The organism is Actinomadura barringtoniae, assembly GCF_017573505.1.
In the GTDB taxonomy this organism is placed as follows: Bacteria; Actinomycetota; Actinomycetes; order Streptosporangiales; family Streptosporangiaceae; genus Spirillospora; species Spirillospora barringtoniae.
Map to the genome: position 1 here is coordinate 57672 of NZ_JAGEOJ010000018.1, position 57259 is coordinate 114930.

At 71.1% G+C, this 57259-nt stretch carries 48 protein-coding genes and 1 pseudogene (2 of these 49 only partly in view); 21 read left to right on the top strand and 28 right to left on the bottom strand.

Features of this window, described 5'->3' with window-relative positions; genetic code table 11:
* Positions 1 to 1204, bottom strand: the 5' portion of a protein-coding gene (locus J4573_RS37820; RefSeq protein WP_208260928.1) for a glutamate-cysteine ligase family protein. 278 nt of this gene lie to the left of the window's left edge; 1204 of the gene's 1482 nt are visible here — the first part of the coding sequence; its start codon is at positions 1202 to 1204; the stop codon falls past the left edge of the window.
* Positions 1205 to 1428: 224 nt separating this feature from the next.
* Here J4573_RS37820 and J4573_RS37825 point away from each other — a divergent pair, with 224 nt between their 5' ends.
* Positions 1429 to 2772, top strand: a complete 1344-nt coding sequence (locus J4573_RS37825) for a sensor histidine kinase (protein WP_208260929.1) — start codon at positions 1429 to 1431, stop codon at positions 2770 to 2772.
* Positions 2773 to 2924: 152 nt separating this feature from the next.
* Here J4573_RS37825 and J4573_RS37830 read toward each other — a convergent pair whose 3' ends face one another.
* Positions 2925 to 3473: a YceI family protein gene (locus tag J4573_RS37830; RefSeq protein WP_208260930.1), complete on the bottom strand. Its 549-nt coding sequence runs from the start codon at positions 3471 to 3473 to the stop codon at positions 2925 to 2927.
* Between the two features lie 153 nt (positions 3474 to 3626).
* Between J4573_RS37830 and J4573_RS37835 the strand changes: the two genes are divergently transcribed.
* Positions 3627 to 4253, top strand: a complete 627-nt coding sequence (locus tag J4573_RS37835; protein ID WP_208260931.1) for a TetR/AcrR family transcriptional regulator — start codon at positions 3627 to 3629, stop codon at positions 4251 to 4253.
* 86 nt (positions 4254 to 4339) lie between these two features.
* Here the strand turns inward: J4573_RS37835 and J4573_RS37840 are convergent, their stop codons facing one another.
* Complete coding sequence (locus tag J4573_RS37840; RefSeq protein ID WP_208260932.1) at positions 4340 to 5530, bottom strand: lipid-transfer protein; 1191 nt, start codon at positions 5528 to 5530, stop codon at positions 4340 to 4342.
* A gap of 79 nt (positions 5531 to 5609) precedes the next feature.
* Here J4573_RS37840 and J4573_RS37845 point away from each other — a divergent pair, with 79 nt between their 5' ends.
* The 3 genes from J4573_RS37845 (at position 5610) to J4573_RS37855 (ending at position 9063) form a co-directional block, all read left to right on the top strand.
* Entirely contained in the window at positions 5610 to 7214 is a 1605-nt protein-coding gene (locus J4573_RS37845) for an acyl-CoA synthetase (RefSeq protein WP_208260933.1), read from the top strand.
* 95 nt (positions 7215 to 7309) lie between these two features.
* Entirely contained in the window at positions 7310 to 8185 is an 876-nt protein-coding gene (locus tag J4573_RS56370; RefSeq protein WP_208260934.1) for a MaoC/PaaZ C-terminal domain-containing protein, read from the top strand.
* A 2-nt stretch (positions 8186 to 8187) separates the two neighbouring features.
* On the top strand, positions 8188 to 9063 hold the full coding sequence (locus tag J4573_RS37855) for an SDR family oxidoreductase (RefSeq protein ID WP_208260935.1): 876 nt from the start codon (positions 8188 to 8190) through the stop codon (positions 9061 to 9063).
* Between the two features lie 89 nt (positions 9064 to 9152).
* On the opposite strand, the gene sigE is transcribed toward J4573_RS37855, so the two are convergent.
* Positions 9153 to 9734 carry an RNA polymerase sigma factor SigE gene (gene sigE / locus J4573_RS37860; protein ID WP_243774248.1) on the bottom strand — a complete coding sequence of 194 codons (582 nt, stop codon included), beginning with the start codon at positions 9732 to 9734 and terminating at the stop codon, positions 9153 to 9155.
* 207 nt (positions 9735 to 9941) lie between these two features.
* On the opposite strand from sigE, the gene J4573_RS37865 reads away from it, so the two are divergent.
* Both J4573_RS37865 and J4573_RS37870 read left to right on the top strand, forming a co-directional pair.
* Positions 9942 to 11264: an esterase-like activity of phytase family protein gene (locus tag J4573_RS37865; protein ID WP_208260936.1), complete on the top strand. Its 1323-nt coding sequence runs from the start codon at positions 9942 to 9944 to the stop codon at positions 11262 to 11264.
* A gap of 176 nt (positions 11265 to 11440) precedes the next feature.
* Entirely contained in the window at positions 11441 to 13027 is a 1587-nt protein-coding gene (locus tag J4573_RS37870; protein WP_208260937.1) for an acyl-CoA synthetase, read from the top strand.
* Here J4573_RS37870 and J4573_RS37875 read toward each other — a convergent pair.
* A complete protein-coding gene (locus J4573_RS37875; RefSeq protein ID WP_307797225.1) occupies positions 12985 to 14154 on the bottom strand; it encodes a glycosyltransferase family 4 protein in 1170 nt (389 codons plus the stop codon). The two genes, J4573_RS37870 and J4573_RS37875, sit on opposite strands and share 43 nt — an antisense overlap.
* A gap of 128 nt (positions 14155 to 14282) precedes the next feature.
* On the opposite strand from J4573_RS37875, the gene J4573_RS37880 reads away from it, so the two are divergent.
* From J4573_RS37880 to J4573_RS37890, 3 genes are read left to right on the top strand one after another with little or no spacing between them, the layout of a single operon-like run.
* Positions 14283 to 15146, top strand: coding sequence for a PIG-L deacetylase family protein (locus tag J4573_RS37880; RefSeq protein WP_307797227.1), 864 nt, complete (start codon positions 14283 to 14285; stop codon positions 15144 to 15146).
* Positions 15143 to 16186 carry a lysylphosphatidylglycerol synthase transmembrane domain-containing protein gene (locus J4573_RS37885; protein ID WP_208260939.1) on the top strand — a complete coding sequence of 348 codons (1044 nt, stop codon included), beginning with the start codon at positions 15143 to 15145 and terminating at the stop codon, positions 16184 to 16186. Before J4573_RS37880 ends, J4573_RS37885 begins: the two co-directional genes overlap by 4 nt.
* A 50-nt stretch (positions 16187 to 16236) precedes the next feature.
* Positions 16237 to 17667, top strand: coding sequence for a serine/threonine-protein kinase (locus tag J4573_RS37890; protein WP_279575726.1), 1431 nt, complete (start codon positions 16237 to 16239; stop codon positions 17665 to 17667).
* 18 nt (positions 17668 to 17685) lie between these two features.
* On the opposite strand, the pseudogene rho reads toward J4573_RS37890, so the two are convergent.
* From rho to J4573_RS37905, 3 genes and pseudogenes are all read right to left on the bottom strand, one after another.
* Positions 17686 to 18795: pseudogene (gene rho / locus J4573_RS37895) on the bottom strand (transcription termination factor Rho); the annotation flags it as partial.
* 346 nt (positions 18796 to 19141) lie between these two features.
* Positions 19142 to 20050 carry a hypothetical protein gene (locus J4573_RS37900; protein WP_208260942.1) on the bottom strand — a complete coding sequence of 303 codons (909 nt, stop codon included), beginning with the start codon at positions 20048 to 20050 and terminating at the stop codon, positions 19142 to 19144.
* Between the two features lie 19 nt (positions 20051 to 20069).
* Positions 20070 to 22166, bottom strand: a complete 2097-nt coding sequence (locus J4573_RS37905; RefSeq protein WP_208260943.1) for a PEP/pyruvate-binding domain-containing protein — start codon at positions 22164 to 22166, stop codon at positions 20070 to 20072.
* Positions 22167 to 22375: 209 nt separating this feature from the next.
* Between J4573_RS37905 and J4573_RS37910 the strand changes: the two genes are divergently transcribed.
* Positions 22376 to 23170: an enoyl-CoA hydratase/isomerase family protein gene (locus J4573_RS37910; protein ID WP_208260944.1), complete on the top strand. Its 795-nt coding sequence runs from the start codon at positions 22376 to 22378 to the stop codon at positions 23168 to 23170.
* Here the strand turns inward: J4573_RS37910 and J4573_RS37915 are convergent.
* From J4573_RS37915 to J4573_RS37925, 3 genes are all read right to left on the bottom strand, one after another.
* On the bottom strand, positions 23167 to 24120 hold the full coding sequence (locus tag J4573_RS37915) for a hypothetical protein (protein ID WP_208260945.1): 954 nt from the start codon (positions 24118 to 24120) through the stop codon (positions 23167 to 23169). The two genes, J4573_RS37910 and J4573_RS37915, sit on opposite strands and share 4 nt — an antisense overlap.
* 124 nt (positions 24121 to 24244) lie before the next feature.
* Positions 24245 to 24559 (bottom strand): winged helix-turn-helix domain-containing protein, encoded by a 315-nt coding sequence (locus J4573_RS37920; RefSeq protein ID WP_208260946.1) that lies wholly within the window; start codon positions 24557 to 24559, stop codon positions 24245 to 24247.
* Positions 24556 to 25002 (bottom strand): hypothetical protein, encoded by a 447-nt coding sequence (locus J4573_RS37925; RefSeq protein ID WP_208260947.1) that lies wholly within the window; start codon positions 25000 to 25002, stop codon positions 24556 to 24558. Before J4573_RS37925 ends, J4573_RS37920 begins: the two co-directional genes overlap by 4 nt.
* A 78-nt stretch (positions 25003 to 25080) precedes the next feature.
* Between J4573_RS37925 and merB the strand changes: the two genes are divergently transcribed.
* The gene (gene merB, locus J4573_RS37930; RefSeq protein ID WP_208260948.1) at positions 25081 to 25743 is read left to right on the top strand and encodes an organomercurial lyase; all 663 of its coding nucleotides are present in this window, start codon (positions 25081 to 25083) and stop codon (positions 25741 to 25743) included.
* Between the two features lie 77 nt (positions 25744 to 25820).
* On the opposite strand, the gene J4573_RS37935 is transcribed toward merB, so the two are convergent.
* Both J4573_RS37935 and J4573_RS37940 read right to left on the bottom strand, forming a co-directional pair.
* Complete coding sequence (locus tag J4573_RS37935) at positions 25821 to 26468, bottom strand: response regulator transcription factor (RefSeq protein WP_208260949.1); 648 nt, start codon at positions 26466 to 26468, stop codon at positions 25821 to 25823.
* Positions 26432 to 27745, bottom strand: coding sequence for a sensor histidine kinase (locus J4573_RS37940; protein WP_307797228.1), 1314 nt, complete (start codon positions 27743 to 27745; stop codon positions 26432 to 26434). Before J4573_RS37940 ends, J4573_RS37935 begins: the two co-directional genes overlap by 37 nt.
* 197 nt (positions 27746 to 27942) lie before the next feature.
* On the opposite strand from J4573_RS37940, the gene J4573_RS37945 reads away from it, so the two are divergent.
* Positions 27943 to 30171, top strand: a complete 2229-nt coding sequence (locus J4573_RS37945) for an MMPL family transporter (protein ID WP_208260950.1) — start codon at positions 27943 to 27945, stop codon at positions 30169 to 30171.
* A gap of 62 nt (positions 30172 to 30233) precedes the next feature.
* Here the strand turns inward: J4573_RS37945 and J4573_RS37950 are convergent, their stop codons facing one another.
* Together J4573_RS37950 and J4573_RS37955 are read right to left on the bottom strand one after the other, a co-directional pair.
* Entirely contained in the window at positions 30234 to 30953 is a 720-nt protein-coding gene (locus tag J4573_RS37950) for a hypothetical protein (protein ID WP_208260951.1), read from the bottom strand.
* Positions 30954 to 30973: 20 nt separating this feature from the next.
* The gene (locus J4573_RS37955) at positions 30974 to 31699 is read right to left on the bottom strand and encodes a hypothetical protein (RefSeq protein ID WP_208260952.1); all 726 of its coding nucleotides are present in this window, start codon (positions 31697 to 31699) and stop codon (positions 30974 to 30976) included.
* Between the two features lie 224 nt (positions 31700 to 31923).
* Between J4573_RS37955 and J4573_RS37960 the strand changes: the two genes are divergently transcribed.
* Genes J4573_RS37960 through J4573_RS37970 form a run of 3 tightly spaced genes read left to right on the top strand, consistent with a single transcriptional unit; the run spans position 31924 to position 35252 of the window.
* Complete coding sequence (locus J4573_RS37960) at positions 31924 to 33558, top strand: MFS transporter (protein ID WP_208260953.1); 1635 nt, start codon at positions 31924 to 31926, stop codon at positions 33556 to 33558.
* 11 nt (positions 33559 to 33569) lie between these two features.
* Positions 33570 to 34460: a mycothiol conjugate amidase Mca gene (mca, locus tag J4573_RS37965; protein WP_243774230.1), complete on the top strand. Its 891-nt coding sequence runs from the start codon at positions 33570 to 33572 to the stop codon at positions 34458 to 34460.
* A 60-nt stretch (positions 34461 to 34520) separates the two neighbouring features.
* The gene (locus J4573_RS37970; protein ID WP_208260954.1) at positions 34521 to 35252 is read left to right on the top strand and encodes a hypothetical protein; all 732 of its coding nucleotides are present in this window, start codon (positions 34521 to 34523) and stop codon (positions 35250 to 35252) included.
* Between the two features lie 113 nt (positions 35253 to 35365).
* Here J4573_RS37970 and J4573_RS37975 read toward each other — a convergent pair whose 3' ends face one another.
* The 5 genes from J4573_RS37975 to J4573_RS37995 form a co-directional block, all read right to left on the bottom strand.
* Positions 35366 to 35686, bottom strand: coding sequence for an SH3 domain-containing protein (locus J4573_RS37975; protein WP_208260955.1), 321 nt, complete (start codon positions 35684 to 35686; stop codon positions 35366 to 35368).
* Between the two features lie 176 nt (positions 35687 to 35862).
* Positions 35863 to 36705 (bottom strand): polysaccharide deacetylase family protein, encoded by an 843-nt coding sequence (locus tag J4573_RS37980; RefSeq protein WP_307797230.1) that lies wholly within the window; start codon positions 36703 to 36705, stop codon positions 35863 to 35865.
* Between the two features lie 156 nt (positions 36706 to 36861).
* Positions 36862 to 37263 carry a RidA family protein gene (locus J4573_RS37985; protein WP_208260956.1) on the bottom strand — a complete coding sequence of 134 codons (402 nt, stop codon included), beginning with the start codon at positions 37261 to 37263 and terminating at the stop codon, positions 36862 to 36864.
* A complete protein-coding gene (locus J4573_RS37990) occupies positions 37260 to 38012 on the bottom strand; it encodes an IclR family transcriptional regulator (RefSeq protein ID WP_208260957.1) in 753 nt (250 codons plus the stop codon). Before J4573_RS37990 ends, J4573_RS37985 begins: the two co-directional genes overlap by 4 nt.
* A complete protein-coding gene (locus J4573_RS37995) occupies positions 38009 to 39022 on the bottom strand; it encodes a sugar kinase (RefSeq protein ID WP_208260958.1) in 1014 nt (337 codons plus the stop codon). Before J4573_RS37995 ends, J4573_RS37990 begins: the two co-directional genes overlap by 4 nt.
* 107 nt (positions 39023 to 39129) lie before the next feature.
* Here J4573_RS37995 and J4573_RS38000 point away from each other — a divergent pair, with 107 nt between their 5' ends.
* The 3 genes from J4573_RS38000 to J4573_RS38010 are packed head-to-tail and all read left to right on the top strand — an operon-like array spanning position 39130 to position 43452.
* Complete coding sequence (locus tag J4573_RS38000; RefSeq protein WP_208260959.1) at positions 39130 to 40365, top strand: type III PLP-dependent enzyme domain-containing protein; 1236 nt, start codon at positions 39130 to 39132, stop codon at positions 40363 to 40365.
* Positions 40365 to 41975, top strand: a complete 1611-nt coding sequence (locus J4573_RS38005; protein WP_208260960.1) for an N-acyl-D-amino-acid deacylase family protein — start codon at positions 40365 to 40367, stop codon at positions 41973 to 41975. The genes J4573_RS38000 and J4573_RS38005 overlap by 1 nt, the downstream gene beginning before the upstream one ends.
* A gap of 37 nt (positions 41976 to 42012) precedes the next feature.
* Positions 42013 to 43452 (top strand): GntP family permease, encoded by a 1440-nt coding sequence (locus J4573_RS38010; RefSeq protein ID WP_208260961.1) that lies wholly within the window; start codon positions 42013 to 42015, stop codon positions 43450 to 43452.
* On the opposite strand, the gene J4573_RS38015 is transcribed toward J4573_RS38010, so the two are convergent.
* Complete coding sequence (locus J4573_RS38015; RefSeq protein WP_208260962.1) at positions 43453 to 44091, bottom strand: TetR/AcrR family transcriptional regulator; 639 nt, start codon at positions 44089 to 44091, stop codon at positions 43453 to 43455.
* A gap of 385 nt (positions 44092 to 44476) precedes the next feature.
* Between J4573_RS38015 and J4573_RS38020 the strand changes: the two genes are divergently transcribed.
* Positions 44477 to 45952: an MFS transporter gene (locus J4573_RS38020; protein WP_208260963.1), complete on the top strand. Its 1476-nt coding sequence runs from the start codon at positions 44477 to 44479 to the stop codon at positions 45950 to 45952.
* On the opposite strand, the gene J4573_RS38025 is transcribed toward J4573_RS38020, so the two are convergent.
* From J4573_RS38025 to J4573_RS38045, 5 genes are all read right to left on the bottom strand, one after another.
* On the bottom strand, positions 45869 to 46693 hold the full coding sequence (locus J4573_RS38025; RefSeq protein WP_208260964.1) for a helix-turn-helix transcriptional regulator: 825 nt from the start codon (positions 46691 to 46693) through the stop codon (positions 45869 to 45871). The genes J4573_RS38020 and J4573_RS38025 overlap by 84 nt on opposite strands.
* Positions 46694 to 46754: 61 nt before the next feature.
* Positions 46755 to 48401, bottom strand: coding sequence for an AMP-binding protein (locus J4573_RS38030; protein WP_208260965.1), 1647 nt, complete (start codon positions 48399 to 48401; stop codon positions 46755 to 46757).
* Positions 48398 to 50080: an AMP-binding protein gene (locus tag J4573_RS38035; protein ID WP_208260966.1), complete on the bottom strand. Its 1683-nt coding sequence runs from the start codon at positions 50078 to 50080 to the stop codon at positions 48398 to 48400. The genes J4573_RS38030 and J4573_RS38035 overlap by 4 nt, the downstream gene beginning before the upstream one ends.
* 146 nt (positions 50081 to 50226) lie before the next feature.
* Entirely contained in the window at positions 50227 to 52509 is a 2283-nt protein-coding gene (locus tag J4573_RS38040; protein ID WP_208260967.1) for an SCO7613 C-terminal domain-containing membrane protein, read from the bottom strand.
* A gap of 159 nt (positions 52510 to 52668) precedes the next feature.
* Positions 52669 to 53634, bottom strand: coding sequence for a DNA polymerase domain-containing protein (locus tag J4573_RS38045; protein WP_208260968.1), 966 nt, complete (start codon positions 53632 to 53634; stop codon positions 52669 to 52671).
* Between the two features lie 128 nt (positions 53635 to 53762).
* Between J4573_RS38045 and J4573_RS38050 the strand changes: the two genes are divergently transcribed.
* Entirely contained in the window at positions 53763 to 56117 is a 2355-nt protein-coding gene (locus J4573_RS38050; RefSeq protein ID WP_208260969.1) for an NACHT domain-containing protein, read from the top strand.
* A 61-nt stretch (positions 56118 to 56178) separates the two neighbouring features.
* Here J4573_RS38050 and J4573_RS38055 read toward each other — a convergent pair whose 3' ends face one another.
* Positions 56179 to 56946: a group II truncated hemoglobin gene (locus J4573_RS38055; RefSeq protein WP_208260970.1), complete on the bottom strand. Its 768-nt coding sequence runs from the start codon at positions 56944 to 56946 to the stop codon at positions 56179 to 56181.
* 95 nt (positions 56947 to 57041) lie between these two features.
* Positions 57042 to 57259: the end of a YeiH family protein gene (locus J4573_RS38060; protein WP_208260971.1), read on the bottom strand. It continues 859 nt past the right edge of the window; only the last 218 of its 1077 coding nucleotides appear in the window; its start codon lies beyond the right edge, outside the window — the gene reads right to left on this strand; it ends in the stop codon at positions 57042 to 57044.

Below are 57259 nucleotides of genomic sequence, written 5' to 3' on the forward strand. Positions count from 1 at the left end.
GCACGTCGCCGAGGCCCGGCCAGTAGAGGCGTGACTCCATGCCGTCGCGGGCGGCGCGGTGCAGGTTGTCGCGGGCCGCCGAGAACGACATCCGCGACCACACCGGCCGTTCCTCGTCGGCGAGCATCCGGATGACGCCGTAGTAGAAGGCGCCGTTGGCGACGACGTCGGCGACCGTGGGCCCGGCGGGCAGGACCCTGTTCTCCACGCGCAGGTGCGGGCGGCCGTTCACGACGGCGTAGATCGGCCGGTTCCAGCGGTAGACCGTTCCGTTGTGGAGCGAGAGCTCGCCGAGCTCGGGGATGCCGCCCGCATCGATCGTGGTGACGGGGTCCTCTTCGTCGCAGAGCGGGAGCAGCGCGGGGAAGTAACGGGTGTTCTCCTCGAAGAGGTCGAAGACCGAGGTGATCCAGCGTTCGCCGAACCACACGCGGGGCCGTACGCCCTGGGCCTTCAGCTCGTCGGGGCGGGTGTCGGTGGCCTGCTCGAACAGGGTGATGCGGGTCTCGTGCCACAGCCGGTGGCCGAACAGGAACGGGGAGTTCGCGCCGAGCGCCACCTGAGGTCCGGCGATCGCCTGGGCGGCGTTCCAGTGCGCGCCGAAGCGCTCTGGGCTCACCTGCAGATGGAACTGCACGCTGGTGCACGCGGCCTCGGGGAGGATGCAGTCGGCGTGCATGGACAGCGGCTCGGGGCCCTCGATGTCGATGTGGAGCTCCTCGCCGCGCGCGGCGAAGATCTGGTCGTTCAGGAGCCGGTAGCGCGCGTTCGGCGACAGCGCCTCCTCACCGATGTCGGAGCGGCGCAGCGTCGGCAGTATGCCGATCATCACCAGGGACGCGCCGACGCCGCGGGCGGCGTGCTCAGCCTTGTTGAGGTGGTCGCGGACCTCCCGCTCCAGTTCGCCGGTGCCCTCGCCGCCGAGCTCGCGGGGCGGGATGTTGATCTCGAGGTTGAACTGGCCCAGCTCGGTCGCCCAGGCCGGGTCGGCGATGGCCTTCAGTACGTCGGCGTTGCGCATCAGCGGGTCGCCGAGCGAGTCCACCAGGTTGAGCTCGATCTCCAGTCCGATGTGGGAGCGTTCGAAGTCGAACTGCGACTCGCCGAGCATCCGCTCCAGCACGTCGAGGCAACGCAGCACCTTGTTCCTGTAACGGCGGCGGTCCTCACCGCTGATGGTGACGGCCGCCACATCCCTGCCCACGTGTTCGCCTCCGCGAATATCCGGACGAGCTGTCACGAAACGGATGTCCAGCGCGAGCGCGGGCGAAACCCCCGGGTCGAGTTTCGGCCGGACCGTTGCCCGGCCGACGGGCGGGACATGCCCCCGTTACCTGCCGGTACCTTGTGTCGTGCCCCAGGCGGGCGGCCTGTGGATCGTGACACTCTGTGATGGGCATTCGGAACGGCACACGAACAGGGGGACAGATGCGGCTGCGGCCCCGGTCCATTCGGGGGCGGGACACGCTGGTCGCCACGGTGCTCGCGGCCGTGGCCTTCGGCGCGGTCGCCGTCGGCATCGATCTCGCCGTGCGCAACGGCACCGAGGCGCGGCTGCTCCAGGAGACGCAGCTGGCGGCCCGCCGTACCAGCGCCAGCGTCCGCGACGGGACGCTCGCCAGCCCCATCCCCGACGACTCGGGCGGCCGCATCCTGATCCAGGTCGTCGCCCCCGGCGCGCACGTGCTGGACTCCACCCCGTCCGCCGCCGGGCGCCCGCCGGTCAGCTCCATCTGGCCGTCACGGAACGAACGCGTGCAGGACCATGTCGACTGCGACGGTCCCGAGGGCGGCTGCTACCTGGTGGAGGCCATCCGCGTCACCACCGCCCCCGACTCGGTCGTCGTCCTGGCGGCCAAGCCCCTCCCGGGCTTCCTGGTCACCGGGCTGCTGGAGGTCCTGCTCGCCGCCGCGGTCCTGGCGCTGTCGGCCCTCGCGGCGTGGGTGACCTGGCGCATCGTCGGCCGTACGCTGCGCCCGGTCGAGGCCATCCGCGCGCAGCTCGCCGAGATCAGCGGCAGCGACCTCAGCCGCCGCGTGCCGCAGCCGTCCGGCGAGGACGAGATCGCCGAGCTGGCCCGTACCGCCAACCAGACGCTGGACCGGCTGGAGAGCGCCGTCGAGCGCCAGCGCCAGTTCGCCTCCGACGCCTCGCACGAGCTGCGCACCCCGATCGCGGGCCTGCGCGCCAACCTCGAGGACGCGTCGATGCACCCCGACGACACCGACCTCGGCTCGGTGCTGACGTCGGCCCTCCGTGACACCGACCGGCTGGAGTCGATCGTCACCGACCTGCTGCTGCTGGCCCGCATCGGCACCGGCGGCTCGGTAGCGCAGGAGGAGATCGACCTCGCAGAGCTGGTCGCCGCCGAGACCGGCCAGCGTTCCTCGGAGTTGGAGATCCGCACCCACCTCGCGCCCGGCGTGGAGATCAGGGGCGTCCGCATGCAGCTGGTCCGGCTGCTGGGCAACCTGCTCGACAACGCCGAGCGCTACGCCGACTCGGCCATCGACATCGAGGTCTCCTCCGACGGCGCGCACGCCCTCCTGGCCGTCTCCGACGACGGCGTGGGCATCGCCCCCGAGGACCGCAAGCGGGTCTTCGAGCGCTTCACACGCCTCGACAGCGCCCGCAGCCGCGGCGCCGGCGGCACGGGCCTGGGCCTGGCCATCGCCCGCGAGATCGCCCAAGCGCACGGCGGCGTCCTCGACATCGAAGACGCCCCCCAAGGCGCCCGATTCGTCCTCCACCTCCCGCTCGACCAACCCTGACGCCCACTCCCGCCGCGCCCTACCCTCGGTGGAAACGTTTCCACCTGTCTGTGCAGTGGTTCTGAGCGGTGCGCGCGGACACGCGAAGGGCCGTCCACATGGTGTGGACGGCCCTTCGCGTGGGTGGTGCGGGTGGTTCTGGGTGCTCCGGGTCAGGCGCGGACGGCCTGGACCTCGAGCTGGATGTCGACCTTGTCGCCGAGCAGGGCCTTGTCGCCGCCCAGCGGGACGTTGAACTCGATGCCCCAGTCCTTGCGGTTGATCGTGGTGCTCGCGGAGAAGCCGGCGCGCGTGCCGCCCCACGGGTCCTGGCCGATGCCGTGGAACTCCAGCTCCAGGCTGACCGGCTTGGCGACGCCCTTGATGGTGAGGTCGCCGTCGAGGAAGTAGTCCGAGCCCTCGGCGCGGACGCCCTTGGTGGCGAACGTCATGACCGGGTGGTTCTCGACGTCCAGGACGTCGGAGGTGCGGATGTGCGCGTCGCGGTCGGCGTTGCGGGTGTCGACGGAGTCCATCTTGATCTCGGCCGTCGCGGTCGAGGCGGCGGGGTCCTCGGCGATCACGACGGCGCCGGAGAACTCGGTGAAGCTGCCGCGTACCTTGGTCATGAGATGACGGATGCTGAAGGTGACCTCGGAGTGCGCGGGGTCGATGTTCCAGGTGCCGGTGGTGAGGTCCTGGGCGACGGTGGCGAGGCTCATGGCGGGGTGTTCTCCAGTCGTAGTGCTTGAACTTTCAACCAACGAGGATCAGATTAGTTGAGACTTCAAGCAGTGTCAAATGCCCGGGCGAAGTGCCGGAGAGTAGTAAGTACATACAGCGCGTACTGTTTGTTTCCTGGTTAGACTGCGCTCATGGCCCCGACCCAGACAACGCGGCGCACGCAGGAGGAACGCACCGCCGCGACCCGGCGCGCCCTGCTCGACGCGACGATCGACTGCCTGGTCGAGTACGGCTACCACGGCACCACGACGACCCGCGTGGTCGAGCGGGCCGGGGTGTCGCGGGGCGCGCAGGTGCATCACTTCCCGACCAAGAACGACCTGGTCCTGGCGGCCGTCGAGCATCTGGCCCGCAAGCGCGCCGCCCAGTTCATCGAGCAGGACCTCGAACGGCTGAAGACCGCCGAGGACGGGCTCGGGGAGGCGCTCGACCGCGTCTGGGCCGTCTACCAGGGGCCCCTGTTCGAGGCCTCGATGGAGCTGTGGATCGCCGCGCGTACCGACCCCGATCTGCAGGAGCACGTCGCCTCGCTGGAACGGATGGTCACGGCGGGCATCCTCGAGGTCGGCCGGGCGCTGCTGGGCGACCGTGTCGACGACCCCGAGGTGCGCGGCGACATCTACCTGATGCTGGAGAGCGTGCGCGGGCTGCGCATGCTCCAGTTCGTTCATCCGACCGGCCCGGAACGCACCCACGAGCGCTGGCTCCGCACCAAGACCCGGCTGTTGATGATCGCCGAGCGCCACCTCGAGACGTGACGACCCCGCCGATCTTGCTCTCAGCGCCCCTCGGAAGGCCGAAGAAGGGCGCTGAGAGCAAGATCGGCGCGGGATCAGCGGGTGGGTCAGCGGGCGGGCTTGTAGACGGTGACTACGGCGGCGCCGCCGAGGCCGATGTTGTGCTGGAGCGCGCCGGTGACGTTCTCCACCTGCCGCTTGTCGGCCTGGCCGCGCAGCTGCCAGGTGAGCTCGGAGCACTGGGCGAGGCCGGTCGCGCCGAGCGGGTGGCCCTTGGAGATCAGGCCGCCGGACGGGTTCACGACCCACCGGCCGCCGTAGGTGTTGTCGCCGCTGTCAACGAGCTTGCCGCCCTCGCCCTCGGCGGCCAGGCCGAGCGCCTCGTAGGTGAGCAGCTCGTTGGTCGAGAAGCAGTCGTGCAGCTCGACCACCTGGACGTCGGAGGCGCCCATGCCGGCCTCCTCGTAGGCCTGCTCGGCGGCGAGCCTGGACATCTTGGCGCCGACGAGCGTGATGGCGCTCTTGTCGGTGAAGGTGTCCTTGGTGTCGGTGACCATGGACTGGCCCGCGATCTCGACCGCGCGGTCCCAGAGGTCGTGCTCGTCGACGAAGCGCTCGCTGGCGATGACGGCGGCGCCGGAGCCGTCGGAGGTGGGCGAGCACTGGAGCTTGGTGAGCGGCTCGTAGACCACCCGGGCCGCCTTGATGTCGTCCAGGCTGTACTCCTCCTGGAACTGGGCGTACGGGTTGTTCACCGAGTGCTTGTGGTTCTTCCAGCCGATCTTGGCGAACTGCTCGGGCGTGGTGCCGTACTTCTCCATGTGCTCGCGGCCCGCGGCGCCGAACATGTACGGCGCGACCGGCTCGCCGCCCCACTCGAACAGGGGGAACAGCTCCTTGAGGTGGTTGAGCATCGGCTGCTCACGGTCCTCGTAGGTGGAGCCGAGGGAGCCCTTCTGCATCTTCTCGAAGCCGAGGGCGAGGGCGCAGTCGACCGTGCCGGACTTCACGGCCTGGCGGGCCAGGAAGAGCGCGGTGGAGCCGGTCGAGCAGTTGTTGTTCACGTTGATCACCGGGATGCCGGTGATGCCCAGCTCGTAGACGGCGCGCTGGCCCGAGGTCGACTCGCCGTAGACGTAGCCGACGTAGGCCTGCTGAATCCTGTCGTAGGCGACCCCGGCGTCCTCCAGGGCCTTGGTCCCGGCCTCGCGGGCCATGTCCGGGTAGTCCCATTCCTTGCTGCCCGGCTTCTCGAACTTGGTCATGCCGACGCCGACGACAAAGGTCCTGATGCTCATACGCGCGACGCTAGGGCCTGTCTAAGAAACAGTCAAGAATGTATGTTTTTGTCCGAGCAGCTCACTTACCGGAGGACGGATGACCCGCAGCTTCAACCTCGCCGACCTGTTCGAAGTCGTCGCCGACGCGGTGCCCGACAAACTCGCCCTGGTCGCGGGTGAGGTCAGGCTGACCTATCGGGAGCTGGACGAACGGGCCAACCGGGTCGCCCACCATCTCGCCGAGGCCGGCGTGCGTGCCGGGGATCACGTCTCGATCCTGTCCTACAACCGGGCTGAGTGGCTGGAGACGCAGATCGCCGCGTGGAAGATCCGCGCCGTACCCGTGAACGTCAACTACCGCTACACCGCCGACGAGCTGGCGTACGTGGTCGCCGACTCCAACTCGGTCGCGCTGGTCGGCGAGCGGTCCCTCATCGCCCGCCTCGGTGACGCCCGCGGGAAGCTGGCCGACCTGCGGCACACGGTCGTGATCGAGGACGGCTCGGACGAGGCCGTTCCGGACGCGGTGTCCTACGAGGACGCGGTGGCCAAGGTCTCGGGCGAGCGCGACTTCGCCGAACGTTCCAGCGACGACCTCTACCTGCTCTACACCGGCGGCACGACCGGGATGCCGAAGGGCGTCATGTGGCGCTGCGAGGACATCTTCATCTCCGCGATGGGCGGCGGGAACCTGCTCGGCGACCCGGTCCAGACGCCGGAGGAACTGGGCGAGAAGGCGACCGCCGGCGGCCTCGCGATGCTGATCTGCGCGCCGCTGATGCACGGCGCGGGCATGTGGGTGGCCTGGTCGGGCCTCACCTCCGGGTCGACGGTGGTGCTGTGGACGGAGCACAGGTTCTCGGCCGAACGCGTGCTGGAGGTCGCCGCGGCCGAGAAGGCGCAGGTGATGCTGCTGGTCGGCGACGCGATGGCGCGGCCGATCGCCGACCTGCTGTCGGCGAGCCCGGGGGCCTACGACCTGTCCTCGGTGCTGGTCGTCGCGACCGGCGGCTCGGTCACCTCGGCCGACGTCAAGGCGCGGCTGCACGAGGCGATCCCGTCGATGCTGACGATCCTGGACGCGTTCGGCGGCTCGGAGACCGGCGCGTTCAGCCAGGCGGTCGAGCCGGGCGAGGACGGCGCGCCGCGCTTCATGCCGCGCGGCGACGACGTGGCCGTGCTGGACGTGTCCCTGCGCGTGATCTCCAAGGGCTCCGACGAGATCGGGGTGGTGGCGCGCAAGGGCCGCATCCCGCTCGGCTACTGGAACGACGAGGCCAAGACCGCCAAGACGTTCGTCACCGACGACGACGGCACCCGCTGGGCGCTGCAGGGCGACATGGCGCGGATGGACGGCGACGGTGCGATCATCCTGCTCGGCCGGGGCTCGCTGGTCATCAACACCGGCGGCGAGAAGGTCTTCGTGGAGGAGGTCGAGGCGACGCTGAAGTCGCATCCGGCCATCTACGACGCGCTCGTGGTCGGGGTCTCCGACCAGCGCCTGGGCTCGCGGGTCGCCGCGGTCGTGTCCCTCGGCGAGGACTCCGCCGAGAGCGAGGGCCTGGTGGACGAGCTGGTCGCGCACTGCCGCAAGACGCTCGCCGGCTACAAGGTGCCGCGCGACATCCGGGTCGTGGACGAGGTGAAGCGGTCGCCCGCGGGCAAGGCCGACTACCGCTGGGCCAAGAGCGTGTGGGCCTGATCGGGTGTGTGGGTCTGATCACTGCCCTCTAGAAAAAGAAACAGTCAGGACGGTATGTTTCTGATGTCCCACCCCTCGGCTGGAGGAACACCCGCATGAGCGACCCCACGATGAACCCCGGGAACCTGGGGGTCTGGAGCGATCCTTTCGACTTCAAGGTCGAGCAGGACCGGACGATCGCCTACGCCAAGGCGACCAACGACGACAACCCGCGCTACCTGTCCGGCGAGCTGGCGCCGCCGGTCTTCGCCATCGTCCCGGTGTTCCAGGGCATGATCGACCCGCTGTTCAAGGTCGTGCCCGACAGCCTCATCCCGTTCGTCGTGCACGGCGAGCAGGACATGGTCTTCCACCAGCCGATCACGGCGGGCCAGACGCTGGTGTCGCGCGCCAAGGTGACGGGGTACGCCTCCAAGTCGTCCGGCACGACCGTCTCGCTCAAGCTGGAGACGCGCACCGAGGGCGGCGAGCTGGTCAACGAGCAGTGGATGGTCTCGTTCTTCCGCGGCTTCCAGGCCGGCGAGACCGTCGGCGAGCACGCCCCGGGCCACACGCTCGACGAGTCCCTGCGCGCCGCCGCTCCGGTGGCCGAGGTCGTGCAGCACGTGGACGAGGACCAGACGTTCCGCTACTCCGAGGCCTCCGGCGACCCGATGCCGATCCACCTCGACGAGGAGTTCGCCAAGAAGATGGGCCTGCCGGGGATCATCGCCCACGGCCTGTGCACGATGGCGTTCACCTCCCGCGCGGTCGTCCAGGAGGTCGCGGGCGGCGACCCGACGCGGCTGAAGCGCCTGGCGGTCCGCTTCTCCAAGCCGGTGCTGCCCGGCCAGGACGTCACCACCCGCATCTGGGACAAGGGCGACGGGACCGTGTCGGAGACGCGCCGAATAAGCACTGTCGCGTTCGAGTCGACCTCCAGCAGCGGTGACGTGGTCATCAAGGACGGCATCGCCGAGATCGGAGCCTGAGCATGGGAGCACTGGACGGACGCGTCGCGGTCATCACCGGCGCCGGGCGCGGCATCGGCCGCGAGCACGCGCTGCTGTTCGCCGCCGAGGGCGCCAAGGTCGTGGTGAACGACCTGGGCGGCGCGGGCGACGGCAGCGGATCCGACGCCGGCCCCGCCAAGCAGGTCGCGGACGAGATCGTCGCGGCGGGCGGCCAGGCGGTGGCCAACACCGACGACGTGGCGAGCTTCGCGGGTGCCGACAGCCTGGTGAAGCAGGCCGTCGAGGAGTTCGGCTCGCTCGACGTCGTGGTCAACAACGCGGGCATCCTGCGGGACCGGTTCATCGCGCAGATGGACGAGGCCGAGTGGGACGCGGTCATCCACGTTCACCTGAAGGGCCACTTCAGCGTGCTGCGGCACGCGGCCGAGTACTGGAAGACCAGGTCCAAGGCGGGCGAGCAGGTGAACGCCTCGGTCATCAACACCGCCTCGGCGTCCGGCACGTTCCTGCCCAACCCGGGCCAGGTCAACTACGGTGCCGCCAAGGCCGGGATCGCCGCGATGACCCTGGTCGCCGCGCAGGAGCTAGGCCGGTACGGCGTCCGCGTCAACGCCATCGCCCCGGCCGCGCGCACCCGCCTCACCGAGGCGACGCCCGGCTTCGTCGGCGAGCTGATGAAGAAGCCCACCGATGAGGGCGCTCTCGACGTCTACAGCCCCGCCGAGATCTCGCCGCTGGTCGCCTACCTGGCCAGCGCCGACTGCACGATCACCGGCCAGTTGTACGCCGTGCAGGGCGGCCAGATCACCCCGGCCGTCAACTGGCACCTCGGCGAGCCCCACACGACCGACCAGCCCTGGACGATCGACTCCGTCAAGGAAAAGCTCGGCGGCTGAAGCTCGGCGGCTGAAGCTCGACCCGCTCAACACACGACGGACGCGGACGGCCAGGCGCTGGCCGTCCGCGTTGTTCGTGATCAGGAGCCTCAGCCGACGGGCAGCGGGCCGGTGTCGGACGGGCGGCGCTCCTCGGCGCCCGTCGTCTCGACGGGCTCGACCGGGCGGCGGTGCTCCAGGGCGGTGCGCAGCTGCGCGCGGCCCCGGTGGATGCGCGACCGGACGGTGCCGAGCTTGACGCCCAGCGACGCGGCGATCTCCTCGTAGGTCAGGCCCTCGATGTCGCAGAGCACGACCGCCGCCCGGTACTCGGGGGCGAGGGCGTCCAGCGCGGCCTGGATGTCGGCGTCGAGGTGCCGCTCGTCGTAGGCCTGGGCCGGGCTGAGCTCGCGTCCCTGGAGGCGTTCGGCCGCGTCGTCGGCGAGCGCGTCGAAGCGGATGCGCTGCTTGCGGCGGGCACGGTCGAGGAAGAGGTTGGTGGTGATCCGGTGGAGCCAGCCCTCGAAGGTGCCGGGGCTGTAGGAGGACAGGGATTTGAAGACCCGGACGAAGACGTCCTGGGTCAGGTCTTCTGCGTCGTGCCGGTTGCCGGTCAGCCGATACGCCAGCCGGAACACCCTTGTGGAGTGCTCGCTGACGATCTCCTCCCACGTCGGAGGCGTCCACGCCATCGCGCCTGCGCTCACCACTACCCCCGTCTGATGCGAAATCGTTACGGCTCAGCATGCCGTTCCACGGATAAGAGCCGTGTAAGAGGAACGCGCCTGGGCGGGTAACGTCTCGGGCACGGAGTGAGACCGCTCACTCCGGAGGCCGTTTCACCTGGGGGTTCACCTCTGGATCACCCCCTGGACACCTCTCCCTCGTACGGTCCCGGCGTGACCGATCACACATTCCTCCGCAGGGCCGGGATCGCCGCGATCGCCGCCGGTGCCGCCCTGACGCTCGCTCAGCCCTCGTTCGCCGCCGCCCCCTCGCACGGCAGTGGACATGACAAGGAGAGCGGCGGGACGCTGCCGCGCATCCCCCTCGCCCAGTTCCAGAACAAGCTGCTGCCCGGCAGCATCGCCGACGACCGTGGCGTCGCCCTCGGCGGCGTGGGCAGCGACCTCTTCCACGACCCGGGCGCCCCGGCCGACGAGTTCTGGGCGATCACCGACCGCGGCCCGAACGGCACGGTGACGGTGGACGGCGAGGAGCGCACGACCTTCCCGGTCGCGACGTTCGACCCGACGATCGTGAAGATCAAGGTCCGCAAGGGGGCCATCAAGATCCTGCGGTCGCTGCCCATCACCAACGCCAAGGGCAGGCCGGTCACCGGCCTGCCGAACATCGACGGCCGCGAGGACGCCCCGTACGGCGTGGACGGCAAGACCAAGCTGTCCTACAACCCGGACGGCATCGACTCCGAGGGACTGGTCCGCACCGAGAACGGCGAGTTCTGGGTCGCCGAGGAGTACGGACCGTCGCTGCTGCACCTGGACAAGCGCGGCCGCGTGATCGAGCGCTACGTCCCGCAGGGCTGGGAGGGCAAGGGCGCGACCTACCCGATCAAGGCGACGCTGCCCGGCATCCTCTACTCGCGCGCCTACAACCGCGGCTTCGAGGGCCTGACGGTCAGCCCGGACGGCAAGTCGCTGTACGCGGCGGTGCAGAGCCCGCTCGCCAACCCCGACAAGAAGACCTACAAGGCCTCGCGGAACGGCCGAATCGTGAAGTTCGACCTGCGTTCGCGCAAGGTGACGGGCGAGTACGTCTACCGCTTCGAGGACGTCTGCACGTTCGACAAGCCCAGCTGCGGCTCGCAGAACGAGATGAAGATCTCCGGGCTGGTGGCAGTCGACAAGAACAGGCTGCTGGTGGACGAGCGGACCGACAAGGTCGCCCGGATCTACACCGTCGACCTGCGCAAGGCCACCGACATCAACGGCTCGGCCTGGGACGACCCGAAGACCAGCCCGTCGCTGGAGAAGTCGGCCGACGTCCCGGCGGGCGTCACCGCGCTGCCGAAATCTCTGACCGTCGACCTGGCCACCGTGCCCGGCATCCCCGGCAAGATCGAGGGCATCGCGCTGAGCACCCGCAAGACGCTCGCGGTGATCAATGACAACGACTTCGGGCTCGGCACGTTCGGCCCGGACGGGCGGCTGATCGACAGCGGCATCCCGACCACGCTCCGCTTCGTTCCGCTGCCCCGCTGAAGCCGGCCGGCCGACGCGGGATCGCGGACGCACAGGTCGCCCGGCCGCATTACAAGATCTCGACAGCTGTGACGTAACTCATTAGATCAACTGTCAACAGCAATTGAACACTTACCAACGCGACGCCGATGATCGGAGGACTCGTACGACCCCACCCCGAAACGCGAGGCAGTGGCATGGCGCGAAGCTACAACCTGGCCGACCTGCTCGAAATCCTGGCCGAGGCGGGCCCGGACCGGCCCGCCCTGGTGGCCGGGGACGAGCGCCGCACCTTCAAGGAGCTGAGTGAACGGGCCAGCCGCGTCGGCCACTACCTCGCGTCGCAGGGGATCCAGCCCGGCGAGCACGTCGCGATCCTGTCCTACAACCGGGCCGAGTGGCTGGAGAGCATGCTCGGCATCTTCAAGATCCGTGCGGTACCGATCCCGGTGAACTTCCGCTACGTCGCCGCCGAGCTCCACCACGTGCTCGCCGACTCCGACGCCGTCGCGCTGATCGGCGAGCGGTCGCTGCTGGCCAAGGTCGAGGACATCCGCGCCGACCTGCCGAAGCTGCGCGAGATCGTCGCGCTCGAGGACGGCGACGGCACCGAGATCCCTGGCGCCGTCGAGTACGAGAAGGCCCTGGCCGGGGCGTCCGCGGACGACGACTTCCCGGCGCGGTCCAACGACGACCGCTACATCATGTACACCGGCGGCACCACCGGCTACCCCAAGGGCGTCGAGTGGCGCTGCGAGGACATCTTCTTCGGGGCCATGGGCGGCGGCAACAGCTTCGGTGACCCGGTGGAGAGCCCCGAGGCCCTCGCCAAGAACGCCGAGCAGCCCGCGATGGCGGTGCTGGACTGCGCGCCGGTCATGCACGGCGCGGGCCAGTGGGTGGCCTTCATGGGCCTGTTCATGGGCGCCAAGGTCGTCCTCTACACCGAGCACGCGTTCGACCCGGCCACCGCGCTCAACATCCTCATCGAGGAGCAGGCCAACGTCCTGTTCATGGTCGGCGACGTGATGGCACGGCCGGTCGCCAAGGAGCTGGCGAAGGGGACGTACGACATGTCCTCGCTCTTCGCGATCGCCTCCGGCGGCGCGCCGCTCACCGAGGGCGCCAAGGACGAGCTGAAGGTGACGCTGCCGAACGTCGCGTTCCTCGACAACTACGGCGCCTCCGAGACCGGCGCCACCGGCCCGTCGGTCGGCGGCAAGGAGGGCACGGCCCGCTTCATGATGAAGGAGGGCACGACCGTCCTCGACGACGACCTCAAGGTCGTGAAGCCGGGCGAGATCGGCAAGCTGGCCCGGCGCGGCCACATCCCGCTCGGCTACTACAACGACCCGGCGAAGACCGCGACCACGTTCTTCACCGACGCCGAGGGTGTGCGCTGGTCGGTCCCGGGCGACTTCGCCTGCCTGGAGGAGGACGGCACGATCACCCTCCTCGGCCGCGGCTCGCTGGTGATCAACACCGGCGGCGAGAAGGTCTACCCCGAAGAGGTCGAGGTGGCCCTGAAGGACCACCCCGACGTCTACGACGTGGTCGTGGTGGGGCTGCCGGACGAGCGGTTCGGCCAGCGCGTGGCCGCGGTGATCTCCCCGCGCCCCGGGACGAGCCCCACGCTGGAGGAGATCACCGAGTACCTGCGCGACCGTCTGGCCGGATACAAGCTGCCCCGGCAGATCCACCTGGTCGACGAGGTGCAGCGCACGGCCGTCGGCAAGTCCGACTACAAGTGGGCCAAGGGCGTCTTCGCCGCCGCCAGGTCGTAGCAGTCGTCGAACGACGCCAGGACCGCCGGCCAGGTGCACGCCGCCGGCTCGGTGGTCCTGTTGTGCGACGCGATCCGGCGCCGTAGCCGGTGGTCGCGCGCCAGGCGCAGCAGCGCGGCGGACATCTCGGGGAAGGTGTGGCCGAGGAGCCCCTCCGAGCCCGACTCCACGAAGTCCGCGACGCCGCTGCCCGCCTGGGCGACCACCGGCAGGCCCGCCAGCCGCGCCTCCAGCGCCGCCAGCCCGAACGACTCGCGCGACGCCGGGGCCAGGAACAGGTCGGCGCCCGCGAGCACCTTCCGTACGCCGGAACGGTCGAGCCGCCCGGTGAGGCGCACCCAGCCGGTCATCCGATGGCGGCGCAGGTAGCGCTCCATCCGGGCGCGGGCCGGGCCCTCGCCGACGATCGTCGCGCGGATCGGCGCGTGCGCCTCGGCCTCGCGCAGCAGCCGCAGCAGGTTCATCGGCTCCTTGCGCGGCGCGAGCCGCCCGACCGCGACCACGTGCACGGGCTCGCGTTCGTGCCGGTGCGCGCGCAGCCGGACCGGGGCGTGCGCCCGCGCCGCCTGCGCGAAGTCGTGCCACTGCGAGGTGTCGATGCCGTTCGCCACCACGCGGACCGGCAGCCGCCCGTCCACGACGCGGCGGATCGGCGTCGCCGCCGCCTCGCTCACCGCCGTGACCACCAGGCCGCCCGGCCGCCGCGTCCACCCCGCGAACAGGCCCCGGTGAACGGCCTGGCTGACCGGTCCCCACAGGCTGTGGACAGTGAGGACGATCGGCAGCCCCGAACGCTGCGCCCTGTGGACGGCCCGCCACGCGAACGGGGAGACCGCGCCCGCGTGGATGTGGACGACGTCGGGCTTGCGGCCGCCGAGGATCGGCGCGATCGACCGGCCGATCGGCAGCTCCCAGGGCATCGGGGTGACCAGCCGGTCCACCGGCAGCGGCTCGCCCGCGAACCCCTCTGCGAGCCCCTCCCCGAGGCCGTCCGGGGGGCGGGCGGCGTCATGGCACGGGGTGGCGGTGGCGATCGCGACGTCGTGCCCGGCGTCGCGCTGGGCGCGGGCGAGCTCGTCGACCTGGACCTCGATGCCGCCCAGCCGGGGCAGGAAGCAGTCGCTCACGTGCAGAATCCTCACCCCACCGAAGTGTCGAGAGCCGAGGGCCCCCGGGGCCGCCCACGCCATTCCGATGGCACAGGTTTGACGCAACCCAGGACGGAACTTCACGTTGATCCGGGAATCCTGATCCCGTGCGACGGACCTGTGTGTTCTTTCACGCCCATCCCGACGATGAGGCGCTCCTGACGGCGGGCACGATGGCACGCCTCGCCGACGAGGGCCATCGCGTCGTCCTCGTCGTCGCGACGGCCGGGGAGCGGGGGCTGACCGGGGAGGACGGCGCAGGCGGCGCCGATGACGACCGCCCGCTCGGTGAGATCCGTACGGCCGAACTGCACGCCTCGGCGCGCGCCCTCGGGTGCGCGCGTGTGGTGCTGCTCGGCTATGAGGACTCCGGGCTGGACGGCGACGCGCCGGGCGGCTTCGCCCGCGCGCACGTCGACTACGCGGCCCTGGAGCTGGCGCAGCTGCTCCAGCAGGAGGAGGCCGACGTCCTCACCGTCTACGACCCGGCCGGGGGCTACGGGCATCCCGACCACGTTCAGGTGCACCGGGTCGGGGTGGAGGCCGCGCGCATCGCGGGCACGCCCGTCGTCCTGGAGGCGACCGTGGACCGCGACCGGCTGCTGCGGGTGCTGAGGCGCGTCGCGCGCGTGCCGTTCGCCGGCCGGGCGCTGGACGTGTCCTCCTTCGAACGGGCCTACGCGCCCGCCGAGGAGATCACCCACCGGGTCGACGTCCAGGCGTACACCGGAGCCAAGCGGGCCGCGATGGCCGCGCACGTCACCCAGACCACCGGCGGCGACTCGATCCGGACGCTGGCCGCGCTGCTGCGCCTGCCGCGCCCGCTGTTCCGCCGCGCGCTCGGCACCGAGTACTACGTGCGACGCGACCTGGCGCCCGGCACCGCCCTCGACCATCCGCTGGACGCCTGGCCGAAGAAGCGGCCGCCGATCGAGCGAGTCCGGGCGGCCGAGGAAGTGGCCGAGGTTTGACCAGACCCGTCAGGATCACGCTCTCGGTCGTCTCGCTGCTGGCCGCCGCGGCCCTCCTGGTCGCGCTGCCGTACGTGGTCGGGGTGAACTGGGAGGAGATCTTCCGCGAGTTCGGCAAGCTCAGCGCGGTCGAGATCGTCGCGCTCACGCTGCTGTGGCTGGCCGGGCTGTGGGCCTACACCTACGTGATGACCGCGTCGCTGCCCGGGCTGACCAATGCGCACGCGTTCATGCTGAACGCGGTGGGCAGCGCGGTGAGCAACCTGCTGCCGTTCGGCGGCGCGGCGGGCGTCGCCGTCACGTTCGCGATGGCGCGCGGCTGGGGCCACCGCAATGCGCCGATCACCGTGTCCACACTGGTCACGGGCGTGTGGAACGTCCTGTCGCGGCTGCTGCTCCCGGCCGTCGGCATCGTCGCGCTGCTCATCGCGGGCGAGCTGCCCGACCGGCGGATGGCCGCGATGGCGGGGTTCGCGGCGGCTGCGCTGCTGGGGATCGTCGTGCTGCTCGCGCTCGCCCTGCGTTCGGAATCGGCCGCGCGCACCGTGGACCGCTGGCTGCACCGGCTCGCGCTGCGCCTGCCCGGCCGTGCCCGCGCGGTCCTGCTGCGCGCCGACGGGGCCATGCTCGACGTGCGCAACAAGACGATCGGCGTGCTGCGCACCGGCTGGATGGGCCTCACCTTCGGGATGATCGCCTACCTGCTTCTCCAGGCGCTGCTGCTGGAGGGCTGCCTGCTCGTGGTGGGCGCGGACGTTCAGGTCGCCGAGGTCGTCGCGGTGTTCGCCATCAACCGGATGCTCACCACCGCCGTCGTCACCCCGAGCGGCGCCGGCATCAGCGAGACCGGAACGGCCGCGCTGCTCGTGCACTTCGGTGTGGCGGCGGCGCCCGCCGCGGCCGCGACGATCCTCTACTCCTTCTACACGTACGCGATCGAGATGCCGACGGGCGGCCTCGCCTGGGCGGCGTGGACGCTGCGGCGCAAGCGGACGCGGACGGCGCCGCCCGCCCCCGACCGGCACTTGGTCAAGAAATGATTCCGTCGAACCGGGCGTGCCTTGGGGCGGATCGTGCGCATAACAGCCCCATGGGGGGAGAACGGTTGATACCGCTGGCGGAGCGGTATCGGCTGCTCTCGGTGGTGGGGTCTGGTGGCATGGGCACCGTCTGGCGTGCCTACGACGAGATGCTTGACCGGGATGTGGCCGTCAAGGAAGTACGCCTGCCCGAGGGAATGACCGTCGGCGAACGCCGGCTGATGTGCCGCCGGCTGATCGACGAGGCGCGCGCCACCGCGGCGCTGCGGCATCCGGGCGTGGTCGCCCTGCACGACGTCATCGTCGAGGACGGCCGGCCGTGGATCGTGATGGAGTTCCTGGAGGCCCGGTCGCTCGGCCAGGTCGTCGCCGAGGACGGCCCCGTCGCGCCGGAGCGCGCCGCCGAGATCGGTGCCGCCGTGCTGTCGGTGCTGCGCGTCGCGCACACCGCCGGGATCCTGCACCGCGACGTGAAGCCGAGCAACGTGCTGCTCTGCGACGACGGCCGGATCGTGCTCACCGACTTCGGGCTGGCCGTGCACATGGACCCGGGCGGGCACGAGATCGCCGACACGCTGATCGCGGGCATCGAGGGGTCGCCCGCCTACCTGCCGCCCGAACGGGTGCGCGGCGAGGCCAGCGTGCAGGCGTCCGACCTGTGGTCGCTCGGCGCGACGCTGTACGCGGCGGTCGAGGGGCGCTCGCCTTTCCTGCGCCGCCACGCGCTCGCCTCGATGGTGGCGGTGCTGCTGGGGGAGTACGCGCCGCCCGCGAAGGCGGGGCCGCTGCGGCCGGTCATCGACGCGCTGCTGCGCGAGGACCCGGAGGAACGGCCGTCGATCGCCGAGACGGCGCGCATGCTGCGCGAGGCGCGGCAGCCGGCTCTCGCGCCCGTGGACACGGGCCGCCGCATGTCGTGGAAGATGCCGCGCGCGCTGACCCGGCCGAGGCTCGGAACCGTGCTGAGCGTGGCGTCGCTGGCCGTCGCGGTCGCCGTCGTCGGCGCCTGGGGCGCGCGGTGGAACTCCATCGGCAAGAGCGAGGCCAAGGCGCTGCTGCCCGCGCCCGCCGGCGTTCAGAAGACCAGCATGTTCCACGAGGACGACGGCTACACCGTCGAGGTGCCCGCGGGCTGGCAACGGCAGCGGGTGGCCAACGGCGTCGAGTGGACCGACGCGACGCACGACCAGGGACTGAGGATCACCCGCTCGGAGGGCGACCCGCTCACCGGGCTGCGCGCCGCCGAGCACGAGGTGGCCGCGGACAACGCCTTCCCGGGATACCGCAAGCTGCGGCTGGAGGCGGCGCCGGAGATCGCCAAGGACGGCGCGGAGTGGGAGTTCACCTGGAAGGCCGAGCACGGCCTGCGCAGCCGCGCTGCCGGCTACGAGTTCTACTTCTTCGCCCCCGAATCGCGCTGGACACCGGGGCAGCGGCTCTACGACAAGATTCTGGAGAGCTTCCGCCCCGAGGGGAACTGAGCTGTCGCCGATCGCCCGTCAGAGGGTCTGCTGGATCTGCAGCAGGAGCTCGGCGTTGGACGTGGTGTCCTTCATCTTCTCGATGAGGAGCTCCACGGCCTGCTGCTTGTCCAGGCCGGTCAGGACGCGGCGGAGCCGCCAGTTGAGGTCGAGCTCCTGCGGCGACATGAGCAGCTCTTCGCGGCGCGTGCTGGACGCCAGGACGTCGACCGCCGGGAAGACCCGCTTGTCGGCCAGCGACCGGTCGAGCTTCAGCTCCATGTTGCCGGTGCCCTTGAACTCCTCGAAGAAGACGTCGTCCATGCGGGAACCGGTGTCGACCAGCGCGGTCGCCAGGATCGTGAGGGAGCCGCCGTTCTCGATGTTGCGGGCGGCGCCGAAGAACTTCTTGGGCGGGTAGATCGCGGTCGTCGCCACGCCACCGGCCAGGATGCGGCTGCTGGAGGGCGCCGCGAGGTTGTAGGCCCGGCCGAGCCGGGTGATGGAGTCGAGCAGCATGACCACGTCCTGGCCCTGCTCGACCAGGCGCTTGGCCCGCTCCACGGCCAGGTCGGCCAGCGCGGTGTGCTGGTCGGGCGACCGGTCGAAGGTCGAGTGGATGACCTCGCCGCGGACGGTCCGCTGCATGTCGGTGACCTCCTCGGGGCGTTCGTCGACCAGAACGACCATGAGGTGGCACTCGGGGTTGTTGGTGGTGATCGCGTTCGCGAGCGCCTGGAGGACCATCGTCTTGCCGACCTTGGGCGGCGACACGATGAGGCCGCGCTGGCCCTTGCCGATCGGCGAGATCAGGTCGATGATCCGGGTCGCGGTCGCGCCGGTGTCCAGCCGCAGCCGCTCGTCCGGGAACAGCGGCGTGAGCTTGCCGAACTCGGGGCGGTTCAGGGCCTCCTTCGGGTCGGCGCCGTTGACGGCCTCGACCTGCACGAGGGAGGTGTGCTTCTCGCGGCCCGAACGCGGCGACCGCGCGGTGCCGACGATGATGTCGCCGGGGCGCAGGCCGTTCGCCTTGATCTGGGCGGCGGACACGTGGACGTCTTCGGGACCGGGCGAGTAGCCCTGGGTCCTGATGAACGCGGCCTTGTCGGTCACGGCGAGGATGCCGTGGAAGGGGATGACCAGGTCGTTCCCGGCCGGAGCCTGCTGCTTGGCGGGCTGGGCCTGCTGCTTGGCAGGCTGCGGGTGCCGTCCCTGCTTGGGAGGCTTGAGTTCTGTGGTGGTAGTGGAGGACATATGAGTCCCTTCTGGGGGTACGCGGAAAACGCGCACGGCCCGATGCGTGAAGATGCACTGCTCCCCGGGACGAAACGATGGGGAACCTGTCTCTCCGGGCGCTCAGATGGCCCGGGCGGGGAAGAAACGCCGACGTACCTTCGCTAAGCGGACAACGTAGGCGTTAGCTAGACACTACAGCACCCCGGGCCCGGATTGCATTCCCGGATTCCGGCGTTTCTTCGGGATCAGTTGTTGTGGATCAGTCTTCGGGGGCGGGCTGGACCGAGACCACGCGGAACTTCCCGCGGTCGACGACGGTGTCCTGGAGGCAGCCCTTCAGCCTGCGCAGCGCGTGCTCGCCGAGCGCCGGCTGCACGACGAGGGCGAACCGGGCGCCGCCGAGAGGGGCCAGCGCCCCCTGCTCGATGTAGGGGCGCGTGGAGCCCTTGCAGTACTCCCACAGGCGGTTGGCCAGCGGCTGGACGGTCGCCGCCCCGGTGTCGCCGCGCGTGCCGGCCTCGATGATCACCGTGCTGGCCGGGGCCGCGACCGGGCCGTCCGGCCGGTCCTGGGTCCGTTCGGCCAGCTCGCCGATCACCATCACGACGAGCACGGCCGCCGCGGCCAGCCACACGGTCAGCTTGATCCACCGCTTGCGGCCGGGGCCGGGAACGGCCAGATCTCCCGCCCCCGCCAGCACGCCGCCCGCCGGAAGCCGCAGCGACGCCGGCACCGCGGACGCGCTCGAACGGCCGAACCGGCTCGCCACCCGTTCGACCAGCGCGGCAAGCCCGGTCACCACGATCCCGGCGCCGAGCAGCACCGGGATGAAGACGCCGTAGGACTCCGAGTCCTCTTCCAGCCATCGGAACCTGGGCGTGGGCGCGTCGTCTCCCGTCCCGTACGGGCGCGAGGCGGGCGCCGGAACGCCGGCCAGCCTCGGCCGCTCGGGCGCGGGGTCGGTCCGTTCCAGCAGCTCGGTGAGCCGCCGGTCCAGTCTGGCGAGCCGGTGCGCTCCCGCGACGGCCAGCAGAACGATCAGGCTGACCAGCAGCAGCTCACCCGACATCAGCGCCCGCTGCCACTCCCAGCGGGCCAGGTAGACCACCAGGTAGGCCCCGGTGGCCACCACCATCGCGCCCAGTCCGAGGTAGACCAGGCGCCTCATGCCGTGCTCCCCGCTCGCCTCATGCGACGGACTCTTCCTCGTCCTGGCGGGTGCTCAGCGGCTCGACGCGGCCGGTGTCGCCGTCGACGAGGAGTTCGGTGCCGGGGGCGAAGCGCTGCAGCGCGCCGCGCAGGCCGACGACGGTGGGTACGCCCAGCTCGCGGGCCAGGATCGCCAGGTGGGAGAGCGGGCTGCCGGTCTCGGCCACGACCCCGGCCAGCGTGGGCAGGTGCGCGGCGAGCGAGGGCCGGAGGGTGTCCACGACGAGCACCGAGCCCGGCGGGGGAGACTCCGGGCCGGTGTGCACCGGCCCGGAGCCCCGGCCGCCACCGGCGGGGCGCGCGCCGTCCCCGCCGGGTGCGGCCTCCGCCACGATCCGGTCTCCGGCCAGCCGGAAGACTGCCGGGAGCGGGGCGGTACGTGGCGGGACGGGACGGCTCTCAAGGGAGATGGGGAGGTCTCCTCCATCGAGGACCGTCTCGAGTTCTTCGAAGCGCAGTGCCCTGACCTGGTCGGGCGCGGACAGCGGGCCGGTGGCCGTGAGGCGCATGCCGGTCTGCCAGGCGAGGCGGGCGCCGAGTTCCTGCACCCAGCGGATCCGCAGCCGCAGCATCTCGCGGGGCGGCAGGTCGGCGGCCGGTCGCGAGCCCCGGCCCTGCTCGGTCGTGGCGGCCGCCGTGGCGGGCAGACGCGGGTCGGGCCCGATCGCGGGCGGGGTGAGGGTGAGCACGGACGGGTCGGCGGCGAGGATCTGCGGGTCGTTCTGGCCCCGTGTGCGGCCCCGATGGAGTGCGGCCAGCCCCTGTGCGGCCGCGGTCGCCATCTCGGCGTCCGAGGTGAGCAGCGATCCGGCGAGCGCCTCCTGGCCGTGCAGCGCGGCGAGGGCGGCGCGGGCCCAGCGCAGCGCCGCGAGCAGCTCGGCGTCGGTCAGCTCGCCCGGCGGCGGAACGGCCGCGAGATCGGCGTCGACGTCGGCGGCGGTCTGCGCGGCGAGGTCGGGCAGGTCGGCGCGGAGCCGCCCGATCCGCCAGGCGACCGACAGGCGGCGGAACGCGGGCACCGGGTTGAGCAGGCGCAGGTAGCGGGCGCCGCGCCCTTCCGGGGCCGCGCCCAGGCGGCGCAGGTCGGCGGCGGCGCGCCCGCCGACGGCCTGCACGGTCGGGCTCTTGCGGAGGCTGCGGCGGGACGCCGCTCCGGCGGTCGCGAGCGCCTCGCCGAGACCGTGGTTCAGCGGTACGAGCCAGAGGTCCTCTTCGAGCGGGGACAGCGGATCGGGGAGGGTCTCGGCGACCGGTCCGGGGCCGAGCACGGCCGCGCGGCGCGGCGGCATCGGGGCGAGCGCGGTCACCGGGCGGCTCTGCAACATCCACAGGCGGCCGTCGTGGTCGAACGCGAACTCCACATCCTGTGGACCGCCGAACACGTCCGCCGCCTTGGCCGCCAGCCGCGCGAGCGCGCGGAGCTGGAGGTTGGTCAGCGGGCCGTTCGCCTGATCGTCGCCGGTGGCGGCGTCGTCACGTTCCACGGCGTCGTCACGTTCCACACCGATGACGCGGCCGCGCCGGGTCAGCGCGTAGCGGGTGCCGTTCATCTCGCCGCCGACCAGCGCCTGCGGCCCGCCGGGAACGGCGGAGACGATCACCCGGTCGGTACGGCCGTCCACAGGGTCGACGCCGAACATCACGCCGCCCGCGGCCGCGTCGAGCTGCGGCTGGACGAGCACGGCCATCGTGCCGGGCCCGGTCGCGGAGGCGGCGACCTCGTCCACGGCCTCGAGGAAACGTTCCCAGCCGCGTACGTCGAGCACCGACACGAACCGTCCGGCCATCGACGACGCGGCGCCGTCCTCCTGCGTGGAGGAGGAACGGACGACGAGCGTGCGGCGGCCGTTCTTGCTGAGTTTCGACCAGGCCTCGCGCAGTTCGCCGGTGTTCACATAACGGGAGGACCGTTCGGCGTCCGCGCATTGCACGGGAATGACGAATCCGGGCAGCACCGGAAGGTCGTGCACGGCCGCACGGGCAAGGTTCGCCGCCTTGGCGCCCGTCCTGTCGGCGAGGGACGCCATGGGGTCGTCGAGTTGAATGGTCCAGAAGACGCGTGTGCTTGGTGGCACTGCGAACTCCGTTCCTCGGGGCCGCCCGTCTCTTTACAATCCGCCGAATGCCCGGTGAATTCCTCCCTCGTAAGGGGTGTCTTGCGTCTCACCCCTTTGGGCAGTGCGTGCCGCGCCGCCTCGTTCGCAGGGCGGAGGCGACCCCTGAGAGAAGGCCGAGCCGGCCGGGTTCGTACGATGGCCACGCGTCGTGGATCGAGGGGGAGACGATGGCCGCCGAGCAAGGCCTGCGCAGCGAGGTCGCGGAGGGCGTCGGGACGATCACGATCGACCGGCCCGGCAAGCGCAACGCGATGAGCGCGGCGATGTGGCGGGAGCTGCCCGAGCTCCTGGAGGGCCTCGCGGCCGATCCGTCGGTACGGGTCGTCGTGCTCACCGGCGCGGGCGGCAACTTCTGCGCGGGCGCGGACATCTCCGAGCTCGCCGACATCAATCCGCACGGCGACGACGACAACCTGTCGACCTTGGCCGAAGAGGCGTTGGCGGGCTTTCCCAAGCCGACCATCGCGGCCATCGAGGGGTTCTGCGTCGGCGGCGGATGCCAGCTGGCCGCCGCGTGCGACCTGAGGTTCGCAGCCGAGGGCGCGCGGTTCGGCATCACCCCCGCCAAGCTCGGCATCGTCTACCCGGCCTCGGCGACCTCGCGGATCGTACGGCTCGTCGGGCCCGCCGCCGCCAAGTACCTGCTCTTCTCCGCCGACCTGATCGGCGCGGACCACGCGCTGCGGATCGGGTTCGTCGACGAGGTGACCGCGCCTGGAACGTTGCGGGAACGGGTCGCTGAGTTCGCCGCGATGATGGCGTCCCGTTCACTGCTCACGCAGCAGGCGAGCAAGGAGATGGTGGACGCCGTCGCGGCCGGTGAGTCCGTCGAGGCGCGGGCCGAGATCTGGGTGGCGGAGGCCGTGGCCGGCGGCGACGTCACCGAGGGCATCACGGCCTTCCTGGAGCGCCGCACGCCGAAGTTCACCTGGACGGGTCCGGGCGGCCGGTCCGCCCGCTAACCCGTCGCGGAGAGATCGCAGAAGCGGCTCTCCGGCAGGCCGTGCAGCTTCACGGCGATGTCGACCGGATCCGCCAGCAGCCTGCCCGGGCCGTTCTTGCGCAGCTCGGCCAGGGAGAGCACGCCGCCCAGCAGCGCTTCCGGCGTCCGTACGAGCAGCAGCGGCCCGACCTGCGCGCCGCCCATCTCGATGGCGCGCAGGCAGCCGAGCAGCGCCTTCATCTCGTCGCATTCCGACGACGCGCCATTGGCTCCATTCGTGCCATGGCCGGCCCCGTTGGTGCCGTTCGGGCCGGGGAGGCCGTTGGACGTGCGGAGGCGCCGCAGCAGGTCGATGAAGTCGCGTTCGAGGCCGCGCGGGCTCCGGCCGGACAGGTAGTAGGCCGTACGCCAGGGCGGGCCGCCCGCGGCGGGATCGGCCAGCTCGATGCGCAGCCCATAGCGTTCGGCGAACCGCTCATAGGCCTGGACCAGGCCGGACGGCGGCGACTCGACGGCGTTCGTGCCGGCCGCGCCGAGCGCGCCCGCCACGGTGTCGACCGGGTCGGCGCCGAGCGAGGCGGCGACGGCCTGGTCGAGCCTGCCCACCAGGTGGCCGCGCATCCGCGCGACCTCGGTGGACATGCGGTCGACGGCGTCGCGTTGCTCGGTCAGCCGGGTGTTGATCTCGGGCAGCATCCGGTCGTTGATCTGCGTGATCAGCGAGCGGATGCGGGCGTCGGTCTCCTGGAGCGACTCGGCGTGCGCGGCCTGCCCGGCGGCCAGCCGTTCCAGGTGCTCGCTCTGCGCCGACCGGAACTGCTCGAGCTCCTCGCGGGTGCCCTTCAGCGCGGTCAGCTGGGTGCGGATGTCGGCGATCTCGGGGGCCGACGCGGCCCGTTTACGGTCGAACGCGAGATAGAGCTCGCGTCCGGCGATCGCCAGGCAGAGCAGGATGAGGATCGCGGTCATGGCGCCCCTCCAAAGGGCTCACTTGCCTGGCAAGATAATTCACCATGTCCGAACGCGGATAGCCCGAAATGCCGTTACGGCAAGGTTCGGCCGAAACCGAGCCGCGGTCGATACCCCGAAACCGTTACGATCCGGTCGATTTGCTCGCCGTCTCCGTGATGGCGCGCAGCGCCGCGACATGTGCCGCGAAGGCCTGCCGTCCCTTGGACGTGAGCGACAGCCAGGTGCGCGGGCGTTTGCCCACGTACCCCTTGGTGACCTTGACGTAGCCCGCCTTCTCCAGCGTGGTCGTCTGCTTGGACAGCGCCGAGTCGCTCACCTCGACCGTGTCGCGCACGTACGCGAACTCGGCCTTCTCCGCCGCCGCCAGCGTGGCCACGATCGAGAACCGCACCGGCGAGTGGATGACCTCGTCCAGCTCGTGCCGTGGATGGTTCATCGCGCCGTTCCCCGGTCCGTCTCAGAAGTGCGGCGGTGGGTCAGGTAGGCGCTGAAGAAGCCCGGCAGCGACACCACGACCGCGCCCGGCACCCACCACGCGGCCTCGCCCTGGAAGTGCAGGCCCGCGAAGAGCACCGCCATGTAGAGCACGGTCCAGGCGGCCATCATCGCGCCGTGCGAGCGTGCCATGCCGCGATGCGTCACCGGCTGGCGCATCGCGTAGATGATCAGGTAGGTGAGCGTGACCACCCAGAACGCCATGCTGACCACGATCCCCGCGGGCCACGAGATCAGCCCCAGCAGCAGGACCATGACCAGCGACATCGCGCCGTAGCCGAGCTGGAAGCGGATCAGCCAGCGGGACCGTTCGTCCACCGCGGCCTTGAGCTCGTCGGCGCGTGCCAGCGCCGCCGCCGGGGTCAGATCGCTCGCGTCGTCCATCTCGGCAGTGTGGCAAGTACTTTCCAATCTGGCAAGTACTTTCCACGCACCACCCGGCCGCGATCTAGCATGGGCGATGTGATCGACAACGAGGACCTCCGCCTGGCCGTGTACTGGGCGTTCGCCGAGACCGGCCTCCCGCCGACCGTCCCTGAGCTGGCCGAACGCTTCGACACCGACGCCCATCAGGTCCGCGTCGGCCTGCTCGACCTGCACTCCCAGCGGCACATCGTGCTGGACTCCGACGACCGGATCGTGATGGCGCACCCGTTCGCGTCCATCCCGCTCGGGTTCGCGGTGATGGGGGAGTCGCGGCTGTGGTGGGGCGGCTGCGCGTGGGACTCGTTCGCGCTGCCCCACCTGGTGCCGGACGAGCCGGAGGTCCTGGTGTCGACCCGCTGCCCGGGCTGTGGAAGCCCGCACGCGTGGGTCGTCGGCCGCGAGGAGCCGCCGCCGGGTGATCAGGTCGCGCACTTCCTCGTCCCCACCTCCCGGCTGTGGGACGACGTTGTCCACAGCTGTGGAAACCAGCGGCTGTTCTGCGGGGAGCACTGCGTGAACGCCTGGCTGGCCCGTACGGGCGACGAACGCGGCTACGTCATGGACCTGCCGACGCTCTGGCGCCTCGCGCGGCACTGGTACGAGGGCCGCCTCGACCGCGGCTACACGCGCCGCGAGCCCGTCGCCGCCGCCGAGTACTTCCGCGCGGTCGGCCTGAAGGGCCCGTTCTGGGGCCTGTGATGCCCCCCCTCACGCCGATCTTGCTCTGAGCGCCCTCTTGACCCCCAGGGAAGGGCGCTCAGAGCAAGATCGGCGCGTTATCTGCTGTTGAGGTAGGCGAGGACGGCGAGGACGCGGCGGTTGTCGTCGTCGGAGACGGCCAGGTTGAGCTTGGCGAAGATGTTGGCCGTGTGCTTGGTGACGGCCCGTTCGGTCACGACGAGGGCCTGGGCGATGGCGGCGTTGGAACGGCCCTGCGCCATCAGCTCCATGACCTCCTTCTCGCGCGGGGTGAGGTGGCCGAGCGGCTCGTCGCGCGTGCCGCGCGCCACCAGGCGGGAGATCACCTCGGGATCCATCGCCGTTCCGCCCGCCGCGACCCGCCGGACCGCGTCGATGAACTGGTCGGCGTCGAAGACGCGGTCCTTCAGCAGGTAGCCGATGCCGCCGCTCCCGTCGGCCAGCAGCTCGCGGGCGTACAGCTGCTCCACGTACTGCGACAGCACCAGGACCGGCAGCCCGGGAACCTGGCGGCGCGCCTCCAGCGCCGCCTGCAGCCCCTCGTCGGTGAACGAGGGCGGCAGACGCACGTCGACCACCGCCACAGCGGGACGGTGGTCGAGGAGTGCCTTGAGCAGGGAGGGCCCGTTGTCCACGGCGGCCGCGATCTCGAAGTCGTGCGACTCCAGGAGGCTGACCAGCCCCTCTCTCAGGAGGGCGAGATCCTCGGCGAGGACAACGCGCATGGCAGCTCCAAGGTGACGATCGTCGGGCCGCCCGGAGGCGAGTTCAGGGCGAGTACGCCGTCGAATGTACCGATTCGGCGCTCGATCCCGCGCAACCCCGTGCCGCCGTCCAGGGACGCGCCGCCGTGGCCGTCGTCGGTCACCGTGATCCGGAGCATCCCGTCCTCGTGCCGCATGTCGACCCAGATCCGGCGCGCCCCCGAGTGCTTGGCCGCGTTGGTGAGGATCTCCGAGACCGCGAAGTAGGCGGCCGACTCGACCGGCGGCTCCGGGCGGCCGTTCACCTCGACGTTCACCTCGACGGGCAGCGGGTGGTCCAGCGCCAGGGCCTTCACCGCGTCGCCGACGCCGCGGTCGGCCAGCACCGGCGGGTGAATGCCGCGGACCAGGTCGCGCAGCTCGTGCAGGGCCTTGGCCGACGACTGGCGGGCCTCGGAGAGCAGCCGCCTGGCCTTCTCCGGGTCCTTGTCCAGCAGGTGCTCGATCGCGCCGAGGCTCATGCCCATCGCGACCAACCGGGCCTGGGCGCCGTCGTGCAGGTCGCGCTCGATGCGGCGGAGCTCGGCCGCGGACGCGTCGACGGCGTCGGAACGGGTCTCGGTGAGGTGCTGGACGCGCAGCGCGAGCCGCGAGGACTCGGTCGGGCCGAGCAGCGAGTTGCCCCAGCGGCCGTAGACGTTGAGCATCGCCGGGCCGGTCAGGAGCCCGACGACGATGAATCCGGCGCCGAGCACGACCGTGCTGATGACCTTGGCCGGATCCTCCCAGTAGCCGTCGTGGACGTGGACGAAGCCGTACCAGTCGTTCCCGCCCGCGTTGCCGATCACCTCGCCGAGCCCGGCGGACAGCACCCAGCCGTAGATCCCGTACAGGACCAGGTAGAACGGCAGCGAGGCGGTGAAGAACACCACGATCGGGTCCAGCATCAGCCAGAGCAGCTCGCGCCAGGTGGCGGGGTCGGAGACCAGCTTCACGAAGCGCTGCGTCTGACCGGCGATCCCCGGCTTGTACTCGTCCTCGGGCAGGTACGGGCGGTCGATCTGGATCCCGGTCCACTTGCCGATCAGCCTGCGGTAGGTGTCCATGAGGTTGCGGGTCACCATCAGCAGTGGCGGCAGCAGGAGGATGCCGATGCCGAGACCCACCAGCGACAGGGCAGTGAGCACGGCCGTGTAGATCAACATCGCCGGCCAGCTCAGCAGGCCCAGGCAGAAACCCCGCCAGGGCGCCCTGGCATACCGCTGCAGCCGGGTCTCCTTGACCAATTCTGCGTCCACTGGGTCCTCCGCACCTTGCCCGGTCAGTACGGCTCCAGTCTCCGGCCGCGCCTCCTTGCGCACAGTGTGCCCCGAACCCGGACCAAAGGTGTAGTTGAGTACACCCTCGGACGCCGCATAAGGCCATGTCGCCGGGCTTTCAGGCTTCTTAGCGTTTTCAGGTGTCACCCCCCAACGACACCCACCCAGGGGCAACCATGAAACGGAATCTCGCGGCCGCGCTCGGCGGCTGGAGTGCGCGTCACCGAAAGACCGCCATTCTCGGCTGGCTGGCGTTCGTCATCCTGGCCTCGGTCCTGGGCGGGATGGCCGGCCAGGTCACGATGGAGGACTACGAGCAGGGCACCGGGCCGTCCGCCCGGGCGGAGAAGATCCTGCACGACGCGGGGATCAAGGCTCCGGACGGCGAGATGGTGCTGGTCCACGGCGGGTCGCACGCCGCCGGATCGCCCGAGGTGCGGCGCGCGGTGGCCGCCGTACGGGCGAACGTCCAGGCCACCGGGATGATCACTAATCTGCGGCCCGACCTGGTGTCCAAGGGGCGGCACGACGTGCTGATCCAGTTCGACATCAAGGGCGACCCGGACACCGGGACCGAACGCGTTCCGCCCGTACTGGACGCGGTCGCCAAGGCGCAGCGCGACAACCCGGGCGTCACGATCGGGGAGTTCGGCTCGGCGAGCGCCGACAAGTGGTTCAACGACTCGGTGGGCAAGGACTTCCAGCGAGCGGAGATCACCGCGGTGCCGCTGGCGCTCGGGATCCTGCTGATCGCGTTCGGCGCGCTGCTGGCCGCCGTGCTGCCGGTGCTGCTGGCCTTCACCGCGTTCCTGGCGGCGGGCGGCCTGCTCGCCTTCACCAGCCACGCGGTGCACGTGGACACCACGACCAACTCGGTGATGCTGCTGATGGGGCTGGCCGTCGGCGTCGACTACTGCCTGTTCTACCTGCAGCGTGAACGCGAGGAACGCCGTGCCGGGCGCGACAAGGAGACCGCGCTGGCGATCGCGGCGGCGACGTCCGGGCGTTCGGTGCTGGTCTCGGGCCTCACGGTCATGGTGGCGATGGCCGGGATGTTCCTGTCCGGGCTGCTGCTGTTCAAGGGCTTCGCGCTGGCGACGATCCTCGTGGTCTGCATCGCGATGCTCGGCTCGGTGACCGTTCTGCCCGCGCTGCTGTCGCTGCTGGGCGACAAGGTCGAGTTCGGCCGCATCCCGCTGCTGGGCCGCCGCGGCAAGCGCGCGAACAACCGCGGCCAGCGTGCGAACAACCGCGACAAGGGCGGCGTGGTCGCGCTGCTCCTGCGCCCCGTTCTGGCCCGTCCCGGGATCGCGGCGGTGCTGTCGGCAGGGCTGCTGCTCGCGCTGGCCGCACCCGCGCTGGGCATGAAGACCGAGAAGCTGAGCGTCGACCAGCAGATCCCGGCCGACATCCCGATCTCGCGGACGTTCACCCAGCTCAACAAGGCGTTCCCCGGCAACCCCGAGCCTGCGACGGTCGTGGTCAAGGCCCGCGACATCCAGGCCCCGGCCGTACGGCAGGCCATCGCCGACCTCAAGCGGCAGGCGGTCGCGACCGGTGAGATGAACGACCCGATCACCGTCACCGTGCACAGGGCGCAGAACATCGCAGAGATCGACGTCCCGCTGGCGGGGGCCGGGACGGACGCGACCTCCAAGCACGCCCTGGACACCCTGCGCACCGAGATCGTGCCGCAGACCGTCGGGAAGGTCGCCGAGGCGCCCGTCACCGGGCAGCTGGCCTTCTCCGTCGACTACAACGACCAGTTGAAGGACAGCATCGTCCCGGTGTTCATCTTCGTCATGGGCATCACGTTCCTGCTCATGCTGGTCTTCTTCCGCTCGGTCGTGATCGCCCTCACCGCGATCGTGCTGAACCTGCTGTCGGTGGGCGCGGCGTACGGCGTGATGGTCGCGGTCTTCCAGCGCGGCTGGGGCGACGAGCTGATCGGAACGCACGCCGCCGGCGCGCTGGAGTCCTGGATCCCGCTGTTCGTCTTCGTGGTGCTGTTCGGCCTGTCGATGGACTACCACGTGTTCGTCGTGTCCCGGATCCGCGAGGCCTACGACCGGGGCCTGGACACCACCCGAGCCGTCGGCGCCGGGGTGCGCGGCACCGCGGGCGTCGTGACCGGCGCGGCCGTCATCATGATCGCCACGTTCGGGGTGTTCGGGACGCTGACGATGCAGGACTTCAAGCAGCTCGGCGTGGGCCTGGCCGTCGCGGTCCTCATCGACGCCACGATCGTCCGCGTCATCCTGCTCCCGGCGGCGATGGCCCTGCTCGGCAAGGCCAACTGGTACCTGCCGCGCTGGCTCGGCTGGCTGCCCAAGGTCTCCCACGAGGCCGCGATCCCGGCCGCTCGCCCTGCGGAGGACGAGCTCGTCGGAGCCGGCAGGCACTGAGTCCGAAGATCCTCAGGGCGATGCGGGACCCCGGCCGGGCGGCCGGGGTCCCGTCATGCCGTTCAGCTTGCCGGTGGGCAGTTCTCGACCAGGTTGGTTCCTGGTCCGCCGTCGCACTTGAACGCGCCATGCGGCAGGACCGGGTCGATGCCGTCGAGCCAGTCGTTCCCGTTCTCGCCGTAGAGGAACGCGCCAGGGCCGCCGAACAGGACGTCATTGCCGTCTCCGCCGTACAGGAACTCGTTGGAGCCCTTGCGCGCGTCCAGCACGTCGTTGCCCGGGCCGCCGCCGGCCCCGCTCTCGCCGCCGCGAAGGTCGATGGCGTCGTTGCCTGGACCTCCGCTGATGTTTCCGCCATGCGGGTAGTCGCGAATGATGTCGTCGCCCTGCTCACCGAAGGCGTAGTGCGTGAGCCCGGGGTGAGTGAATCCGTAGTTGATGAGCCGGTCGTCCTTGGGCCCGAGATGGATCTGGGTCCGGCCCGAGGAGAAGGCGGCGCAGGTGACGGTGTGCCGATCAACGTTGGCGCAGCCCGCTCCGGCGACGAGCGGGCTCGCCGCGTCGGTGACCGTGGTTCCCCGGATGGTGACGTCGTTCACCACGCCCTTGGTGTCCTTGAACCACAGGACGTTGTCGCCGGAATCCTCAACGAGGTAAACCCCGGATCCAGTGCCCGCCTGGGCGGGTGCGGCGGCGACCAGGCCCTGGGCGGCGGCCAGCGCGACGGCGGCCAGCAGTGCGACGCGAAGCCGGCCCAGGCCGTCGAGCGTCAACGGTTTCATCGCTGATCTCCTCGGCAGGCCTAGGACGGGCAGTTCTCGATCAGGTTGGTGCCGGCCCCGCCGTCGCAGATGAACGCGCCATTGGGCATGACCGGGTCGATGCCGTCGAGCCAGTCGTCGCCGTTCTCGCCATAGAGGAAGGCTCCCGAGCTGCCGAAGAGCACGTCGTTGCCGTTCTCTCCGTGCAGGAACTCGTTGTTGCCCTTGCGCGCGTCCAGCACGTCGTTGCCGGGACCGCCCCAGGCGCCGCCCTGGTTGCCGCGGATGTCGACGTAGTCGTTGCCGGGGCCGCCGTAGACGCGTCCGGCGGGGGGAAGATCGCGGATGATGTCGTCGCCCTGGTCGCCGTAGATGAAGTGGGTGAGCGACACCCTTGGGATCCCGTAGTTGATGATCCTGTCGTTCTTCGGGCCCAGGTGGATCTGGGTGAGGCCGCTGAAGTAGCCGGCGCAGGTGACGGTGTGCGAGTCGACGTTGGCGCAGCCGGCGCCGGCGACGAGCGGGCTCGCCGCGTCGGTGACCGTGTTCTCCCTGATGGTGACGTCGTTCACCACGCCCTTGGTGTCCTGGAAGTTCAGCGCCGCCGTCGGGCCGCTGTCCGGGCTGAGGAAGACGCGCGAGCCCGCCGCGGCCTCGGCGGGGATCGCGGCGGAGAGCCCTGTGCCGGCGGCCAGGGCGGTGATGGCCAGTAGCGCGAGGCGACGCCTTCCGCGAAGCCCCCGGTCGTGGAACGCGAACTGGATCATCTTGGAGTTCCCTCCTGTCGACGGCCCGCCGGCGGCGGGCCCCCGGGCGAAGCTCAACACGGCTTTGTGGCCCGGCGGATCCTCACATCCCCCGCCGCTTCCGGTCATGGCCGGGTCCGGTGACCCTCCCCGTTGCCTCGTATCAAACTTGTACTTGACCTAATTAATAGTGCCGTCCTACTCTTGGGCTCGTCCTAATTACTTGTCACATGAGGAGGTCGCCCATGACCGCACCGGCCATCGCCCGGACGGACGCCACGGCGCCGGACAGGCTCGACGCGCGGCTGCTGCGCACCGCGTTCGTGCTGGTCCTCGGGCCGATCCTGGCCCTGCTCGACACGACGATCGTGAATGTCGGGATCGACGCGGTGGCGCGCGACCTGCACAGCTCGCTCGGCTCGGTCCAGTGGATCTCCGCGGGCTACCTGCTGGCGATCTCGATGGTGATGCCGCTGTCGGGCTGGGCGACCGAACGCTTCGGCGCCAAGACCATGTGGATGACCTCGGTCGGCCTCTTCGTCGCCGGCTCCGCGCTCTGCGGGCTGGCCTGGTCGACCGGCAGCCTGATCGCCTTCCGTGTGGTCCAGGGCATCGGCGGCGGCATGATCCAGCCGATCGGCCAGTCGATGCTCGTCCGCGCCGCAGGCCCGTCCCGCCTCGGCCGGATCATCTCCATCACGGTCCTGCCCATCACGTTCGCCCCGGTCCTCGGCCCGGTCCTCGGCGGCCTGGTCCTGCAGAACCTCGACTGGCGCTGGATGTTCCTGGTGAACGTCCCGATCGGCCTCCTCACCCTCACCCTCGCCGCCCGCATGCTCCCCCGCGACGAGGAACGCGCCCTGGTGGGCGGCCGGTCGGCATTGATGCCGCGCGGGGACGGGCAGCGGACGCGGCTGGGCCGCTGGGTGGCGCGGCTGCCGTTCGCCGCGGCCCGGGACGTCGCTGGACGGCCGGGGGCTGGCCAGCAGGCGTTGCCTCGGGTTGCCCAGCGGACGCGGACGCTGGCGGGGGTAGCGGGGCGGTCGTCGGCCGGGGGCGGGCAGCGGACGCGGGGTGGGGGTGGTGAGCGGGGGCGGCTGGACTTGCTGGGGTTGGTCCTGCTGTCGCCGGGGCTTGCTGGGATTGTGTACGGGTTTTCGGAGGCGGGGAATGTGGGGGGATTCGGGTCCGCGCGGGTGTTGGTGACGCTGGTCGGGGGGTGGCTGCTGGTGGCGGGGTATGTGGCGCATGCGCTGCGGATGGACGGGACGCCGCTGATCGACCTTCGGCTGTTCGCCCGGCGCGGGTTCGCGGTCGCCACGGCCAACTCGTTCCTCCAAGGGGCCGCGCTGTACAGCTCGATGCTCCTGCTGCCGCTCTACTACCAGCAGGTCGAGCACGCGAGTGCGCTGGAGGCGGGGGTCATGCTGGCGCCGCAGGCCTTGGGCACGGCGGTCGCCACGTACTTCGCCGGGAGGCTGACCGACCGGATGGCGCCGCGGCCGCTCATTCTCGGCGGGATCCTGCTGACGCTGGCGGGGACGGCCGCGTTCACCCAGCTCGGCTCCGGGCCTGCGGGTTGGCTGCTGCTCGTGTCGCTGGTCGTACGGGGTGTCGGGCTCGGCGTGGTGATGGCGCCCGGGATGGCCGCGATCTACAGCGCTGTTGAGAAGCATGAGGTGTCGCGGGCGGCGGGCGCGGTCAACACCCTCAACCGGGTGGGCGGCGCGCTCGGCACGGCGATCCTGGCGGTCGTCCTCCAGGGCAACCTGAGCGGGCAGGCCCCGGCGGTCGCCTTCGGCGACACCTTCTGGTGGGCCATGGGGTTGTCCGTGATCACGCTGGTCCCCGCCCTGTTCTACCCCGGACGCACGAAGTGAAGGAGAGCGCGATGACCCTGCGGTTGATGAGCGTGCACGCCCACCCCGATGACGAGTCGAGCAAGGGAGCGGCCTCGCTGGCCAAGTACGCGGCCGAGGGCGTGGACGTCCTGGTGGTCACCTGTACGGGCGGTGAGCGTGGCGACGTGCTCAACCCGAAGATGGACCGGCCCGGCGTACGGGAGAACCTCGCCGAGATCCGGCGGGCGGAGATGGACGCGGCCCGCGAGATCCTCGGCGTGCGGCAGCGCTTCCTCGGCTTCGTGGACTCCGGCCTGCCGGGCGAGGGGGAGCCGTTGCCCGACGGGTGCTTCGCGGAGCAGCCGCTGGAGGAGACGGTCGTGCCGCTGGTCGCGTTGATCCGCAGGTTCCGGCCGCACGTCGTCGTGACGTACGACGAGACCGGCGGCTACCCGCACCCCGACCACATCAAGACGCACGAGGTGACGGTGGCCGCGTTCGACGCCGCCGCCACGCCCGGCATGTTCCCGGAGGCGGGGGAGCCCTGGCAGCCGCTCAAGCTCTACTACCAGGGCGCTCTCTCGCGGGCGTGGTTCCAGGCGCTGCACGACGGGATGACCGAGCGCGGCATCGAATCGGCGATGGGGCCGCTGCTGGCGGACTGGCCGGACACCCCCGGACTTGAGATCACGACCCGCGTGCGGTGCGAGGAGTACTTCGGCGTACGGGACCGGGCGCTGCTCGCGCACGCGACGCAGGTCGATCCGGACGAAGGGTTCATGCTGCACCCGCGCGACGTCGAACGGGAGGTCTGGCCGACCGAGGACTTCCACCTGGCCCGTTCAGCGGTCGATGTCGACCTTCCCGAGAACGATCTATTCGCCGGGGTGCGCCCCGAATCCTCGGCAAAGGCGGCACCCGGATTGCGTATCACTCCCTGAGCGCGGCGCCCGCCCTCGTCAATCATGGCGGGGACCACGACCAGCGACAGGAGGCCCGCCATGGCGGACAAGGACAAGCGCCGGCCGGAGCCCGCGGGCGACAAGCCATCGGGCGCCAAGCCCGCGGCGCCGGGTCCGAACCGTACGGCGCCCGGTGCGAGCCGCCCGGTGGCCGGACCGGCCCGCGCGCCGTCCGGGCCGAGCCGGGTCCTCGGAACGGCCTCCCAGGGCGAGCACGGGTGGCGGGTGTCGGTCGGCGCCGAGCTGTACTGGATCGAGGAGACCTGCTCCTGCGCGACGCAGTGCCAGGAGGAGACGGCCCGGGTGTGGCGCGCGGTCAACATCACGCTCGGCGGGGCGGCGGTGCTGACCGCCGGGGTCGCGGGCAGCATGATGCTCGCGGGCAGCTCGTACGGGGTGGTGGCGGGCGCGCTCGCGCTGGTCGCGGCGCTGCTGTCCACGCTCATCGGGATGCTCGGCCCGGCCCGCAGGGAGAGTCAGGCGGTCGACTCGGCCAAGGCGTTCGAGTCGGTGCAGGCCCTGGCGCGGCAAGCCAGGCAGGTCGACCTCGCGGGGCAGTACTTCGAGCAGGCGCGTGAGGAGCTGGCCAACCTCACCGAACGCTGGCAGGCGGTGAACCAGGCCGCGGTTCCGGTGTCGCGCTGGGCCCGGCTGCGGATCGGCAAGCAGACCGCCGCGACCGAGAACACCGAGGAGCACCTGACCGAGCGGATGAGCGACGTGGTGAGCGTCTTCGTCCCGCAGCCGCGCGCCGCCGACCAGTTCTCCTGAACGGCATGGAAAGAGAGACGGCATAAAGAACGGTCCCGGATTCCACGGGACCGTCCTTGTTCATCGCTTCAGAGCGATGGGCATCGCTTCAGAGCGATGGGCGGAGCTTCTGCTCAGTAGCGCGCCAGGTAGTGGCGGTAGACGTACTTCTTCATGTACTTCTTCTTCACGCCGCCACGCAGCTTCACCCAGCCGCGCGGGTTGCGGCACTTCTTCGCGAAGACGATCTTGCCGTTCCGCAGCGCGCCGATCTTCTTGCCGGCGGGCTTCTCGCGCACGTTGAGGCCGTGCATGGCCCCGACGGTGTAACGGCAGACCGGGCTCATCGCGACGGCGGCGCCGTCCTGCGTGGGCGCGGCGGTGGCGGCGTCGGCCGCGCCGGAGGCGAGCATGACGGCTCCCCCGGTGGCCAGGCCCGCGATGGAAAGAGCCATTCCTGTACGAATGCTCGTACGCATTTCTCTCCCTTGGCAGGTGAGATCAGGCGGAAGATCCGCGATCTCCTTGCCGGAGAGACTCTCCCCGTTTCTGTGACCTTAGTCTGATCTGTCGTTAAACAGTTGCAAGATCACGGCGGGACAAATCGGCTAATTTCCGGAAAACGAGGAAGCTATAGGGCAACGAACGTCAGGCCGCGCTTCTTCAGCTTCGGGATGACCGTCTTCAGCGAGGCCATGGTCTGCGAACGGTCGCCGCCGCCGTCGTGGCAGAGCAGGATGTTGCCCGCCTTGGCGGTCAGCAGCGTGCGCCGGATGTGTCCGACGCCGGGCCGCGACCAGTCGCGCGGGTCGACCGCCCAGTCGATCGGCAGCATGCCGTGCTCGGCGATGGTGTCCATCGTCGCCTTCGACCAGTTGCCGCCCGGGGCGCGGAAGAAGGTGGGAACGATCCCGGTGACCTGCGCGATGCGGTCGTGGGCCTCCACGATCTCCTTGCGCACCTGCTTGGTCGACAGGTGCCCGAGCGACAGCGGGTGGGTCATGGTGTGGTTGCACACCTGGTGGCCCGCGTCGGCGATGCGCCGCGTCGTCTTCGGGAACTCCTTGACCTGCTCGCCGATGATGAAGAACGTCGCGTGGATCTCGTTCTCGGCGAGGATGTCCAGGACCTTCGGCGTGTAGAGCGGGCTCGGCCCGTCGTCGATGGTCAGCGCGATCGTCTTCGGCGGCGGCGCGGGGACCAGTTCGCTCAGGTCGCGGATCGGCGTCTTCGGTTTGACCGCGGTGACGTGCTGGTTCGGCGACCAGGAGGGCGCTCGCGGCGACGGCGTCGGCTTCGGATGGATGATGGCGCGCGGTCGCGGACCGGGAGGCGAGGGCGTCCGCGGCGCGTCCGCGTGCGGCGCCTTCGCGGACTGGCGCACGCCGTCCGCGCTCAGGGCGGCCAACCCGGCCGCGCCCATCAGCCACAGTGCCTTCCGGCGCGACGGTTCGCCAGCTTCGGTAACCCGCACAACGGCCACGTTATCGAGGTTTGCGACGGTTACGGCACCAGTCAGATCACAATCGGTTCAAGTGCGGAGGCGATCGGTGCCGATCCAGTGGTCCTGCCGGGCATGAAACTGGGTGGCGCCCCGAGGACACCACCCAGTACTTCAGTCCGCTCCGCGTCAGACGGAGGCCAGCGCGTCGATCTCCACGAGCATCTGCGGCAGCGGGAGGTCGACGAACACGGTCGTGCGCGCGGGGAAGACGCCGCTCGGGCAGTGCTTGGCCATGAACTCGCCGTACACCTCGTTCATCAGCGGGAAGTCGTCGCGCTTGGTGAGGTAGACGCGCAGCATCACGACGTCGTCGAAGCTCCCACCGCCCGCGTCCAGGATCGCCTTGACGTTCTCCAGCACGCGCAGGGTCTGCGCCTTCACGTCACCCTCGTGCACGAACGCGCCGGACGCCGGATCCATCGAGCCCTGCCCGGACACCTGCAGGAGCGAGCCCTTGCGGACGCCCTGGGGGAACACCGGCAGCGGGGCCGGCGCGGCGTCGGTGGCGATCGCGGTCTTGTCGGTCACGGTCTCTCCTTCTCGTATCCACAGTCCGCCGAGATGGCGCGGGTGGCCGCCAGCAGATCCGGCAGCAGCCCGAGTACCTGGTCCCGGTCTAGCACGACATCGGGAACCGAGATCGACGCGGCCGCCACCACGCGCCCGGCGGCGCCGCGGACCGGCGCGGCGACACAGCGGATGAACGTCTCGTGCTCGGCGTCGTCCATCGCGTGGCCCTGCGCGGCGACGCGGTCGAGCTCGGCGAGCAGCTCGCGCGGGCCGGCGATGGTGTTGGCGGTGTGCGGGGTGTACTCGATCGCCTCGGCGACCTGGCGGCGCTGCACCTCGGGCAGGTCGGCGAGCAGCACCTTGGCGATCGCCGTGCAGTGCAGCGGCATCCTCAGCCCGACGCGGGAGTACATCCGGATCGCGTGCTTGGAGTCGTACTTGTCGAGGTAGACGACCTCGCCGCCCTCGTACACGCCGAGGTGAACGGTCTGGCCGGTCTTCTCGTTCAGCCGGGCCAGGTGCGGCGCCGCCAGCCCGCGCACGCCGCGCTGCTCCAGCGCCGTCCCGGCGAGCGCGAACATCCGCGATCCGAGATGGAACCTGTGGTCGGAGTCCCGGTAGGCGAACCGTTCCTCCTCCAGCGTGCGCAGCAGCCGCATGACGGTCGTCTTGTGCACGCCCACGGTGGCGGCCAGCTCGTCGAGCGTGCGCGGGCCCTCGCCCAGCTCGATCAGGATCTGGAGTGCCCGGCCCAGGCTCTGGCTCATCGCGTCTCCCTCTTCGAACCCAGGTCCAGACCCGACGCGCTCACGGTGACGGCGGCCCACTCCCCGGCCGTCGCCGCCAGCAGCGCGTCCACGACGTCCGGGGCGGGCGGTGCCCCGTGGTCGCCCGGCACCACCAGGGTCGAGGCCGCCGCGATGTGCCCGAGGCGCAGGCATCGCCGCTGGTCGTAGCCGCGCAACGTACCAGCGAGGTAGCCCGCGGCGAACGCGTCGCCCGCCCCGACCGGCTCGACCACGTCCACGCGCAGCGCGATCTCGGTGACCTGACCGCCCGCGGTGACGTCGGTGTCGACGGTGATCGCGGTGGCCTGGTGGGCGTCGTCCTTGACGACGAGTGTGCCAGGGCCGGGGAGCAGCTCGCGCAGGGCCCGGGGATCGCCGGTGCCGAAGACCTCGGCGGCCTCGTCGGCGCCCATGAGCGCGATGTCGGCGGCGTTCACCAGAGATCGCAGCGGCGAGGGGTCGCGGCCGCTCCAGAGGGTAGGCCGCCAGTTCAGGTCGAAGCTGATCGTGCGTCCCGGCACCGGGTCGTCCAGGATGGCGCGGACCAGGTCGAAGGCTTGGGCGGAGAGGGCGGGCGTGATGCCGGACAGATGAACCAGCCGGGCGTTCGCCAGCAGCGGCGAGCCGAGCAGCCCGGGACCGAGCGCCGATCCCGCCGAGCCCTTCCGGTAGTAGTGCAGAACGCTTCCGGCCGGGCCCGTCTCCTTCACGTAGAGGCCGGTGGGACGGACCGGGTCGACCTCGACGCCGCTGGTGTCGATGCCCGCGTTCGCCAGCTCCCGGACGATGCGGCGGCCGAAGCCGTCGTCGCCCACGCGGCCGGCCCAGGCGGTGGGGACGCCGAGCGCGACCAGCCCGCGCGCCACGTTGGCCTCCGCGCCGCCGATCGTGTGGTGGAACGTGCCGACGCCCTCGAGCGGTCCGGGCCCGTCCGGGATCAGCGCCGCCATCGTTTCGCCTACGCAGACCGCAGCCGGGAAGCGTTGCATCGGTCTCCTCCACCCTCGACCGTTGACCGGCGCGCCACGGTGATGTTACAACCGCACAAGCGCATAGTGCAATGAACGTTGCAAAGTGTGCAATCTAGGAGGTCAGGATGGTGACGGCCATCGACGACGGCGCCATCGGCGCGCTGCGTTCCGAACGACTCGACTGGCGTTTCAAGGCGATCCCCGCCGCGGCCCACGGAGAGACCGTCGAGGACTACCTCCGGGCCGGGCCCACGCTCGACGAGCTGGGCACCCCGCTCCTCACCCTCGACGAGGGCGCGCTCGCCCACAACGTGCGCCTGATGGCGGACTGGACGCGCGAGGCGGGCGTCCAGCTTTGCCCGCACGGCAAGACGACGATGGCGCCGCAACTGTGGCGCCGCCAGCTCGAAGCGGGCGCGTGGGGCATCACGCTCGCCAACCTTCCGCAGCTGCGCGTCGCCCGCGCGTTCGGCGTGCAGCGCCTGATGCTGGCCAACTCGCTCCTCGACCCCGCCGGGCTGGCGTGGATGGCCGGGCAGCTCGACGGCGACCCGCACTTCTCGTTCGTCTCGTGGGTCGACTCGGTGCGCTCGGTGGAGCTGATGGACGAGGCGCTGCGCGCCGCGCACTCCCAGCGGCCCCTGGAGGTGTGCGTCGAGCTCGGCGGGCTGGACGGCCGTACGGGGGTGCGCGACGAGGAGGAGGCCCTCGAGATCGCCGACGCCGTGCGCAAGACCGGCACGCTGCGGCTGGCCGGGCTCGCCGGCTACGAGGGCGCGCTCGCGCACGACGCGTTGGAGGAGGGCCGCGAGGCGGTCGACGACTACCTGCGCCGGGTCGCCGCGCTGCACGGCCGGCTGGCGTACGAGGCCGAGACCCCGATCGTGACCGCGGGCGGCAGCTCCTACTTCGACCAGGTCGTGGACGTGCTCGGCGGTCTCGACGGCGCCGAGGTGATCCTGCGTTCGGGCGCGTACATCATCCACGACGACGGCTTCTACCGGAGCATCTCGCCGTTCGCGCGCGGGACGGGCGAGGAACTGCTGCGTTCGGCGATGCACGGCTGGGCGCGGGTGATCTCGCGGCCGGAGCCGGGCCTGGCGCTGCTGGACGCGGGCAAGCGCGACCTGCCGTTCGACGAGGGGCTGCCCGAGCCGCAGTCGGTCGCGGACGCCACCTGCGTCGCGATGGCCGACCAGCACACGTTCCTGCGCGGCGGCCGCGTCGAGGTCGGCGACATCGTGAAGCTCGGCCTGTCGCATCCGTGCACCGCGATGGACAAGTGGAAGCTGATCCCGGTCCTGGGCGACGCGGGCGCCGAGAACCCCGTCGTGGTCGACCTGATCAGGACCTGGTTCTGATGTCCCGCCTGGTGATCCGCGGCGCGCGCGTCGTGGACGGTACGGGCGCACCCGGACGGGTCGCGGACGTCGCGATCGAGGTCTCCGGCGGCCGCATCGACGAGATCGGCGACGGGCAGACCGGGCCACGCCTGACCGGGACGGACACGATCGACGCGGACGGGCTCGTGCTCGCCCCCGGCTTCATCGACATGCACGCGCACTCCGACCTCGCGCTGCTCATCGAGCCCGACCACCTGGCGAAGGTGGGCCAGGGCGTCACGTGCGAGGTGATCGGCCAGGACGGCCTGTCGTACGCGCCGGTCGACGACGACACGCTCGCCGCCACCCGCAAGGCGATCGCGGGCTGGAACAGCGATCCGCCCGGGTTCGACTGGAGCTGGCGGAGCGTCGGCGAGTACCTGGACCGGCTCGACCAGGGCATCGCCGTCAACGCCTGCTACCTCGTGCCGCAGGGGACCGTCCGGATGCTCGCGATGGGCTGGGAGGCGCGCCCGCCGACCGAGGTCGAGCTCGACCGGCAGCGTGAGCTCGTCGCGCAGGGCATCGAGGAGGGTGCGGTCGGCATGTCCAGCGGGCTGACCTACGTGCCCGGGATGTACGCGAGCGACGACGAGCTCCTGGAGCTGTGCCGCGTGGTCGCCGATCTCGGCGGCTTCTACTCGCCGCACCACCGCTCGTACGGCGCGGGCGCGCTGGAGGCGTACGCCGAGATGGTGGAGCTGTCGCGCCGCTCGGGCTGCCCGCTCCACCTCGCCCACGCGACCATGAACTTCGGCGTCAACCGAGGCCGCGCCCCCGACCTGCTGCGCCTGCTGGACGAGGCGATCGAGGGCGGCTGCGACATCACCCTCGACACCTATCCCTACCTGCCCGGCTCCACCACGCTTGCCGCGCTGCTGCCGAGCTGGGCGAACGAGGGCGGGCCCGCCGCGACGCTGGCCCGGCTCGCCGACCAGGGCGAACGAGACCGGATCCGGCACGTGATGGAGGTCGACGGCTCGGACGGCTGCCACGGCGTGCCCGCCGAGTGGGAGACCATCGAGATCTCCGGCTCGCCCGATCCGTCGGTCATCGGGAGGACCGTCGCCGAACTCGCGGAGGCGGCCGGGCGGCCCGCGTTCGACGTCTACGCCGACCGGCTGCTGGCCGACGACCTCGCCACCACGATCCTTCAGCACGTCGGGCACGAGGAGAACGTTCAGGCGATCATGCGGCACCCGGCGCACACCGGCGGGAGCGACGGCCTGCTGGCGGCGGCCAAGCCGCATCCGCGCGCCTGGGGAACGTTCCCGCGCTACCTCGGCCACTACGTGCGCGACCTCGGCGTCCTGACGCTGGAGGAGTGCGTCGCGCACCTGACCGGCCGGGCCGCGCGGCGGCTGAAGCTGGCCGACCGGGGCCTGGTCAGGCCCGGGCTGCGCGCGGACCTCGTGCTCTTCGACCCGGCGGAGGTACGCGACGCGGCGACCTTCGCCGAGCCCCGGCAGCAGGCCGAGGGCATCCCCTACGTCTTCGTCAACGGGGTCGCGGTCATCGCGGACGGGCGGCACACCGGCGCACTGCCGGGCCGGTCGCTCCGCAGGACGGCGGACGGAGTCACCAGATAGCCCGAGCTCGACCCCCCTATCGCGAAGGACACCCCCCATGGTCCATTGGCTCCAACACGAGACGGGTGGTCTGCTGCTGCTGTGCGCGGCGGCCATCGCGGTCCTGCTGTTCCTGATCATCGTCGTCAAGCTGGAACCGTTCATCTCGCTGCTGGTCTCCGGCCTGGCCCTCGGCCTCGCCGCCGGGCTCAGCGTCGACAAGCTCGTCGGCACCGCGCTGAGCTCCAAGACCTCGCTGCTGGAAACCGGATTCGGGGGAATCCTCGGCCATATCGCGCCCATCATCGGGCTCGGCACGATCCTCGGCGCGATCCTGGAGGCCTCGGGCGGCGCGGACGTGCTGACCCGGCGGCTGCTCGGCATCTTCGGTGAACGCGGCGCGCCGCTGGCGATGGGGCTGGCCGGCCTCATCTTCGGCATCCCGGTGTTCTTCGACATCGGCATCTTCGTGCTGGCGCCTCTGGTCTACATCACCGCCAAGCGCGGCGGCCGCTCGCTCGTGCTGTACGCGATGCCGCTGCTGGCGGGCCTGTCCATGACGCACGCGTTCCTGCCGCCGCACCCCGGTCCGGTGGCGGCGGCCGGGCTGCTCGGCGTCTCGCTCGGCTGGCTCATCGTGATGGGCCTGATCTGCGGCCTCCCCGCGTTCCTGGTCGCGGGCGTCTGGTGGGGTTCGTTCATCGGCAAGCGCGTGATCATCGACGTGCCCGAGGACTTCATCGTCGGTGAGGAGGCGCGCGAGGCCGAGGCCGAGGGCGAGATCGACGCCGAGGAGGGCGGAAAGGAGGGCGGTAAGAAGGAGCTCCCCGAGCCGCCGCTCAGCCTGGTGCTGCTGGTCATCGCCGTCCCGCTCGTGCTCATCCTGCTCGCCACGTTCGGCACGGTCTGGTGGAAGCACAGCTCCCTGCTCCCGACGCTGACGTTCCTCGGCACGCCCGCCGTGGCGCTCACCATCGCCGTGCTGCTGGCCATGTGGCTGCTCGGACTGCGCCGCGGCATCCCGTCCGCCGAACTGTCCAGCCTCGCCACCAAGTCGCTGCGGCCGGTCGGCATGATCCTGCTCGTGGTCGGCGCGGGCGCGTTCTTCGGCGCGGTCATCGCGGCGACCGGCGTCGGCAAGGCGCTCGCCGACACCCTGTCGAGCTGGGGCCTGCCGGTCATCGTGCTGGCCTACCTCATCAGCTGCGGGCTGCGGCTGGCGCAGGGCTCGGCGACCGTCGCCATCGTCACGACCGGCGGCATCGTCGCCCCGCTGCTGAAGGAGCACGACTACTCGCAGGCGCACATCGCGCTCATCGTCATCGCCATCTCGGCGGGCTCGATCATCGCCTCGCACGTCAACGACGGCGGGTTCTGGATCGTGTCGCGCTACTTCAACATGTCGGTCCGGGACACCCTGAAGACCTGGACGGTGCTGGAGACGATCCTGTCGGTGGTCGGGTTCGCGGTCGCCGGGCTGCTCAGCACGTTCATCTAGTCATTCGGCACTGCCGGGCATCAGCGAACGGACGTGGGCCATGATCGGCCCGCGCAGGCCGGGAAGGGCGGCGTGGTCGCCCGCGGCGACCTTCCCGGTCACCATCGCGGCGACGCCGCCCACGACCATCTGCGCGGCGAACTCGGGGTCGGGCAGGTCGCGCCATCCCCGGTCGTCCAGCAGCACCCGCAGCATCAGCTGGACGAACTGCCGCTGGATCTCGTGCCGGCGGCTCGCGGCGGCCGGTCCGGCGGCGTAGACCTCCAGCAGGAACGTGCGGGCGCGCGCCGAGTCGGCGGCCAGCCCGTCCAGGTAGTGGGTCAGCACCTGGTCGAAGCGTTCCAGCGCGGGCAGCTCGGGCGGGCCCACCGCATCGGTCACCGCACCGAGCAGCAACTCGGCCGAGGTCTCGAACGCGGCGAGAAAACAGTCCTGCTTGTCGGTGAAATGTTCGTAGAACGTCTCACGTGACACGTGCGCGCGCTTCAGCACGTCGGCCACCGAGGTGTGCACGTAGCCCTTCTCCGCGACGACCTCGGTGATGCCCTGCAGCAGGCGTTGCCGCTGGGAGGCGGCGACCTGTTCCCGGGTCAGCTGATGACGACCCCGGGGAAGCGCGTCGAAGCCGGGGGAGTCCACGGCACAAAGTTACCAATCAGTCGGTGAACTGGACAGAGACAATCTCCCGCGCCACGAACATGTGTGTTCGTGAAGGTGTTAACGTCTTCTCTGCATTCGGGGGCGGTCGCCGGTGTCGCGGAGGTATCGGCCGGCCGAGTGATCAAGGCCCGGCGCGACGGGCTCGCGGTGACCGCTAAGCCGGACAGCACGCCACGGGGGCCGAGCTGCGATGGTGCGATGGCGCCGCGCGTTCCGCCGACCCCGTCGCCGGGCCAGATCTCTCCGAATCCCGCAGGCGCCTTCGGGCGTACATGCGTGGCCGCGAGCGTCGCAGCCGTCGCGCAACCGTCACGGTGGCGCCGGTGTTCCACGTGCGTACCGCTTCCCCGTCCTGGGAGACCTCGTGGAACGACGCGCGCGCGGCCTGCTGGCCGTGCTCCTGACCGGCCAGTTCATGGTGAACGTCGACATCGCCATCGTGAACGTGGCCGCCCCGGCCGTCCGGTCCGACCTGCATCCCTCCGGCGGCGCGCTGGAGCTGGTGATCTCGGGCTACACGCTCACCTACGCCATGCTGCTGATCACCGGCGCCCGCCTCGGCGACACCTGGGGCCACCGCCGCTCCTTTCTCGGCGGACTCGCCCTCTTCACGCTCGCCTCGCTGGCCTGCGGGCTGGCCCCGGCGACGCCCGCGCTGATCGTCGCCCGGATCGTGCAGGGCGCTGCGGGCGCGCTGATGGTGCCGCAGGTCCTGTCCGGCATCCAGACCCACTTCGTCGGCAAGGCGCGCGAACGGGCGCAGGGGCTGCTCGTGCTGACGCTGTCCGGCGGCGCGGTCGCGGGCCAGGCGCTCGGCGGCATCGTCGTGTCGGCCGACCTGTTCGGCCTGTCGTGGCGGCCGATCTTCCTGATCAACGTTCCGGTGGGCCTGGCCATGCTCGCGCTCGGCCCGCGGCTGATGCCCGCCGACGTACGCGGTGAGCGCAAGCGCCTGGACCTCGGCGGCGTCGCGTTGCTGTCGGCGGCCGTGCTCGCCGCGATGCTGCCGCTGGTGTTCGGCCGGGAGCTGCACTGGCCGGTGTGGCTGTGGGTCATGCTCGCCGCCAGCGTTCCGGCACTGGTCGCGTTCGTGCTGTGGCAGCGCCGGGTCAAGGCCCGGGGTGGATACCCGCTGCTCAACCTCGAAGTGATCGCCCAGCCGGTGATCCGGTGGGGCCTCGCCTCGCTCGCGGCGTCGACGGCGACGTACTTCGCGCTGATGTTCGTGCTGGCGCTCTACCTGCAGCAGGGGCTCGGCAAGAGCCCGCTGTTCTCGGGACTGGTGCTGGTGTCGTGGGTCGCGGCGTTCGGCATCGCCGGGCCGGTGCTGCCGCGCTGCCCACAGTGGTTCTCCTCCCGCGCGGCCGTCATCGGGTACGTGATCCTCGCGGTCGCCTACCTGGCGATCGGCGCCTCGCACGCCCACCCGGTGCCGCTGGTCATCGCGCTCGGCTTCGGCGGGCTCGGCCTCGGCATGGGCTTCGCGTCGATGCTCGGCCGGATGAGCGCCGCCCTGCCACAGCGGTACGCGGCGGACATGAGCGGCCTGTTCAACACCAACGCGCAGCTGGCGGCGGTCGCGGGCGTCGCCGTCTTCGGGACCGTCTACCTGGGTTTCGCCGACCGTCCCCAGCACGCGTTCACCATCGTGACGAGCGTGTTCGCGGCGTCCGCCCTCACCGCGGCCGTGCTGGCGGCGATCACCGTGCGCCTCGCGCGCCGTACGGCGGTGTCAGGGGCGGAATCAGCGTCGGGATCAGGGGAGCAGGCCGGAGCGGCGGGCGGCGGCGACGGCCTCGAGGCGGGTGTGGGAGCCGAGCTTGCGCATGGCGGAGCGTAGGTAGCTCTTGACCGTCTCCGGCAGCAGCCCGAGGCGCTGGGCGGTGTCGGCGTTCGTGCAGCCGATCGCGACGTAGGACAGCACGTCCAGCTCCCGGGGCGACAGCGCGGGCCCGGGCGGGCGCATCCCGTCCGGGCTGGTCGCCGCGGCCAGCCGGATGGAGGCCGCCAGCAGCCGCTCGCGCACCGCGTCGTCGGTGACCTGCTCGGCGAGGCCGCGCAACTCGGCGTGCACGGCGCGGACCTCCTCCCACCGCGCGGTCGGGTCGCAGTCGGGCTGGAGGCGGGCGAGCGCCTCGTCGGCCTCGTCCCGTACGGCCAGCTCCTGCTCCAGGTCGCGGGTCGCCTCGACGGCCGCCGCGATCACCCGGTCGGCGAGCGAGAGCGGCTCGCGCAGCGCCCCGTACAGCACGCCGCGGACCCGCCGCCGCACCACGACCGGCACCGCCACGATCGACAGCAGCCCCTCGGCGGCGACCGGCGCGTCGTAGTCGTGGCTGATCGTCGCGGCCTGCGGGTAGTTGCTCACCCAGACCGGCCGCCCGAGCGCCATCGCCTTGCCGCCGAGCCCGGACCCCTGCCTGATCGTCAGGCCCTTCAGCGAGCCCGTGGAGTTGCCCACCAGCTCGGTGATCCGGAAGCGCTCCTGCCCGGCGAGCGCGCCGCCGAACACCATCGGCAGCCCCGTGCTCCGATGGAGTGACAGCACCGCGGCCCTGACCGCGCCGGCGTCGTCGCCCATGAGCCCCAATATGCCTGGTCGCGCGCCGTACGACCAGGGGTCGGGCGTGCCGGGGGCCCGATCAGAGCTGGGAGAGGCCGAGGATGTCCAGGGACTCCTCGCGCATCTGGACCTTGCGGATCTTCCCGGTGACGGTCATCGGGAACTCGTCGACCAGGTAGACGTAGCGGGGGATCTTGTAGTGGGCGAGCCGGCCCGTGCAGAACTCCCGGAGCGACTCGTCGGTGATCGGCTCGGCGCCCGGCCGGAGCCGGATCCAGGCCATCAGTTCCTCGCCGTACTTCTCGTCGGGGGCCCCGATGACCTGGGCGTCCAGGATGTCGGGGTGGGTGTAGAGGAACTCCTCGATCTCGCGCGGGTAGACGTTCTCGCCGCCGCGGATGACCATGTCCTTGATCCGGCCGGTGATCTGCACGTAGCCGTCGGCGTCCATCACCGCGATGTCGCCGGTGTGCATCCAGCGGGCCTTGTCGATGGCCTCGGCCGTCTTCTCCGGCTCGTCCCAGTAGCCCAGCATCACCGAGTAGCCGCGGGTGCAGAACTCGCCGGGCACACCGCGTTGCACGGTGACGCCGCTCTCCGGATCGACGATCTTGATCTCGAGATGCGGGTGGACGGTGCCGACGGTGGAGACGCGGCGGTCCACCGAGTCGCCCGCGCGGGTCTGCGTGGACACCGGCGAGGTCTCGGTCATGCCGTAGCAGATCGCCACCTCGGTCATGCCCATCCGCTCGATGACCTGCTTCATCACCTCGACCGGGCAGGGCGAGCCCGCCATGATCCCGGTGCGCAGCGAGGACAGGTCGTAGGTCTCGAACGACGGGTCGCTGAGCTCGGCGATGAACATCGTCGGCACGCCGTACAGCGACGTGCAGCGCTCGGCCGCGACCGCCTGCAGCGTGGCCGTGGGGTCGAACGCGGGGGCCGGGATCACGATGCACGAGCCGTGGCTGGTCGCCGCCAGGTTGCCCATGACCATGCCGAAGCAGTGGTAGAAGGGCACCGGCACGCAGATCCGGTCCTCCTCGTCATAGCCGCACAGCTCGCCGACGAAGAAGCCGTTGTTCAGGATGTTGTGGTGCGAGAGCGTCGCGCCCTTGGGGAACCCGGTCGTGCCGCTGGTGTACTGGATGTTGATCGGGTCGTCCGCGCTGAGGCCCTCGGCGATCTCGGTCAGGCGCGCCGGGTCGCCAGTGCGGCCGGTGCCGAGCAGGTCGTTCCACGAGTCGCGGCCGAGCAGGACGACGTCGGTGAGCGCCTCGCACTTCGGCCGGACATCCTCGATCATCGCCGCGTAGTCGGAGGTCTTGAACGCGGGCGCGGCGACGAGCGTGCGGATGCCCGCCTGGTTGAGCACGAACTCCAGCTCGTGCACCCGGTAGGCGGGGTTGATGTTGACCAGGATCGCGCCGATCTTGGCGGTCGCGTACTGGACGAACGACCACTCCGCGCAGTTCGGCGCCCAGATGCCGACCCGGTCGCCGGTCTTGACGCCGAGCTCGAGCAGGCCGAGCGCGACGGCGTTCACCTCGTCGGCGAACTGCGCGTACGTCCAGCGCCGCCCGCTGGCGCACTCGACCAGCGCGTCCCGGTCGGGGTAGGCGGCGACCGTACGGTCCAGGTCGGCGCCGATCGTGTCGCCGAGCAGGGGGGCCGTGGACGGCCCGGAGGCGTAGGCGAGCGTCGACTTGATGATGGCCCCGGTCATGTCGCGTCCTCCCGGAACTCACCCGCCGGGCGGGCGTCGGCGTCGGGGTGCTTGTCGACCTCGCTGGCCCGCAACTCCACGCGGCGGATCTTGCCGGAGATGGTCTTCGGCAGCTCGGTCGTGAACTCCAGCAGGCGCAGCCGCTTGTAGGGCGACAGCTGCGCCCGGCAGTGCGCGAAGATCGACGCCGCGGTCTCGGCGGTCGGCTCCCAGCCGGCCGCGAGCGTCACGTACGCCTTCGGAACGGCGAGCCGTACCGGGTCGGGCGAGGGCACCACGGCGGCCTCGGCCACCGCCTCGTGCTCGATCAGCACGCTCTCCAGCTCGAACGGCGAGATCTTGTAGTCGGAGGCCTTGAAGACGTCGTCGGTCCGGCCCACGTAGGTGATGTAGCCGTCGGCGTCGCGCGAGCCGATGTCGCCCGTGCGGTAGAAGCCGTTGGCCATCACCTGCTCGGTCCGCTCGTCGTCGCCGTGGTAGCCCTTCATCAGGCCGAGCGGGCGGTCGGTGAGGTCGAGGCAGATCTCGCCCTCCTCGGCGGCCTCGCCGCTGATCGGGTCGAGCAGTTCCACCTTGTAGCCGGGCATCGGGCGGCCCATCGACCCGGGCTTCACCGGCTGGCCCGGCGAGTTGCCGACCTGCAGCGTGGTCTCGGTCTGCCCGAACCCGTCGCGGATCGTGATGCCCCAGACCTCCTTGACCCGTTCGATCACCTCGGGGTTGAGCGGCTCACCGGCCGCCACCACCTCGCGCGGCGGGGTCTGGAGCCGGGACAGGTCGGCCTGGATCAGCATCCGCCACACGGTCGGCGGGGCGCAGAAGCTCGTCACGCCGCAGCGGTCCAGCTCGTTCAGCAGCCGGTCGGCGTCGAAGCGCGTGTAGTTGAAGATGAAGACGCAGGCCTCGGCGTTCCACGGCGCGAAGACGTTGCTCCACGCGTGCTTGGCCCAGCCGGGCGAGGAGATGTTGAGGTGCACGTCGCCGGGCCGCAGCCCGATCCAGTACATCGTCGACAGGTGACCGGCCGGGTAGGACGCGTGCGTGTGCTCCACCAGCTTCGGCTGCGCCGTCGTGCCCGAGGTGAAGTACAGCAGCAGCGTGTCGCTCGCCATGGTCGTGCCGTACGGGGTGAACGTCTCCTCCGCGCGGTAGGCGGCGTCGTAGGGCAGCCATCCCGCGACCGGCTCGCCGACCGCGATCCGGGTGTAGTCGCCGGGCACGTCCGCGAACTTGGGGGTGTCGGCCGACCCGACCACCACGTGCCGCGCCTTACCCCGGGTCAGCCGGTCGCGCAGGTCCGCCGGGCCCAGCAGCGGCGTGGACGGGATGATCACCGCGCCCAGCTTCATCGCCGCCAGCAGCGTCTCCCACAGCTCGACCTGGTTGCCGAGCATCACGATGATCCGGTCACCGCGCCGCACCCCGGCCGTGCGCAGCCGGTTGGCGACCTGGTTCGACCGCCTGGCCAGCTCGGCGAACGAGTAGCGCGCCTCGCCGCCGTCCTCCTCGACGATCCACAGCGCCGGGGCGTCGTTGTCCTCGGCGATCTTGTCGAACCAGTCCAGAGCCCAGTTGAACCCGGTCAGCACGGGCCACTGGAATTTCTCGTACGCGGCCGCGTGGTCCTCCCGCGCGCCGAGCAAAAAGTCGCGAGCCGCACGGAACTCGACTGCCGGCATGGGGTTCCTCCTCGTAGCCGCGTTGCCACCCAGCTACGAGGATCGTTCGACACTCCTGTGACCCGCACCACCCCCGAACGGGGGTAGAACGAATGTGGAACGCGGCATGACCGCCATGTGGTCGCCCATTTGCTCACGGGGCCTGGTCAGCCGAGGCGTTCGACCGCGTGCCGCAGCCGTCGCAGGTCCCGCAGCCGGTGCTCGTACGTCGCCCCGATGACCAGCAGCGCCAGGCCCGCCGCCGCGATCGGCACCCAGCCGGGCAGCTGCCCGCTCGCCTCCGCGACGTACGGCGCGAGTTGCCGTGCCGCGTCCGCCACCAGTACCGCACCGCCCAGCAGGAGCGGAGCCTGGAGGCGCGCCTTCGCTCCGATGAGCGCGATCGCCAGCGCGGCGGCGCCGAGCAGAAGCGCGCGCAGGCCCGCGGGCTCGTGCCAGGACACCAGCAGGCTCGGCAGGAGCGTGCTCGCCAGTCCCGGCCCGTACGCGATCCACGACGAGACTCCCGAGTCCTGGCGGCGCCGCATCCACCCCATGGTCAGCAGGGCCACCGAGACGGGCAGCGTGTAGGCCTCGGGCGAGGTGACATGGGTGTCGGCGAGACGGACCCACCAGGCCGCGAGCATCAGCATCGACCCGGCCCAGGTGGCCTGGCGCCTGTCTCTCCGCAGCGAGACCGCGAAGGCCAGCACGCCGCCGAACGACAGCGCCAGGCTCAACGCCAGTGGATCGACGACGGCCATCCCGATGCCCACGGCGCCCACCGCGGACGCGACGACCTCGACCGGCAGGGCCCGCAGCCACGCCGCGACCGCGAGGCCGATCCCCGCAGCCGCCAGTACGCCGAACGCCGCCCATTGCACCGGCAGCCCGTACGCCAGCCCGTAAGCGGCGGCCGTTCCGCCGAGCGCCGCCGTCGCGGTGGCCGCAGCCCAGGGCCGCAGCGCGGGCGCCACGGCGAACCCGACGGCGAGCACCGTCACGACGCTCAACGTCGCCAGCGTCGTCTGCTCGATGGCCAGTGATGCGGCCACCGTCCACGCGGCCACCGCCACGGCCGTGATCCCGACGACCCGGTCCACCAGAGCCCACGCCGCGAGCAGGGCGGCCAGCCCGACGAGCATCGCCGGCCGCGCCTCGTACGGCACTCCCGGGATGGTCAGCACGGCGAGGGCGAGCACCGGCGCGGCGTCCGTACGACGCCCGAGGGCGAGCACGACGGCCACGATCGCGAGCACGACCGGGGCCGCGGGCAGCATCCAGAACCGCATGTCGGCCGGAAGCACCGCCGGAGCGCCCGACCATACGTCCTGCCGGAGCGGGCCGATCAGCGTGAGCGTCGTTCCGATCACCACACCGAGGACGGCCACACCCAGCGCGGCGAGGCCACCGATCTCCGTGGCCCGGCGCACCCGGACCGGCAGCACCCGAGCTGCGCCGACGACCGCGATGGCCGCCACGGCGATTCCCGCCGCGACCCACCGGTGCCCCATCGGCAGTGCCGCGGCGATCCCAAGAGGCAGGAGCAGCCCGGCACCGACCGCGAGCCTCCGTTCGGCGAACACCGCCCAGACCATCGCCACCGCGGCGGCGACCGCCAGAACGACACCCGACTCGACCGACGACTCCGTCACCGCCATGCCCAGCCCGAGCAGACCGCCCATGACCCAGGCCGGCAGCCCCGTGAACGACGCCGTTCCCCTCGTCCTGCTGCTCTTGGCCAGGACACGGATCAGCAGATCGGCGAGCGCGAGTGTCAGCAGCGTCATCGCCATGCCCATGGTCCCGGCGTCCGCCGAGACTGCCCACAGCGGCAGGATCAGCTGCCCGACGAGGATGGCCTGCGGCATCGCCAGCCGCACCGGCGCGATCGTCGCGTAGCCCGCCCAGTAGAGCGTGACGCCCAGAGAAGCGATCGCCGCGTACCGCACGGGATCCGCACTGTGCAGGCCGAAGAGGTTCCCCGCGTACGCCGCGTAGCACTCCAGCCCGATCAGCAGGAGCCCGACCACCGCGATCGTCTCCGCCGTCGCGGTCAGCCCCCGCTTGGCCAGCGGCCAGACCGACCACAACGCCACCCCGGTCAGCGTCGCGAGCACGAGCGCCCGGCCCCCGAGGCTCAGCGATCCCCAGCTGATGACCGTGAAGACCATCGCCGCGATGCCGAGCAGCACCCCGCCCAGCGACAGCAGCGCGTTCCGTACGCCCATCCGCGAGACGTCCGTCTGCCCGTCCGCCCGCGGCGGTCTGGGAGCCCACCCCATGGGCCCGGCGTTGGGCCACCCCATCGACCAGGCGTTGGGCCACACCGCGGGCCCGGCGTTGGGCGCGACGCTGTAGAGATGCGCGAGCAGCACTGAGCGCCGCTCGTTCAGCACGGCGAGCTTCTGATCGACCGTCCTCAGCTCCTGAGCGGCCGGACCGACCATCACCAGTCCGCACACCGGGCAGGAAGGCGGCGGGGGCGGCGGGAGCGGGGCTCGGCAACCAGGGCAGATCATCTGCATGCCAAGGAGCCTCACAGCCGCCCCGGCCGCGCACTATCCGCTCAAGTACTCAGATCCCCTAGGCACTCGACACGGGGTCTCTTAACTCTCGGCTTCCTTTTCGCGGGCGCGCTTGCGGCGTTTGCCTTCGTGCATCGCTTGAACGCGAGCGATCGGAATGGTGTGGCCCTCTTCGAGGAGATCGACGGGGAGTTTCTGCGGGGAGGGCATCGTCTCGGCCCACGGGTCGCGGTCGCCTAGGCGTTCCAGAGCCGTCTTGAGTGTGAAGTCGGCTGGTTTCACGCTGTCCAGCTCGTCCCAGGGGACCGGGAACGAGACGGGGGTGCCCGGGCGGATGCGTGGGCTGTAGGTGGCGACGACCGTCGCACCGCCCGCCCGGGTGGAGTCGAGGAACACCTTGCCCTCGCGGTCCTCCCGGATGAACGCGGTGGTGGCGAAGGACGAGTCGATGCGTTCGGCGCGTGCGGCGATGGCCCGGGTGGCCGCCGCTGCGTCCTCCGCGCCCACCCCGGACTCGATCGGCACGAAGATGTGCACGCCCTTGGCGCCGCTGGTCTTGACCGCGCCCGCCAGGCCGCTGTCGGCCAGGGCCTGCCGCACCAGGTGCGCCGCCCGTACGGACAGCCCGAACGAGCCGTCGCCCTCGGGCGGGTCCAGGTCCATGATCAGGTAGGTCGGGTGGGCCCACTCGCCCGCCAGGACCAGGGCCGGGTGGTATTCGATGGCGCGCTGGTTGCCGAACCAGATGAGCGTCCGGCGGTCGTTGCAGAGCGCGTAGGTGACCTTCCGCCGGGAGGTCTCGGCCCACAGCGGGACGGACGCGACCCAGTCGGGCGTGTACTTGGGCAGGTTCTTCTGCATGAACGGCTCGCCGCCGCGGTGCACGCGGACCACCGACAGCGGCCGGTCGGCCAGGACCGGGATGATCCGGTCGGCGACCGCGTCGAGGTAGTCGACGAGATCGCGCTTGGTCGCCTCAGCGCCGTCGAACAGCGGCTGGTCGAGGTTGCTCAGCGAGACCCCGGCCCGTTCTTCACCACCGGCCATGGACCCAACGTTACGGGCACATCCCCTCAAGTCGCCCGTTGGCGGGTCCAGATGTGCCGATTCGTCATATGGTGGCGGCCGTGCGTAGTGATCATTCATGGCGGAGGCCCAGTGCGCGGGGCACCGTCGTGGCGATCACCGCATCGGTCGTCTTCGTCCTCATCGTGCTCTTCGTGATGGTGGGGCTCGACGTCGCGGACAAGCTCAGCTCGGTCTTCGCCATGCTGGCGGGACTGCCGGTGTTCGCCTACACGGTCTACCGCGACGTCTCCCGTGGCGCGGCGCCGGGGCGGGAGGCCGAGGACGACGCGTTCCGGCGGCTGGGGACGGCGGTACGCAAGCAGTGGGAGGACGAGGCGGCGATCCGGTCGCTGTGGAGCCCGAAGCCGATCCGGATCCGCTGGTCGACGACGCGTCGGCCCGTTCAGGCGTCGGCGTCGGCGATTCTGGGCGAGGACGCGGTCGGCGGGCGTCCGCTGCGGGTGCGGGCGAGTGGCGAGGGCGAGGACCTCGCGGCGGCCGTACGGGCCCTTCCGGCGCGGCAGCTCGTGGTGATCGGTGAGCCGGGGTCGGGCAAGACGGCGCTCGCGATGCGCCTGGTCGTGAACCTGCTGGAGCACCCGGGGCCGGACGAGCCGCTGCCGGTGCTGCTGCCGCTGTCGTCGTGGGACCTGGAGGTCCCGCTGGACGCGTGGATGGCCGAACGGCTCGTCGAGGACCACGACTTCCTGCGCAGCGGCGCGGTGGCCGGGCGGCTGATCGAGGACGGCCGGATCATGCCGGTGCTCGACGGGCTCGACGAGATGGACGCCGCGCTGATGCCCAAGGCGATCAAGCTGATCGACCAGGCGGTGGGCGACGACCGGCCGCTGGTGGTGACCTGCCGGAGCGCCGAGTTCGAGAACGCCGTGACCGCGTCCAACCGCTTCTTCCGGCGCGCGCTGGTCGTCGAGCTGGAGCCCGTCGAACTGGACGACGCCGTCGCGTTCCTGCGCCGGATGCCGCGCGACGGGGACGAACGGTGGGCCGAGGTGATCTCCTGGCTGCGCGAGCACCCGGAGGGCGCCCTCGCGCAGGCGCTGGAGACGCCGCTGATGGTCGATCTCCTCCGCGACGTCTACGAGGACCCGGACACCGATCCGAAGGAACTGTTCACCGACGAACGGTTCACCGAGCGCGAGGCCGTCGAAGAGCACCTGCTCGACCGGTTCGTCCCGGCGGTGTACTCCGAGTTCCATCCCGACCGCCGCTACACCGCCCGCCAGGCAGGGAAGTGGCTTGGCTTCCTCGCGGTGCAGCTGTGCTGGCAGGGCACGCGCGACCTCGCGTGGTGGCGGCTTCGCTCACCGATCGTGAGCGTGGCGGCCGGCCTGGTCGTCGGTTTCGGCGGCTGGCTGATGGCCTCCATCCCGTTCGGCTTCTGGGCGGGGCTCCTCACCGCCACCACCACCGGGGTGGCGGCGGCCGTGGCGGCCCAGTACCGGTGGACGGACGTGGCGATGGACGAGCGGCGCGCGGCCGACCAGCGCTCGATCCTGCGGCGGAACCTGGCCGCGTCCGCACTGGTCGTGGCGTTCGCCGGGGCGGCGGTCGGCGGTCTGATCGGCTTCTTCTTCCTGGGTCAGGGCTACGAGCCGTCCCGCTTCGCCGGGTACCTGGTGACGTGGGCGGTGCTGTTCGGACTGGGGTCCGGGCTCAGCACGGCGTGGGGGTCGTACCAGCTGTCGCGCGCCTGGTTCGCGCTGACCGGGCGCATTCCGTTCCGGCTGATGACGTTCGTCGACCACGCTCACCGGCGCGGAGTGCTCCGCCGGGCGGGCGCGATCCACCAGTTCCGCCACGCGCGGCTTCAGGACCATCTGTCCGGAGGCACGCCGTTCTCCCAGCCCGCCGACGACCGCGAGCCGGCGGCGGAACGGGCGTCGCAGTGGTGGCTCTCGTCGGTGAGCAGGCTGGCGGCCGTGGGCCTGGTGACGGTGCTCACCCTGGTCATCGTCGCCGCCGCGTCCACCGTCTCGGGGGTCGACGTCGTGGCGGGCACCAGGCCGAAGGCGGAGCTCCAGGAGAATCCGACCTGCGATCATCAGAGCAACACCAACTGCACGTCGACGCAGGTCCTCACCTGGCGGCTGGCCCCGGGCTCCGCGCCGCAGACCACGGTGTTCCACGTGGGCAAGGCCGACTCGGGACGGCCCGTGACGAGCTTCGGCGGCTCGCTGAGCGCGGGCGGCTGCCCCGGCGTCGACCTCAGGATGACGCTCGTGGTGAATGGCGAACGCCGCACCGTCTCGACGGCCCGGCAGGGGAACCGGAACTTCCCCGACCTCGGCGGGCTGGAGAGCAAGATCGGGGACCGGTTCGCGTTCACGTTCCAGCGGCTCGACTCCAAACCCTGCGACGCCAAGGTCGTCTGGACCGGACCGGCGGCGATCCGAGCCACCCTCACCCGGCTCAGGGACCGGTTCGGCGGCACGGACTCGTAGCGACCGGCGGTGCGGACGTGTGGCGACCGGCGGCGCGGACTCGTAGTCCGGGTGGGTCCGCTCAGCCCTTGGGGATGTAGGGCGGGGCGACGCCCCAGCCCCAGTGCGGCATCGGGGCCTCGAGCGCGGGTTGCGCGTCGGTCTGGGAGTTGCCGAGCGCGAGCCGGGTGCCCCACTCGATGTAGGCGGCGAACGCGGAGCGGAACTCGGGGTCGCCGGGCAGGCCGACCTCGTCGGCGGCGTCCATGAGCAGGCTCACCCAGCGGCGGCGCTGCGGCTCCTGGATGCCCTTGCCGAGGTGCTGGCGGATCATGTGGTGGTAGCCGCCGCGCTGCTCGCTGTAGGAGTTCGGGCCGCCGAAGACCTCGGCGAGCCACATCGCGACGTACCTGGGGTGGCCGGGGTCCATGTGGGCGAACAGCGGGCCGACCAGCTCGTCCTCGACGACCTTGGAGTAGAAGACCTCGGTGAGCCGCTCGAATGCCTCGGAGCCGCCCGCCCACTCGTACATGGTCGGGACGGAGGAGCCGGGGCCGCGGACGGCGGTGCGCTCGTAGTGGCGCATCTCCTCGATCTGCTCGACGTACGGCTGGATCTCGGTGAAGAACGCCGTGAAGTGCTCGCCGCCGCGGAAGACCTCCAGGTGGTCCTTGGCGGAGGTCCAGACGATGCGCAGGATGTAGGCGCCGGGCTCGTCCACGCAGCGGGACAGCTCGTAGTCGACGCACTGCGGCGCGGCGGCCAGCGGGACGGCGGCGCGCGCGTAGGCGGCCTCGAACGCCTCGGCCCCGTCCGCGGGCACGCGGTAGCGGATGTACTCAACGATCACGATGATCGGCCCCCAAAGCTTCTCGTGGTGGCCTGATGTAATCATGTAATCGTTTCCGGGTCCAGAAAAACGATCATTTACGTCGTCTGGTCCGTCTAGGTCGTCAGCATGGTCCCCGCGTACGACAGTCCGGCGATGACCACCCACGACGCCAGGCCGAGCACCGCCATCCGCCCGCCCGTCCGCGTCATCGACGGCAGGTGGATCGAGCTGCCAAGCCCGAAGAGCGCGGCGGCCAGCAGCAGGTGCTGAACGTTCGACGCCGAACCCAGCAGGGACTCGGGGACCCGGCCGGTCGTGCGCAGCAGGATCA

Bases quoted from the DNA above. Each gene is read 5' to 3' on its own strand.
- J4573_RS37825 (WP_208260929.1), top strand. From the start codon at position 1,429: ATGCGGCTGCGGCCCCGGTCCATTCGGGGGCGGGACACGCTGGTCGCC.
- J4573_RS37830 (WP_208260930.1), bottom strand. From the start codon at position 3,473: ATGAGCCTCGCCACCGTCGCCCAGGACCTCACCACCGGCACCTGGAAC.
- J4573_RS37835 (WP_208260931.1), top strand. From the start codon at position 3,627: ATGGCCCCGACCCAGACAACGCGGCGCACGCAGGAGGAACGCACCGCC.
- J4573_RS37840 (WP_208260932.1), bottom strand. From the start codon at position 5,530: ATGAGCATCAGGACCTTTGTCGTCGGCGTCGGCATGACCAAGTTCGAG.
- J4573_RS37845 (WP_208260933.1), top strand. From the start codon at position 5,610: ATGACCCGCAGCTTCAACCTCGCCGACCTGTTCGAAGTCGTCGCCGAC.
- J4573_RS56370 (WP_208260934.1), top strand. From the start codon at position 7,310: ATGAGCGACCCCACGATGAACCCCGGGAACCTGGGGGTCTGGAGCGAT.
- J4573_RS37855 (WP_208260935.1), top strand. From the start codon at position 8,188: ATGGGAGCACTGGACGGACGCGTCGCGGTCATCACCGGCGCCGGGCGC.
- sigE (WP_243774248.1), bottom strand. From the start codon at position 9,734: ATGGCGTGGACGCCTCCGACGTGGGAGGAGATCGTCAGCGAGCACTCC.
- J4573_RS37870 (WP_208260937.1), top strand. From the start codon at position 11,441: ATGGCGCGAAGCTACAACCTGGCCGACCTGCTCGAAATCCTGGCCGAG.
- J4573_RS37890 (WP_279575726.1), top strand. From the start codon at position 16,237: ATGGGGGGAGAACGGTTGATACCGCTGGCGGAGCGGTATCGGCTGCTC.
- J4573_RS37900 (WP_208260942.1), bottom strand. From the start codon at position 20,050: ATGAGGCGCCTGGTCTACCTCGGACTGGGCGCGATGGTGGTGGCCACC.
- J4573_RS37910 (WP_208260944.1), top strand. From the start codon at position 22,376: ATGGCCGCCGAGCAAGGCCTGCGCAGCGAGGTCGCGGAGGGCGTCGGG.
- J4573_RS37915 (WP_208260945.1), bottom strand. From the start codon at position 24,120: ATGACCGCGATCCTCATCCTGCTCTGCCTGGCGATCGCCGGACGCGAG.
- J4573_RS37920 (WP_208260946.1), bottom strand. From the start codon at position 24,559: ATGAACCATCCACGGCACGAGCTGGACGAGGTCATCCACTCGCCGGTG.
- J4573_RS37925 (WP_208260947.1), bottom strand. From the start codon at position 25,002: ATGGACGACGCGAGCGATCTGACCCCGGCGGCGGCGCTGGCACGCGCC.
- J4573_RS37935 (WP_208260949.1), bottom strand. From the start codon at position 26,468: ATGCGCGTTGTCCTCGCCGAGGATCTCGCCCTCCTGAGAGAGGGGCTG.
- J4573_RS37945 (WP_208260950.1), top strand. From the start codon at position 27,943: ATGAAACGGAATCTCGCGGCCGCGCTCGGCGGCTGGAGTGCGCGTCAC.
- J4573_RS37950 (WP_208260951.1), bottom strand. From the start codon at position 30,953: ATGAAACCGTTGACGCTCGACGGCCTGGGCCGGCTTCGCGTCGCACTG.
- J4573_RS37955 (WP_208260952.1), bottom strand. From the start codon at position 31,699: ATGATCCAGTTCGCGTTCCACGACCGGGGGCTTCGCGGAAGGCGTCGC.
- J4573_RS37960 (WP_208260953.1), top strand. From the start codon at position 31,924: ATGACCGCACCGGCCATCGCCCGGACGGACGCCACGGCGCCGGACAGG.
- mca (WP_243774230.1), top strand. From the start codon at position 33,570: ATGACCCTGCGGTTGATGAGCGTGCACGCCCACCCCGATGACGAGTCG.
- J4573_RS37970 (WP_208260954.1), top strand. From the start codon at position 34,521: ATGGCGGACAAGGACAAGCGCCGGCCGGAGCCCGCGGGCGACAAGCCA.
- J4573_RS37975 (WP_208260955.1), bottom strand. From the start codon at position 35,686: ATGGCTCTTTCCATCGCGGGCCTGGCCACCGGGGGAGCCGTCATGCTC.
- J4573_RS37990 (WP_208260957.1), bottom strand. From the start codon at position 38,012: ATGAGCCAGAGCCTGGGCCGGGCACTCCAGATCCTGATCGAGCTGGGC.
- J4573_RS37995 (WP_208260958.1), bottom strand. From the start codon at position 39,022: ATGCAACGCTTCCCGGCTGCGGTCTGCGTAGGCGAAACGATGGCGGCG.
- J4573_RS38000 (WP_208260959.1), top strand. From the start codon at position 39,130: ATGGTGACGGCCATCGACGACGGCGCCATCGGCGCGCTGCGTTCCGAA.
- J4573_RS38005 (WP_208260960.1), top strand. From the start codon at position 40,365: ATGTCCCGCCTGGTGATCCGCGGCGCGCGCGTCGTGGACGGTACGGGC.
- J4573_RS38010 (WP_208260961.1), top strand. From the start codon at position 42,013: ATGGTCCATTGGCTCCAACACGAGACGGGTGGTCTGCTGCTGCTGTGC.
- J4573_RS38025 (WP_208260964.1), bottom strand. From the start codon at position 46,693: ATGGGCGACGACGCCGGCGCGGTCAGGGCCGCGGTGCTGTCACTCCAT.
- J4573_RS38030 (WP_208260965.1), bottom strand. From the start codon at position 48,401: ATGACCGGGGCCATCATCAAGTCGACGCTCGCCTACGCCTCCGGGCCG.
- J4573_RS38035 (WP_208260966.1), bottom strand. From the start codon at position 50,080: ATGCCGGCAGTCGAGTTCCGTGCGGCTCGCGACTTTTTGCTCGGCGCG.
- J4573_RS38040 (WP_208260967.1), bottom strand. From the start codon at position 52,509: ATGGTCGGTCCGGCCGCTCAGGAGCTGAGGACGGTCGATCAGAAGCTC.
- J4573_RS38045 (WP_208260968.1), bottom strand. From the start codon at position 53,634: ATGGCCGGTGGTGAAGAACGGGCCGGGGTCTCGCTGAGCAACCTCGAC.